Origin of the sequence: Chitinophaga sp. GbtcB8, assembly GCF_019091455.1 — a bacterium.
Lineage (GTDB): Bacteria > Bacteroidota > Bacteroidia > Chitinophagales > Chitinophagaceae > Chitinophaga.
The window spans coordinates 57,672-103,503 of the sequence record NZ_JAGXJN010000019.1; the positions used below are offsets into that span (position 1 = coordinate 57,672).

Below are 45,832 nucleotides of genomic sequence, written 5' to 3' on the forward strand. Positions count from 1 at the left end.
ACGAATAATAAGCGAAATATTTTTAATTACTCAGTACTCAATTCGTAATTCTACACCGCTATCGCAGCCAGCACTTCCGGTGTTAGCTCGCCAAACAGTGATACGCCTGCGGCGCCGTTCTTCACGGCCAATGCTACGCCGCGTTTCAGATCGTCCATATTACCATTAAAGTCCGGGAGGAAAAGGCCGGCGTATAAAGGGAAGCGGCCATTGAGGGCGCGCACGCCTTCGGCTACTGCATCACCGATCCAGCTTACATCTTCCTGGTAAAAGCCATGATAGATCATGGGGTTCACCGCATCCAGGTGCCAGTTGGTCCAGTCCTGGCGCACAATGCGCTTGGCTATTTCCGGCGTGGGAAATACAGCAGCAGTAATAGGTTTCTTATGCTGCTGCGCTACTTTGGCCAGGTTGTTTACGATGTTGGTGATACGGTCATAACGGAACTTACGCCAGGAAGGGCTCTGGTCCGGGTGTTCCATTTCCAGCGGGTCTTTGCCTTTTTCTGCTTTGTAGGCATTACGGCAGGTTTCGCAATAACAAAAATCGTATTCCGGTAATTCTTTGGATTGGTCAATGCCGTATTTGCTCCACAGGTTCACGGGCAGTATCACATCACAATAACGTACATAATCCAGGTGAATGCCATCTATATAATCTTTGGAAAGCGCGTTTTCCACCTGCTGTTTCAGGTAGGTTAGCGTTTCCGGTTTGCTGGGGCATAACCAGCGGTAGTAACCCACATAGGGCGGGTTGGTTGCGCAGGATTCGCCTTTACGGTTCAGTGAGTACCATTCCGGGTGAGCAGCCAGCAGCTCTTTTTCTCCGCGGTTCATTGTCCAGATCCAGCGGTGGGCTTTAATGCCATTCTTTTTAGCGATGCGGAAATGTTTTTCGCTATCGTCTTCAAAGTAAATATCGCTGATGCCTGCTTTTTTATAATCGGCATAACGTTTTTGTATGTCTGCTTCTGCATCTTCCTTGTTAGGATTGATCCATACGCGATGCGCTATTTTTGGGGGCGCTGCCTCCTTTGCCGCTGCAGTGGCTTCTTTGGCCAGAGCAGGTACACCGGGTAGTAAAACTACGCTTCCCAGACCCAGTGATTTTATAAAATTACGCTTATCCATTGTTGTAATTTACGGCTTTTGAACGGCTTGGGTAGAGAATTGTAAGTAGCCCCATTTCTGCGGCACATGCATGTTGATAACACCCTGCGGCGACCATACCCAGTTATGTTCCGGTAAGGGTTTGCCGGTGGCGGGGTTGGTTTTCTTTACGTACTGGCCGCCTTTAATTTCCGTATCCCATTCCACGCGGGAAAAGTTAATACGCCAAACGCTACGGTCTTTCGGTACATCCGGTACACCCAACAGGCGCAGGGCTTTGAAAGGAATAGCCATTTCCACTGTCCAGGATTTATCTTTATCCGCAGGTTTGTTTAAGGTGCCATTTATGCCGATGGCTGTTTTCATGCCTTTAGTATCCCAGGTAATAAGGGCATGGCCACCCTCGTTGTAGGGACGCGGCATAAACAGGTCAAAAACAGTATTGCGGGCATTCACCTCTATTTCAAAATATTCTTTCCCATCCCCATCCGGATCAATAAATAGTTCAAAATCGTTGTCGTGGAAGATGATGGTATCATGCAGCAGCAGCTTGCCCCAGATATGCGGTTCTTCCAGTTCGGCGGCTACATACAGGTACTGATCATCCCACAGCATTTTAAGGCGGGTGCGTAAAGGCGGCTGCGGGCGTTTGTCGCCTTCAATATCAGTAAAATCCTGGCTCCAGGCGGCCTGCTGCCATACGGCTTCATTCAGTTTACCATCAATAGTGGGTTTGGTGCTGGTATGAAAGCTGGTATAATGCAAGGGCTCTACATTCTGCGCTTGGGCGGAAGCAGCTGAAAAAAGTAATATTCCCCCGGCTAAAATATTACGGATGCTGCGCTGAGAAAAAGTAAAATAATGCATGTCGTAAATATAGGGAATATACAGTAGTTTTTTTTATTATTTGTTCGGCAGGAAGAAGGGATGAAAGGCTGACAGCTATACCGTTACACGGTTTGCGCCGGCAGTGCTGCGGGGTTAGCTGTTACAGGCGCCATCAACCAGTAACAGCCGGATAATGTACGGATACCGGGAGGAAACCGGCGCTGTTCAGAGGCAGCGCCGGGCTTCCGGTATTAAAACAATCAATATTAAAAACTGTCCTGTCCTGATGTTCACTGCCCTTTAAAGGCTGTTTGGTGTGCTGCTGACCCCGCGCCTGCTGCGGGTTCCCTGCAAAAAATTGCGCGGAAACCGCAGCGGCAATAATTGCCGGGCAACCATTGAAAACGCGTATGCCAGTTAAAATGTCTTATAGTGTGCTCTGCAGCCGGGGGCCGTCCGTTTATGTAATTCCCGTTTGATATCTGGATCCATTCTCCTACATTGCTCAGGCATTACATACGGAAGGCAAACCGGATCTGAGAGAGCATGTTTAAAGCAGGGTTTCCGTTCTACAATTCACTGTTACAAAGCAAGCATATCCAGCTTACCTATGCAATAACTCATTATTTAAATAGTAACTACTTAAATAAATATTTTTATGGCTGAAAGGAAGGTCAATTCAACTAACTACCAGAATCAAGCTTTCCTGGAAAGTAAGTGTACGCTAAATGAGCTGCTGGTATTATTAAGCCGGCGCTGGTTTACGGAGATCCTTTTCTGTATAGAGGAAGGCAACAGCCGTTTTTCCGGTATCAAGGAAGAGCTGTCGCCTATTACGGATCATATACTGGCAGACCGTTTAAAGCTGCTGGAAAAAAACACGCTCATCAACCGGCAGCACTTCCCGGAAGTACCGCCTAAAGTGGTGTACACGCTTACCAAGAAGGGAGAGGAACTATGCGCATTGCTGGAAAAGCTGTGTGATTTTTCGGGAACTATTCCGAATATTTGTTGATGCTGCGCGCAGCGCGCAGCACTCACCATCCAATCCCATAATCTTCCCCGTGGTTGCTGGGGCCGCCCCAGAAGCTGCCATGCTGCCAGTCGAAATAAATGGCATTAATGGGGCCGGAGGTGCGCTCCTGGTAATCTATCTTATATCCTAATTGTTTCAGCTCTTTCCGTGTCCAGAAGGGTGTGTTTTGCTGCAGGGTTAAGCCGCCGGGTTTGCGCTCATGTGCGCCAAAGGAGGAGTACATCTGGTAGCTGTTAAAGTTGGCTGCTTCCACGGCTTCCTGCACATTCATGCCAAACTCCACTACGTTCAGGAAGAACTGCAGCAGATTCTGGTCCTGGCTATCGCCACCCTGCACGGCAAACGACAGGTACGGTTTCCCATCTTTCAATGCCAGTGTAGGCGTAAGCGTTACCTTCGGATGTTTACCGGGTTCCATTACATTAAACGGGCTTTCCTTTTCATCCAGCACAAAACTTTGCATACGCTGGCTCATACCTACCCCGGTGTGGCCTGCAATAGTGGCCGGTAACCAGCCGCCGCTGGGCGTTACGGATACTACCCAGCCTTCTGCATCGGCAGCTTCTACGGAGGTAGTGCCGCTCAGGAATGTTTGCAGGAAAGGGTCATCCAGGCCATGAATGGGCTCATCCGGTTTATACACCGCAGTATGGCCCCAGGTTTTTAACAGGTTAAAATAAGGGTTCTGCTTACCGCCGCCTTCAAAGGGGTAAGGATCGCCGGGGCCTATCATGGTATCATTCTGCTCCTGGTTAATAGTGCGGGCGCGCTCCTTTGCATATGCTTTGGAAAGCAGGCCTTTCATGGGCTCTTCCGGCGGAAAGTACGGATCGCCATAATAAAAATCCCGGTCGGCAAAGGCCATGCTCATAGCCTGGTACACAGTATGTATATAACGGGTGGAGTTGTAGCCCATCCCTTTCAGGTCAAAATTTTCCAGGATGTTCAGCGCCTGCAGTAAGGCCGGGCCTTGTGTCCATTGGGAAAGCTTGTACACTTCAATGCCTTTGTAGGTAACCATCATGGGTTCTTCTATATGCACTTTCCAGTTGGCCAGGTCAGGCAGGGTAATAAGGCCACCCTGCTCCTGGCAGCCACGTACAAATTCCTGTGCAATATCGCCTTTATAAAACCGGTCGTAGGCCGCATACAGCGCCTCTTTGCGGGACTTGCCCTTTTTCAGCGCAGCCTGTTCCGCATCTACCAGCTTTTGTAACGTAGCTAAGAGGTCCTGCTGGCGAAAGATTTCACCGGCATCCGGCGCCACACGCGCACGGCCCGGATGTGTAAAGAACACCTGTTTGGAGTACGGCCATTGTGTGATCCACTTTTTGTATTCCTGGATGCTGTTGGCGGTCTGGCCTTCTATGGGGTAACCTTTGGCCAGCTCCATGGCAGGGGCCAGCACTTCTTTCAAGCTTTTGGTACCATACTCCGCCAGCATGGTAATAATGCCGCCTGGTGTGCCGGGCGTTACGGCCGATAGCGGTCCGTATTCCGGCGGGTATTTCATGTTCTTTTGCTTATAAAAAGCAGGAGTAGCACCGGTGGGTGCTACTCCTAATGCATTAATGCCAATTACTTTTTTTGTTTTCGGATTGTAGATGAGGGCCTGTGTTTCGCCACCCCAGCTCAATACATCCCACATGGTAGAGGTAGCGGCTATCATGGCGCAGGCAGCATCTACCGCGTTACCACCCTGCTGAAATATCATGGAGCCGGCCGTTGCTGCCAGCGGCTTGCCGGTAATGGCCATCCAGTGCTGGCCATGTAAAACAGGTTTTTGTGTGGCCTGACAAAATACCAGCAGGGGCAGGCATAACAATAACAGGGTGAGTGGATATTTCCTCATAGCAATAGATATTGGTTGCGATACCAATAAAATTACTGCTTTGTTAATTGTTAAACCTGCAAAATAGATGAACGGTCCTACCGGTTCTCGAAATAATCAAAAGCATCAATAATATCCAGGTAGGCGCCATCAAAATGGCTGTTCAATACCTTTTTCAGGTAGGAGCTGTCGTTACCGAATATTACGTTTTTCCAGTCAGCGTTCCAGTACTCCACATAATAGTTGCCTTCCCAGTTGGGATCTTCTGCGCTGATGAAGGGCGGGTTACCCACGCCCCAGCCTGTTTTCCAGTAATAACGGTAATCCTCTGCTTCGCCAATAGACAGGTAACAGATCACCAGGCGCTTACCACCGTTGGCTTTGGTTTTCAGCCGGTCTATTTCTGCAGCGGTAAAAGGATTGTTGGTGTCAATGAACAGGTCCATCAGCACCAAATCATAATTAGTAGCTGCAACGGCATTAATGAACTGGGTCTTGTTGGAATAGTTCTCCGGATTAATAAGGTAAAGGAAGTTTTTTGCCTGTGATAAGCTGGTAATGTTATTACTGTTCACACCATATGGTTGTACGGGGTAGTTGGGAATATTATCCAGCTCCCGGTGGTTGGCGGCAAAAGAAGTATAACCGTTAGTGTTATTGCTGCTGTAAGACTTGTCCATATTAGTCTTGCTGCTGCAATAATCAGTAACCAGCACTTTCTTGCTTGCCTTAATGCGGTTCAGGAATTCGCGCAGGTACAGGTTGTCATCAGAAGGGGTGGGCACATTATCATCGGTGTAACCATAGAAAAGATCCTCCTGGCCTACACCATCAATGGCCTGAATATAAGACTGGGCCAGTGTTCCATCACTTTCACCGTTAGTGGTAATAAGCTCAATGCCGTTTTGCGGAATAATGGCAAACTGCGGGTTCTGTGCTTTTGCATACTGGCTGATGCCGATCACAAAGTTGCGCATCTCCTCCCGGTAATCAATTACAGCAGGCGTAGCTTTTATTTTGGATGAAGGTGTGGATGGTAATGCAGGCTCCGGTACATCGGAATGAGTACAGGCGGTTAAGCCTAAAATGATAACTAGCGCTACAGATAGCGGGTAAATGGTTTTCATAAAGATAGGGTTGATGGTTTTTTCTAAAACGTTACATTGCTCAAAATGTTATACAGCAATAATAAATTAAAACTGTCTTGAGTTATAAGTAATAGTTATTCAGCAACTACCAAATCTAAAAATGAAAAATAATTGTTGAAAAAAATTATGAAAAATCGTTTTAGCTATTTAAATTGTGAGCACAACCGATTGAAGAACTTATTGTATGTAGTAGGATTTCGTTTAAAGGCCCACGTCAGCAGTGTAATCCCGATTCCGCGTTATCAGTTTAACTAACAATGCCTTGAAAACTAGTCCAGAGCCTATTTCCATAAGAATGTTTATCACCGTAAAGCACATTTTAAAATTCCACAATTCTAGCACATGCAGGTTCAAATTTTACTAGCAAATGGCCATACTATCCGTATGCCCGTACCTCACCCGTACACGTCTCCACCATCGCTTTTACAACATCCGCTATTGATCTATTACAAGGTCGGTAGCTAAATCTGTTTCCGTAAAGCAACATTATTAAGCCCGGTGTAAGTGCAAGCTTACGCACAGGGTTTGTATTGCCAAATCTTCACTTATGACAACACAATGTTACGCCATCCCGTGCAAACGGGTGGCAGGGGCCATTGTCTGCTTACTGCTGTCTGCCGGCAGTTATGCGCAAAGCGTGTACAAGAGCAAAGACACCAGCAGTATCTCGTCTTCCACAGACAGTATCAGCTGGCTAAAAAAAATACCGCTGCAGGCCAGGGACACTATTGGACATTTACCAAATAATGAACTGTTCCTTTATAACAACAAAGCAGGCGCCATATCTGAAGCGGATATGGACGAGGTAAGAAAAATGCCTTACAACAGCATTGACCAGATGCTGAACGGCAGGGTAACGGGCGTGGATATACGTACACCCAGCGCAGAACCCGGCAAACGTACCAGCGTATTTATCAGGGGCACATCTACCTTACTGCTCAAAAACAGTGACCTGTTCTATGCACAGCCTACCTATATTGTAGATGGGGTGCCGCTGATGCCGGAACACGCCTTCCCGTACGACATACAGCGCTTTGATTTCAACCGGCTGGGAACAGAAAGCAACCTGCTCTCTTTCCTGGATGTAAATGATATTGCCAGCATAGAAGTGCTGAAAGATTTTGCAGCCAGCGCCAGATACGGCCCCCTGGCCGCTAACGGCATTATCAACATCACCACCAAAGGCCCGCGCTCCGGACGCATGAAAGTATCAGTAAATTCCTGGATAGGCCTTTCTATTAAACCTACGGTAAACACGGTTAACGGCGAGTATGAGCGCAATTTCCGCCTGCCTTTTTACCAGCAATACGCCAATGAATCACAATGGCGCAATTTTCCGCGGTACCTGGCAGATTCCACACAGGCCCGGTACTTTGGGGCAGCAGACTGGGACGACCTCTATTACCGCAATGCTTTAAGCAATGGTATACAAGCCGCAGTAAGCGGCGGCAACCGCCTTGCCAATTTCCGCTTTAGCCTGGGCCGCACCGCACAACAAGGCGTGGCAGACCATACAGGCATGAACCGGTACGACATTAATTTTGGCATTAACCTGATGCCCGTAAGGAACCTGATGCTCACCACCTTCATTAACGGCTCCACGCTTACCCGCGACCGTAATGAATTTATCCGGGACCGCGCCGGTGATGAGGATTACCTGGTGAATTTTGAAAATCCGCCATCGCCAAACAAACAATACTTACAGCAGTATTATACGTACCTGAAAGATGGGCTGAACCGGAACCGGAACAATAATGCGCGCATACTTGCCAACCTGCATTACACGCTGGGCCCTGACTGGGCGCTGAACACCCGCTTCAGCATTGACTATGGGCAAAACTTCCGGGATCTGTTCATACCCACCACCATCAATGACGGCAACAACTTCGTATCCAACTTTGACGGGTTAAGCCGGCGTATGGTGCTGGATAATTCCATACGGTACGATCACACTTTTGTAAGTAAACACCATATAGATGTAACGCTGGGTCAATACGCACAGTGGGACAAGTGGCGCTACGATTACGGCAAAGCTTATAAAGGCCGCAGTGATTATATTAAGATCTACAAACCAGGCGACGACTCCAATAAGGAAGGCGTATTCGGCAACCTGCGCCTGCAGGCTAACTATAAGGACTATACGCAAAGCAACGTAGCCTCTTTTTACACCAACATAGGGTATAATTACCTGGAAAAATATTTTGTGAACCTGTACCTGCGGCAAGATGGCAGCTCCAACGTGCCGGCGGATAGCCGCTGGCTGTTCTCTCCCACCTTATCCGCAGCCTGGAAGATCAGCAATGAAGAATTTCTGCACGGCTCACGCTGGCTAAGCACTTTGAACCTGCGAGCCAGCTACGGCCGTGTGGGACGCGTATTAATGGATGAGTATTACAAAGGCGGGCCCATTTACAATGTGGACATTGGCTGGGATGGTAACCCCAACACAGCTACCTACAACGCCTTTCCCGCCATTAACGCGGCCTTTGGCACCGGTTATGTAACCAGCAATTTAAAATGGCCTTATGTAGAGCAGCTGAATGTAGGCCTGGATGTAGGTTTACTGAACGACCGCATTCATGCTACGCTGGATGTGTACTCCAAAACAGACCGCGACCTGCTGCTGAAAATTCCCGTGATGGAAGAAACCGGTTATACCGGCCTTGTTAAGAACGGTATGGACATCCGCAACTACGGTTACGAAGTAGCCATTGATGCAGATGTGATCCGCGGCAAAAAGTTCCAGTGGAGCACCGGCATCTCAGCCTACACCAATCAAAACAAGCTGCTGGCTATGCCGGATGGTTTAACAGATATGCTGATAGGTAACCGCCGCTTACTGGTAGGCAAACCAACAGACCGTTACTGGCTGCTGATCAACGATGGTATTTACAACAGCGATGCAGAGGTTCCCACCAACCCTTCCAACGGCCACAAAATGACGTACCAGGGCGCTACCCTGCATGCAGGCGATCCCAAATGGAAAGACCTGAACGGCGATTACGTGATCAATGATGCAGACCGGGTAATGAAGGGGCGGCAAGTACCGGCAATACAGGGTTATTTCAGCAACACCTTCCGTTACAAACAGCTGGAGCTGCAGGTACAGTGCAACTACGCCTTTGGCCGTAAGATCATTAACCAGGCTATGGCCGACCATTTTGATTTTGCGCAGCGCGAAGGGCTGGATGATGTAAAAGGTATTAAGGAAGTGAACTTCTGGTCTAAGATAGACGGCGATTATAACAAGTACCCGCTGTATAATCCCTGGAGCCCTGTAAATGCTTACCAGCCGGACCAGACGCTGTTCCTGGAAGACGGTTCTTTCATAAAGCTGCGTTCTGTTACGCTCACCTATAACCTGAACGCTCCCTGGATGCAGCGCGCCGGTATTGAGCAGCTGCGCATTTATGGTACTGCCAATAACATATGGAGATGGACGCGCTACTCCGGCGGCGACCCGGAAGCGGTGGACTACTTTGGTTATGACCAGGGTTATTACAACTGGGCAGCACCGCGCAGCTTTACGTTAGGTTTCAACTTTCAATTCTAAAAACTATTGCCATGCGATATACAATAGTGATCTTATCAGGCTTGTTGCTGCTGGCCAGCTCCTGCAGCAAAATGCTGGATCAGCCCTCCAAGCGCGCGCTTACAGAAGAGAACATGTGGCAGAATAAAAATGATGCCCGTGCCGCTGTTTATGGCTGTTATGCCCTAATACGCGCCGCATTAATGAATGAAAATGCCCATTGGGTATATGGTGATCTGCGGGGTGGCGACTTTCGCGTTACCAAACGCGGCGACCTGCAGGCACTGGTGGATAATAACCTGAACGCCAGTTATGCCACTGTCGATCAATGGCGCGACTGGCGCCGGTTTTATGCCGCCATTGCCCAATGCAACCTGGCCATTGAAAAATTGCCGGAAGTGCCCAAGCGTGATTACCGCTACTCTAACAATGATATGGAGCTGGACCGCTCGCAGGTACGTTTCCTGCGCGCCTTTCTCTACTATTACATTGTAAGGGTGTGGGGCGATGTGCCTTTAATTACCAGCTCGCCCAACGGCACATTTACGCCTACCCCAAGAACCAACCAGCAGCAGGTGCTGGACTTTGCTATACAGGACGGGCTGGCCGCTGCTTATGGCCTGCCATGGAAGTACAACGGCCAGTCGCCGGAGCAGCAGGGTGATTACCAGGGACAGGGTGAAGGCCACCATACATCCATTGCCGCCACCCGCGGTATGGCCTATACCTTACTGGCGCACCTGTATGCCTGGAAAGGAGATTATGCCAATGCCCTGCAAAACACGCGTGCCGTAATAGATAACCAGGGGCAAACCGGTTATAACTTTGTAAGCACCGCCGATCTTACCCGCCTGGATGGCTCTTTCCGCGGCCGTGGCTTCAGCAATATTTTCCAGATAGACCTCAACTTTGACCACGCAGAATTTTCCACTACCGGGCAGCTGGAAGACTGGACGCTGCGCTCACCGGATATTCCCAAAAGCGAATCTGAGATCTATATACCCAAAGACAGCATACTGAGTATTTACAGTGAAAGCGGCGATCAGCGCGCTACCCTGTTCTTTGACCAGCTGAATGATGCCTACCCGGTATTCTATAAAATGAAGCAGGTGAACAGCGCGGTAAAAAATCCAACACTCCGCTTTTATACATCCGCCATCATCATTTTCCGGTATGAGGAGCTGTATCTGCTGCAGGCAGAGTGTAAAGCGCGTTTAGGCATGTCCGATGCAACAGGTGATCTCAACAGCATACGCACCCGCCGCGGTTTAAAATCCCTGCCCGGTAATCCCTCGCAGGAAGCCCTGCTGGACGCCATTTTCCTGGAACGCAGGCGTGAGCTGATAGGCGAAGGCTGGTACTGGTTTGACCTGATACATTTCAACAAAGTATCGCGGTACACCCAATTCACCCAGGCAGATGTAGATAATGGCGCTGCTTACTGGCCCGTGTCTAAACAGGCACTTTCCACCAACAGCGCACTGGTACAAAATAATTTCTGGAAATAATGTTTGCTGTTATGAAAATGAGCTTACAACAATTCACCGCCCATAGTACCCGCCCACAATGGTACGCCGGCGCCCTGCTGTTGCTGCTGGTAATAGCAGCTTGTAAAAAAGATAATACTTACCGGAATGCCAAACCCACTGCAGAAGTGCCGGTAAACACCTATGACTTCCTGAAAAGTCAGCAGGGTTTGTATGATACCTTATTATACCTGGTTGATAAAGCCGGCCTTACAGATACGCTGAAAAATGAGAACATCACTTTTTTTGCGCCGCAGGATTACAGCATTAAAACTGCGCTGTACAACCTGAACTTCAGCCGGGGTAAATATGGTTTTAAAGGCGACTGGACGCTGGACAGCGTACCGGCAGCTGTATGGGATACCCTGCTGCGCCGCTACATGATGCGGGGTAAGGTAGGCGCTGATTCCCTGCAATATGCAGATGGGGTGATGCTTAACACACTGGCCTACAATTACCAGATGAACGGCAAATCAGTACCTACCGCTGCTTCCGGCATCTCCAACGGCGGCCCGCTGGTATTACAGTATAGTGATATGAACCGCTCCCGTTTTATCAGGGACTGGTCTACCTCCATTACCCAAAGCATAGATCTGAAAACGGCCAATGGCTGGCTGCATGTGCTGGAAAGCAAACATGTATTCGGCTTTGTGTCTTTGGTGCCCATGGCTTTCCCTTATTCACTGAACCCTATACAATCGCCCTACCTGGGATTGCCATCCCCCATACCCGGCACTATTGAGTTTGAGGATTATGATGATGGCGGTGAGGGACTTGCTTACCACGATAATGATGGCGGCAACAACGGCAACCAGTACCGCACAGAAGCAGTAGATATTGAAAACTGCAGTGAAGGCACTTATAATGTGGGCTGGACCGGTGGTTCCGAATGGCTGGAATACACGGTAGAAGTGGCCGCAGACGGCGCCTATGCCGTGGCCCTGCGTATGGCATCCGGCGGTGGCGGCGGAAATTTCCGGCTGGAAATGGATGGCGTAAATGTCAGCGGTACCGTGCATTGCAACGATACCGGCGGCTGGCAGAACTGGGTAACGGTAAATACCACGGTGAACCTTACTGCAGGCAAACACATCCTGCGGTTCTATGAAGAATCCGGCGGTTACAATATCAACAGAATGATCTTCTACAAACTTTAATTCCCCGCACTATGCAACGTTATAAACCTTATCTCATTATGCTCCTGCTGCTGGCCACAGCCATGGCAGGATGTTACAAACACATGGTGCCGGATGAAAAGGACTTTTTCAGCACCAACATGAACTATAACCGGACCAACTTCCCGGTGAACTTAGGCCGTACTAACGTGTACTCCTATATTTTTAATGCAGACTATTCCACGCAGCCGCTAACCTTTACGCTGGAGAATGTACGCCATGCCGATAGCAGCGCTGCACCGGAGCTGCTGGAAAAAGTAGCCACCCGGCAATGGAAAACCTATTACAGCGGTTTAGAAAAGACCATTGCGGAAATTGAAGACAAACGCAGCACCGTACAGGCACAGGTGCTGGATATACGCCCGCACTCCGGTGAAATATTTTTCTGGAATACGGATTCCGCCCGCATTAAACCCGGCCTCTATTACTTTGATGTGCGCGTGAAAAATAATGGCGGTGAAAAAGTGTTCAAGAACATGGTGCTGGATGTGCGCCGCCCGCGCCCTTATGAGCCATATGAGTTTGATGATATTACCGGCATCCGCAAAGCATGGGACCAGGGCGGCATTACGCACCCTGACCTTAGCGGCGTGGTAGACCAGTTTAACCTGAACCTGCCCCGGGATAGCGTGAATGTATACTTCCGCAAAACAGATATAAAAGGCAATACGCTTACGTTCAAAATTTTTGATAAGGATTCTGTAGCTATTCCCTTTTCCAATTTCAACCTCACACAATGGGACAGCCTGCGTTACCGAACCGGTTCAATTGGTTTGGATGTACCCTTTGGCTTTAACCGGCGTATGAGCGCTGACAGCACCATTCTTACGTATGATGTTACCAGCCCCTTTCCCATACTGGCCGATGTTTCCGGCAACTCAGACAAAGCCTATATCGCATTCCAGTATAACCGCATATCCTTTGGGCACCGGTACAATGCAGGCATAGGGCTCAGCTTAGCCATTTATGAACCCGGCGACTGGGAAGTGGTGTTCAAGTTCAAGGTGAATCCAAAATTTCAGGACGATTAAAATTACTATGTATGTATAAATGTTATTACAACCTGCTGGCCTTACTGCTTATTCCCCTGCTGCTTTGCAGCAGCAAAGCCTTTGCCCAGCAAACCATTACTGTAAAAGGCAGGATACAGGATGCCATTAGCCGTGAAGGGCTGCCCGGCGTTACCATCATAGATGTGCAGGCCAAAAAGGGCCTGGGCTTAACGGACGTGCAGGGTAATTTTTCCTTTACCATACAGGAAGGCAGAATGGTGCAGTTCCGTTTTGTAGGATATAAGGATCAAACGCTGAAGGTTAACAAAACTACGCTGAACCTTCTACTTTCACCGGAGAACCGTTCCCTGAAAGAGGCCGTGATAGTGGGCTACCAGAAACGCACCAAGGAAACCGTATCCGGCTCAGTAGCCGTGATCTCCGGCAGGGACCTGCAGGATGTGCCGGTATCCAGCGTGCAGGAGCTGTTACAGGGTAAGGTAGCCGGCTTAAATATCCAGAACAATACCGGCGCACCGGGCTTCCGGGGCACCGTATCCATACGCGGTATTTCCCAGCTCAACATCACCGGTACCGGCGACCAGACTTACCTGGCCACCAATAACCCGCTGCTGGTAATAGATAACGTACCGGTGGATTATGACGGCGGCTTTTCTCAATCCATGTTACAACCAGGTGCTGCCACCGGGCCACTGGCGCTGATACCGCCGGATGATATACAATCCATAGAGATCATGAAAGATGCGCAGGCCACCTCCCTGTACGGTTCCCGCGGCGCTAACGGCGTAATTGTAATTACTACCAAGCGCGGTAACTCACCTACGCCGGTGATTGATGTGAACAGCAGTGTGTTCATTAACCTGGCCCCGCAGCTGCGGCCTACCTGGGGTGGCGCTTTGGAAAGGCAATACCGCATTAATTCCATTTTATATCACAGCCGCAATATGCAGGAAGCGCGCGACCGGCTGGAAGCCGCCCAGTTCCTGACAGACAGCCTGAACAGCTTTTACAATAACTCTACTAACTGGCAGGGATTGTTTTACCAAACCACCATCAATACCCAGAACAATGTGCAGATAAGCGGGGGCAGCTCCAAGCTGAATTACAAGGCTAACATGGCGTACCAGCGTAACGAGGGTGTAATTAAGAACACCGGTTTTGACAAGTACAGCCTGAACATGCAGCTGAACATACAGCCCAGTACAAAGCTGCGCATCAGCACCCAGCTGTTTGGCGCCCTGGGACAAAAGCAGCGCGGTAATGGCGGCGGCTTAACAGGCAATGGCGCCGGTAATGCCTTCACCTCCTCCCTGCTGCCCGGCCCTTCCCAGTTTGTAGGCAACCCGCAGTTTGACGGGTATGAGAACAACATGGATGATAACAACACCATTAACCTGCGCGGGTTTGTGGATATGGATTATGAGATCTTCCATAACATACGCGTGAACTCCATTACCTCTTACGATTATTATACAGATACCCGCGACCGTTTTAACCAGGCCTTTGCCAACAACAACCAAACCCTGTTGTATGGCTTTGTGGGCCGGCATGATGAGCTGAATACACGCAACGGCATTAACTACAATTTCAGCAGCGACCCGGCCAATGTGGAAAGAGGGCATAACCTGTATGCCAGTGTGTTCAGTGAAGTGAATATTAAAACGGATAATCAGCACATACGCGATGTACGCAACGGGCCCAGTGATTATTTCTGGGGGCCGCGTGGTTACTCGCCCCGTTTTTATCCCGGCAACCCCTGGAATGACGGAGGCAATACCAACGATAATGGTACCAGCGTATCTTACCTGTACCATGCCTTATCCTGGGCAGGTTTTGTTTCCTATAATTTCCGCACCAAGTATAGTATAGATCTTTCTTACCGGTTGGATGGCAACTCCTCTGCAGGTATCAATAACCCCTATACGAAAAACCCGGCCATTGGTTTGCGCTGGAACTTTGGTAAGGAAAACCTGATGCGCCGCTTTAACTGGCTTGACTATGGGTCCGTACGTGTAACCTATGGCTCCAACAGCCGCGCTGCTGCTACACTGCCCAACTTCCTGGGCATTTACCAGGTGTATAACAACTATAACAACAGCCCGGCCATTGCGCCCAATTTTGATGTAATGGCCAACCAGTCCCTGGAGCCGGAAAAATCGAACCAGTTCAACTTTGGTGTAGACCTGGGCCTGTTCAAAGGGCGGCTGGAATTTATTTATGACACCTATTTCAAAAAATCGTTTAACCTGATCCGTGATCTATACCTGCCGGATGTTACCGGTTTTAACCGCGTACAGGTAAATGGCGCCAGCGTGGTGAACTACGGGCATGAGCTTACGATCACTGCGCGGCCCATTTCCTCACCCATTCAGCAGAATTTTCAATGGATGATAAGTGTGAACGGCGCATATAACCGCGGCGTGCTAACACAGCTGCCCGGCGGCGTACAGTTTTACCGGCAGGCGCAGGGCGCCCCTTATTATGAGGAGCTGGCGCTGAAAGTAGGCCGTAACCCCATTAGCAATTACCTGTATGAAACCCAGGGCATTTACTCCCAGACGGGCGATGTACCGGTAGACCCTGTGCGGGGCGTACGCTACAAATCATTCCGCGGTAATGGCACCCAGTATTTCCAGGGCGGTGATCCCCGCTGGAGGGATGTAAATGGCGATTATGCACTGGACGATGCTGATGACAATGTGATCACCGGTAACCCGGACCCGCTGATAACAGGCGGTATCACCAACACCTTCAGCTACCGCAACTTTGCGCTGAACATTTTCTGCTCTTACCTTATTAAGCGCAGCATTATGAATAATGCCATGGCAGCGCGTTTATACCGTGCGCAGTACCCGGATGCAACTTATATCACCGGTACGGCAGAAGGGCCTGTGAACTACTATGATCTTAGCAAGATCAATTACTGGAAGAACCCCGGTGATAATGCGCAATACCCCGCGGTAGGCGACATTTTCCACGGGCAGGATGTAATACCCAACCGCCTGGACCAAACGCTGTTCCAGGAAGATGGTTCTTACTTTAAGCTGAACCAGGTAACGCTGAGCTACACTTTCCGCAACCAGGATTTTATGCGGCGGTTGAAAATACGGATGCTCAGAACCTACTTCACGGCTTATAACGTAGCCATCTTTTCACCTTACTCCGGTCCTAACCCGGAAACGGTGACCTCCCTGGGCCGTGATGATATTAACGGGTACCCCTCTGCCACCAGCTTTGCGCTGGGCTTTGCGGTACAATTCTAACAATGTAAAAGATGAAGATCATGCAAACACGCTTTAAAATAGGATTGCTCGTTGGCTTGTTGGCATTTACTGTTTCCTGCAAAAAGTTCCTGGAGGTAAAGCCGGTGGATACCCTCTCCGGCAGTGAGTTCTGGAAGAACCAGGATGATGCGGTGAAAGGTATTAACGGCGCGTACCGCCTGCTGCTGGATAAATTCCTGGAATCTACCCTGTACAATACAGGCGATTTCCGCGCCGGATGGTGGAACTGGTTTAACAAGCGCAACCTGGCCGCTTTAGGCCGTAATGATATGCTGGGCGGTGACCTCGGCAGCTCCGATAACTCCGCCGGTCCTAAGAACTGGACACAGTTTTACAAGGCCATAGCTGCCGCCAATTTATGTATAGACCGTATACCCGGTATAGAAGATCCCGCCTTTAGTGTGCAGGACCGCAAGGCGTTGGTGGCTGAAGCCCGCTTTATACGCGCCTTCACCTACTTTTATATGGTACGGCTATACGGAGATGTGCCACTGCAGCTGGACCCGTATGAAACGGCCATTAAGCCCCGTGCAGATATGATCGCTGTGCTGGATACCTGCATAGCAGACCTGCGCAGCTGCGAGCAGGATCTGCCCATAACCTACGACGATCCCACCAACCGCGCAGTACGCGCTACCCGTGGCGGAGCGCTTACTTTAATGGCGCACATGTATATGTGGAAAGCCGGTTTTGATGCAGCGCACAAACAGGAATGCTGGCAGCAAACCGCCGCACTGGGCAAACAGGTAATGGACCTGGGTGTATACGAGCTGCTGCCTTACACCAAGGAAACCTTTCAAACCATTTTCAAAGGCCGTTCCCTGGAAGGTATTTTTGAGCTGTCGCTGGACATAAACTATGGTGTACAATTCCACTCCCTAATAGCGCAGTGGGTATTGCATGAGCCCATTATTCACAGCAGTGGCGACCTGTATGGCGGTTTCGGTTCTGAGATCACGCCTAAACGTTTATTCCTGGATAAGATCTATCCAGCCGGTGAGCCGGACAAACGTTTTGACCTGTGGTTTGATGATCCGTACAGTAATGCCAACCCACAGTCGGCCATGTACCTGAAGTTCTCTTCTGTATCCAATCCCAGCACGCGCGACTATGACGCCAACTTCCTGATATTCCGTTATGCGGACCTGCTGCTGCTGCGTGCAGAAGCATTGGCCAACCTGGGAAACCAGGATGCGGAAGCTATTACGCTGCTGAACATGGTACGCACCCGTGCCGGCGCCCGCAACTACAGCGGAGGTGGCGGCCCTGCCTTGCAGGATGCCATTTTCCTGGAACGCGCTAAAGAGCTGTGGGGCGAGGGGCATTTTTATTATGACCTGGTACGCACCGGCCGTGTAATGGACCGCAACCAGTGTGAGAACTACCTTACACCGGAGCAGTTCCAGCGCCGCGCATGGACCTGGCCTATAGACCTGGGTGCGGTAAAGAACAATCCCCTGATCATACAAAATGAATTTTGGTCCAGATAAAACCTGTGTTATGAAAAAATTATGGTCCATTGCAGGCTTGCTGCTGCTCACGGTGCTGTTGTTCAACGCCTGTAAAAAAGATTATTACGTGGATGGCGGTTTAGCCAATCCCAAGTACGACGGCAGCATTTATGATTACCTGAAAAATACGCCTTACTGGTTTGATACCATTACGTATATCATTGACCGTGCGGGCATGAAAGACATGCTGAACAACGATTCCGTTACTTTTTTTGCACCCACGGACGATGCGGTGAAGGTAGTAATGAACGCCCTGAATGATTACCGTTACTACAACGTGGAAGATTCCGTACACCTGCAGGATATAGACCCGGAAGTATGGCGGTACTTCCTTTCCATGTATGTGCTGAAAGGGAAATACCTGGCCAAACAATTTGCGCGGGTAGACCCTGTTAACGTGTACGCCTATCCCGGCATTAACTACGTAATGGATGGGGGCTACGTGCTGAACATAGGCCTCATTTACCAGAACTACAATAATGTGGAAGCAGTGGGGGCCCGCATTATACGGCTAACAGACATAACCTACGACCCGCAGAATTTCCAGAACAATCCATCCATACTGATCGCCACTTCAGACATACAGCCCCGGAACGGCGTGCTGCATGTGCTGAACAACAACCATGTATTTGGTTTCCGGGGCGGCACTTTTGTACGGATGGCAGAACAATACCTGTTGAGATAAAAACATTACCAGATGAAAATACTTCGATTTTTTACAGGGATCATAATAGCCGGTATTTGCCTGCAGGCCTGCAGTAAGGATGATGTGGCCAGCAGCGGCAAAGACCCTTATAAGGATACGGTATCGCCGGCAATCCTCATCAGCAAAGGCGGCGTATTGCCGGACAGGGGACATATTAATGACGAGATCATTATCCGTGGCAAAGGGTTTAAGGCGCACCAGCAGGAGCTCTCCATCCTGTTCAACGGGCAACCCGGCACGCTGGTAGATGTAACTGATTCCAGCGTAAAAGTAAAAGTGCCCGTTTTTGCCAGCACCGGCAACATTACGGCGCAGGTAGGACAGCAGTATTTCTTTGGTCCCTTTTTCCGTGTAATGGGGACCATGGAAACGGATACCGTGTACCCCAGCTCCCGTGGTGCAGATAATTATATACAGGATATTATACCCGTTGAAGGCGGCAAATTCCTGATAGTGGGCGATTTCACCAACTTTGACAATGCCAACATTGACGGAGGTGTAAACCGCGTAGCACGCATAAACGGCGATGGTACCATTGACCGCTCTTTCCGTTACGGTAAAAATACCGGTGCACCGGCAACCGTGGTAAAAGCCGCTGCCATGCCGGATGGCAGGTACCTGGTAGCCGGCAGCTTTGCCAGCTATGAAGGGCTGCCCTATGTAAGCAGCATTGCACGCCTGTATAACGCCGGTGGTTTGGAAACGGAAAATATAACGCGGCCTTCCGGCAAAGTGCAGCCGGTATCTGCCCTGAAAGGCGGTGTATCCGGTGTGGTAACCGGTTTGCATTTGCAGCAGGATGGGAAGATGATAGTAGTAGGTTACTTCCGTTATTATGTAAAGCCTAATTACAACCTGGTATCTGTAACGGGAGGCGATTCACTGCACCTTGATTCTACCATGGTGAACTTTATGGCACGCCTGCATCCGGATGGTACGCTGGACACCTCTTACAACTACGACCTGGTGAACCATCGTGGTAAAGAAGGCGCGAACGGCGCCATCAATAAATCTCTTTACCTACCGGATGGCAAAGTGCTGATCGTAGGTAATTTTACCAAATATAACGGGCAGCCCGCACAGCGCATTGCACGCATTAATACAGACGGCAGCCTTGACCCCACGTTCAAAAGCAACGAGGGTGCGAACTTTCAGATATTTGATGTAGCGCAGCAGCCGGATGGTAAGTTTATTCTAAGCGGTTTATTCAGCACCTATGGTGGCCTGGCGGTGCCCAATATAGTGCGCCTGACGCCGGACGGCAGCCTGGACCCATCATTACAGGTAGGTACTGGGGCTGAGGGTTGGATATTTAACATCAGTATAATGCCGCAGGGACAGATCCTTTTATCGGGGGGCTTCACTGCGTTTAATGGTGTAAGGCGTAATAACTTCGTGGTATTAAACCCGGACGGCAGCCTGCATACTACCTATAATACCAATGGCGGTATTAACATGGGCACCAATGATGTGAACGCGGCTTTTACTAAAGTGCTGCAGCTACCGGATGACCATTCCATGCTGGCAGTGGGCGGCTTTACAAGGTTTGACTTCCGGCCATGTAACCGGATCGTGCGGATAAAGTACCAGTAACAATAATATTTATCAGCACCATTAATGCGCCGCCAATGCAGAACAACGGCCACTGGCCAATATTCCAGAGACCAATACCAATGGCCGACCCACAGGCGCCGCCAATGAAAGTGCTGGTCATAAATACGGTGTTAAAGCGATTGCGCGCTTCCGGCATTATGGAGTAGATGATGGTTTGATTAGAGATCTGAATGGTCTGGTGCCCCACATCTACCAGTATAATGCCCAGTATAAGCAGGTACAGGCTGCCGCCTGTAAAATAGAATGCTACGAAGCTAAGCAGCTCCATGAGCAGTCCTATCCATATATTCAGCTGTGTGCCCTTGCCATCACTGCGTTTACCCACCAGTGGCGATGCAAGGGCACTTGCAGCTCCGGCCAGCCCAAACAGCCCAATAACGGAGCTTTTATAATTAAACGGCGGTGCAGACAGGAACAATACCATGGTTACCCAAAAGCCGCTGAGCGCTGCAAAGCTCATAAAGTTGCGGAAAGCAGCCATGCGTAATGCCGGCTGTGTACGGATATAATATAACAGCGATGCCATTAGCTGGCTGTAGGTACCATTAAAAGCAGGATGGCTTTGCGGAAAACGCAGGCGCATTAATATAAACAGCACAGCGCAGATACCGGCTGCCATAAAATAAATTTCCTGCCATCCGAAAATAGCGCCCAAAGTACCGCTCACAGAGCGGGATGCCAGTATACCCACAATTACCCCACCCATAATAGCGCCTATAACGCTGCCCCGCTTTTCATCTGAAGCAAGATGCGCACCCAGCGGTATTATCAGCTGCACAGCAATAGAGCTTAGCCCTACCAGGAAACTGGCTATCTGCAATACAAAAAAAGTAGGCGACATAGCGGCCAGGGACAAGGATAACATGGCAGCCACCATACAAATAAGGATCTGCTTGCGGCGCTCCATAATATCGCCCAAAGGCACCAGCAACAACAGGCCGCAGGCATAACCTATTTGCGTAAGCCAGGCAATGCGGCCGGCACGGCTTTCCGTGATGTGAAAGTCTTTGGCAATCAACGGTATCAGCGGCTGGCAATAATAGATGTTAGCTACCACCAGCCCGCAGCAGGCTGACATAAATAATGTATCCGATTTACGTAATGGTTGGCTGTGCATGGGCTCCCTGATTTTCTGGCCCTGCAAAGCTAGAAAAAAGTAGTAGCTAATTTTGTAATTTAAAGCTATGATACGGATACCATTTGCACAGCTGGAACAGGCGTTCAGAAAAGTATTACTGCAGCTTAATTTCCCTGAAAAAAGGGCGGCTCTGTGCGCCCACATCTTTGCCAGCAACAGCCGGGACGGCGTACACTCACACGGGTTAAACCGCTTTCCTGTATTTGTACAATATGTGAAAGAAGGGCTGGTGCACCCGGATGCAGAACCCACGCTGCTGGAAAAGAACGGCCTTCTTGAAACCTGGACGGGCAACCTGGGCGCGGGCATGTATAACGCCACGGCCTGTATGCAGCGCGCTATTGAGCTGGCGCAGGCCAACGGTATTGGCTGCGTGGCCATTCAAAACACCAACCACTGGATGCGGGGCGGCACCTATGGCTGGCAGGCAGCCAATGCGGGTTGTATTGGCATTTGCTTTACCAATGCTATTGCCGGTATGCCTGCCTGGGGCGGAGTGGATCCGGTGCTGGGCAATAATCCTTTAGTGATAGCGGTACCGCGGGCAGAAGGGCATATTGTGCTGGACATGGCTATGTCGCAATTCTCATATGGCAAAATGCAGGAGCATGAATTAAAACAGGAGCAGCTGCCGGTAGTAGGCGGTTATGATGATAACGGGGAGCTAACCACGGACCCCGTAGTGATCCGCAACAACAAACGCGCTTTGCCCATTGGTTTCTGGAAAGGCTCAGGCCTGGCTATGGTGCTGGATGTGCTGCTGGTGGCCCTTAGCGGCGGCCGCTCCACCGGGCAGATCACGGCAGATAAAAAAGAGTTTGGCGTATCCCAGTGTTTCATTGCTTTGCATAAACCCGATCTGCATGCTGCTTTAATAGAAGAAATTTTAACGTATACCAAAGGCAGCACACCGGCTACACGGGGTGGGCGTATAGCCTACCCCGGTGAAAATACTTTGCGCAAACGCCTGCAAAGTGAAAAAGAAGGCGTGCTGGTGAATGAGGAGATATGGGCGCAGGTACAGGCCATGTAAGGGCACAATGTTTGATCTTTAAAGGCCTGTTCTCACAGCACAAAATAATTTTATTATGAAACCATACATCATTTGCCACATGTTATGCTCCATTGATGGCAGGATACAGGCGGAAAACTGGCCCCAGGCTGCAAAAGGCTTTCCACAATATGAAAAAACCGGCGAGGTAGAAAAAGCAGATGCCTGGTTTTGCGGACGCATTACCATGCAGCAGCATTTTACCATAGCAGCGCCTGTTCTTGCACCTGGAGGTAAAACAGTACAGCGGATAGATTATGTGGCCACTACAGCAGCGGATCCCTTTGCCATAGCTGTAGATGCGCATGGCAAGCTGGGATGGGACAGCCCTGAAATTGATGGCGACCATGTAATTGCAGTACTTACTGAACAGGTGCCGGATGCTTACCTGGCCTACCTGCAGAAGCAAGGCGTGTCTTACATTTTTGGTGGTAAGCAGGACATTAATTTCAGCACCGTGCTGGAAAAGCTGAACAAGCTGTTTAACATTCAGAAAATAAAGCTGGAAGGTGGCGGAAAAATAAACGGGGCCTTACATGCTGAAGGGTTAATTGATGCATACAGTGTGCTTTACTACCCCATAGCAGATGGAACAGATAGCCCTACGCTGCTGGATACGGATCTGGATGCAGCCCGGTTACCGGCGGTAGCTTTGAAACTAACACACCTGGAGCAATTGGAGGATAGTATTATCTGGGCGAAGTATGATGTAGTGAAATAAAGTGGGGCTGGCTAAAAAGAATGTAAAATGTAAAATTTTAAATCATAAATGTAAAAGTAAAATGCCGCGAACATGGGCCTACCTTGTTTCGCGGCATTTTACTTTTACATTTTAAATTTTACATTTATGATTTTGCATTTTGCAGTTAATCTTCCCGGCTTCCGTCATCGGCCATCCGCACCATTTTAGGCGTGAACTTTGCCACTACAGCCACCAGCTCCTGCTGCGCAGCCATTACTACATTGATATCTTTATAAGCCATCGGCGCTTCATCTAAGCCGGCACCTATCAACGTTACTTCGTTTGCCTTTAATATTGCTTTAAAGTCATCTTTTGAAATGTTCTGCACTGCTTTGGTACGGCTCATTTGCCGTCCGGCGCCATGGGAGGCGGAGTTTACAGACAGCTCTTCACCCTTACCACGTACCAGGAAACCAGGGGCTGTCATGCTGCCCGGTATAATACCCATTACGCCTTTACCTGCCGGTGTAGCGCCTTTCCGGTGCACGATCACTTCTTCACCATTCCAGATCTCTTTCCAGGCAAAGTTGTGGTGGTTCTCTATTTTAGCTAATACCTGTCCACCAACGGCCTGCGTTAATTTCTGGTGTATCACCGCATGGCAGGCAGCAGCATAATCACCGGCCAGGTTCATAGCCAGCCAGTCCTCCTGTCCCGCTTCAGTATCCATATCCAGGTAGGCCAGGTTAGCGGCTTCCTGCGGGAGTTTACACAGCTGTTTTGCCAGCCGGGTATAATAACCCGCAATGGTAGCGCCCAGGCCACGTGAACCGGAGTGTGTTAACAATGCCAGGTAAGTGCCCTTATCAATGTTCAGGGCTTCATCCCGCTCTGTAAATTCAATTTTACCAAATTCTACAAAGTGGTTACCACCGCCGGAGCTTCCCAGCTGGGTCCAGGCTTTATCATGCAGCTGTTTAATGAAAGGTGTTAAGTTAAACTCATCCCGTTCCAGTACCGCATGGTCTGCCTTATGGTGGCCGTGGAAACCCGCGCCTGCACCAAACTTGGTATGGGCGATCAATTCACGTTTATACTTGGCCGTATTTTCCAGGAAATGCGTTTCCGGTATATCAAAAATGGTTAAGGCCATACGGCAACCAATATCCACCCCTACACCGTACGGGATGATGGCATTTTTGGTAGCCAGCACACCGCCTATTGGCAGGCCGTAACCCTGGTGTGCATCCGGCATTAAAGCACCGGCAACTGTTACCGGCAGCTTCATGGCAGTAGCCATTTGTTTACGGGCGCCTTCTTCTATATGTGCAGCGCCGTATATAGCATATTGTTTTGCATCAGTATTCAGCGCTATGGTACCATCTGCAGCAGCATTGGCATCTTCAATAATAATAGTGGCCAAAACTTCCAGCGTTTCATGGTCCAGGTAATTTTCCGGCTGCTCTTTCACTGCTTTTAACAGCTCCAGTGCAGCGGCAGTTTCCATAGCGGCCATGGCAGGCTGCTGCAGCAATTCCAGTGCAGCGCCTAACGCACGTCCCTGTGGGTAACCAATGGCTAAAAGATCTTTACCGCTTATAGTTCTTTTCATGATTGTTAGTCATTTAAAGTTGTTGATAAAAATGGTGGTTACTAATCCACCAGCAGCTTAGTAACTGCAGCGGTGTTACGCGCCCATTCCAGGGTGTAGCTTTCATCGGCATCTGCTGTTTCCAGCTCCTGCAAATGTTGTGCTTCGGCTTTTATACGCAGCAGCTGGCCAATGGTTAATTTGCTGTTCAGGCGTTTTAACATGTTGGTTACGTTCTTAGTATCCAGGTTTTGTACCACCTGGCCATCAAACGGCAATTCCATCCACACTATTTCTTTGGCAGCTACTGCCAGCACTCCAAATACCAGGCCTTTATCCAGCCCGCCGGTAACACGCACCTGGTGCTGCACACAAGACGGATCATAGGCTACGCCTGTTCTTTCGGAGATCTTCATTGGGTGGCGGCTGTTCATCCAGCCTACTACCAGGTAGGCGTAAGGTTACCGTTGCTATAGGCATTGCAGGTAAAAGTAACATACTGCGCACCTGCCTTTTGCAGGGCATCCAGGTCAATTTCTATATACTCAGCTGTTCCTATTTTATTCGGAATGCTGCGGATATCACCGCTATGTTTACAACCAGTTACTACCAGCGAGCTATAGGAGCAACGTTCTGCTTTATCAGCATAAGCCACCATACAGCTCAGGTCCATATCCATATGCTGTGCCGGCAGGCCGGTACCCCATTGCATGAACAGGCGTACAGTGTTACCTTCTACATTAAAACGGGTTCCCATTAAAGCAGACGGTAAGTCCTGCACAGTAGCGCCGCGGTCACCGATCGGCAACGGTATGTTAAACAGCTTTTCATCTATGTAGATGGTTTTAGCGGTTGTTTCAATAGCGGCAAAACGTTTTTTCACGGCCAGCACACACAGATCCACTACGGCTTCTTTCATAACATTCAGCTCCTCCGGTGCATACAGTTCCAGCAGCTTGTTGGCCGGCACTCTTTTGCTTACGCCTCCCAGCGGTTTTACTGTACGCTCATTAGCTGCATCAAAATAGATCTCTGCATACATGCTCAGGGTAAATACCAGGCGGGCCGGTACTTTATCAATAATCTCTGCAAAAGCGGCAACCGTTACCTCACTTCCAAACCACAACATGTTGGCAAACAGGGAGCGTGCAAACAAACCCGGGCGTTCTTTCAACAGCTCAAAGGTGCTTTCCGCATCAAAACGCAGACGGTAGTGTTCCACGTAGGCCTGCCATACATCATACTCCTGTTTATAGAATTTATCCATCAGAATACGCAGCTTTTCAAAGCAGGCACGTTTGCTATATTCGGCCAGGCGCAGCGCACGGATAAAACGTACCCACATTCCACGTTTAGCGTGCATCATTTCACACATCTGTACCGGTTCCAGGTTCATATTGTTTAACCAGTTAGCTACCATCAATCCATCTTTACGGGTGTATTTCAGCTTCAGGTCTTCTTTACTTTTTATACGTGTCTGCGCACTGTTATCCTGCTGCCAGGCAATGTGCCGGCTATTGCGCGCGGTACGCTTGACTATAGTTTTAGGTGCTACCAGCTGTAAATAACCGGTATGTTTATACCACAGGTAGCGCAGGATATCTGTTGGAGAGGTCCACAAGGCCTGTGCTTTTTCCGGGCATTCCAGTTTTATAAAGATATCTGCAACGGCCATCAGCGTTTCCTTTATACCTATCTTTACCTGCGGCAAAGGCAATATTTCCAATAATAGCTGCAGGCTGTTCATCTGCGTGGCATCCAATGCTGTTTTGGATGTTAGCAGGTCCTGCAAATAAGCAGCAGCATCCTGCAGGTTCCACAATTCCAGCACTTTTAATTCCTTATTCTGTTTATAATTTTCAATGGCGCCAAATTCAAAGGGTGTACCGCAGAAAGGACAGCCGTTATAACGGTGCAGGGGGAACGCCTGTTCCGGTATAATATGATTACAAGGTAAGCGTACACCCTTTGCCTGTAAAACGGTAGCAAAGAAGGTAGCAATATGATCTGCTTCAGATTCGCCGGTAGGGATATCCCAGTTCTTTACCAGCGGGGTCCAGTTCTTATGTAAACCCAGCACCTCTTTTAAAGATTCCAGTATGATGAACTGGTAAGCAGGTACGGTCGCGATCAATGCTTTTAACAGATCTTCAGAAACACCGAAACCTAATTTAGACAGGTTAGCCAGCAGCATACCGGTGTCTGTTCTTAACCGTTTACCTTCCTGTAACAGGGCGTTATCAGGAATAAAGATGGCTTGCTGGCGGATACTAACGGTTAATAATTGATTCATCATTGTTTTTAATTTTTATAACCAGATAATTTTGCTGCTGCTTTTACCAAAAAAATTGAAGTAAGCAACAATTGACCTAAGTTTCGTGAAGCAGGCCGGGTTCGAACCGGCGACCCACATATTAACCGTGGGAGTAAGTTTTAATTGACCTGAAGATAATTTTAAAACTTCATGATGTTGCTCTACCAACTGAGCTACTGCTTCTTTTACAGGCGATAATTGAAAGAGTTTTTTCGTTAAAGGAATTTGAAGTAACTCATTCTTGACCGTTCCTGATGACACAAAGATGGCCACTCGTGTGCGCAGTCCACCTGCGCAGGTGAAAATATTTTTAAAGATTTTTTTATTTAGCTGGTTTATAGTGATTTAAGTCTTGAATTAGGTTTCAGAAACAACGGTTACGGCTAAACTGCGCAGGTGTATTGCGTAATTAAAAGGGTTCTATTACTTTTACGGGGTAATCTGAACTAATAAACCGGTATTTTAACAGGTACCGGTAATAGTAACCCAACCCACATGTCCATAAATAAGCTGGCGCTGATGCGCTATAAAACCATTGATGAATGTTTGCGTAACCGTTACCGTAAATGGACGCTGGAAGATCTTATTGAGAAAATAGCGAACACTTTATATGAGCAGGAAGGCATTACCTCCGGTGTAAGCCGGCGCACCGTACAGGCGGATATCCAGATCATGCGCAGCGACAAGCTGGGATATAATGCCCCTATTATTGTGCAGGAGAAGAAATATTATACTTACAGCGATGCCGCCTACAGCATTACCAGCGCGCCTATTAATAATGCGGATGTGGAGAAGATGAAAGAGATCGTAGGCATCCTGAAGCAGTTTAATGGGTTCAGCTATTTTGAAGAAATGAGCGAGATGATCACGCGGCTGGAAAATAACCTGTACCGGCGTACGAACGAAGGACGTAACTGCATACAGTTTGAGAATAACCGGCTGCTGAAAGGCCTGGAACATATTAACCCACTGTATCAGGCCATTTTGCATGAACGGCCCTTGCTGATCACGTATAAATCTTTTAAGGCAGCTGCTGCGCAGGAAAATATTTACTTCCCTTATTTACTGAAAGAATATCGTAACCGCTGGTTCCTGATTGCGCGGTCTAAAAAAGGAAAGCTGCTGCTTACCATGGCGCTGGACCGTATTGTGGGCTTCCAGGAGCTGCCTAAAGAACCGTTCATCGCCTATGACGGCATTGACTTTGACCGGTATTTTGACGACCTGTTAGGCGTGACCAAAACGGAGAAAGACCGCCCTCATAAAGTGATCCTGCATATAGATAAATACCATGCGCCCTATGTGCTGACAAAACCGATCCATCATTCCCAGGAAGTGCTGAAAGAAGATACGGATGGGAGTATTATTATAAGGATTGATGTGGTGCTGAATTTTGAATTAGAGCGGGAGCTGTTAGGGTTTGGGGAGTATATAAAAGTATTGGCGCCGAAGATGCTGGCAGGGAAGATCCGGAAACGGCTGGATATGGCGAGAGGAAAATACAGGCCGGACGGGAAGGATGAGGGTGACCTGGAGGGATGATTGCTTTTGTACAATTTTTCATAGTTTTGCACTTCCGAAAAATTTCGGCTGCTGACATCTCTGCAAGGGGCAGATGTTCCTACCAAGCCCCAGGATCTAATCTTTTTTATACAAATTAAAGAACATGACTTCTATTGCATTTTATTGCGATGCCAATAGCATTGAGCAAAATGCTATGACGCAATTACAGCAGTATGCACAGCGGCCGTTTGTAAATGCCATTTCCGCTTTTACAGATATCCATTACTGTGCAGAAAAAGCGCTGCCCGTAGGGGTGGCGTTTCAAACCACCGGTCACGTATACCCGCTGATCACCGGCAAGGACATTGGCTGCGGCGTAATGTACCTGAAGATCAATAAAGCGCACTGGTTAAAACCGTTTGATAAAAAGGCGCATTTCCAGGCCCTCTACTTTGCACATCAGCAAATGACAGACGACGGCCTGGGTGGTGGTAATCATTTTTTGTCTATTGAGGAAGACAGCGAGGCGGTGTACATCATTTGCCATACCGGTACCCGCGACAGGGGTATTGCACTGTACCAGGAGTGTTTGCAGCTAACACGGGATTATTCCCGCGCCTGCGGTCAGGAGGTGGATTATGTGCACCGGGATTTTCTGCAGGCCGGTTTCCTGCGTTATTATGATCAAACCTTAGGGTTTGGATATGAACGCCGCAAGAACTTCTGCATTAAAACGCTGATCTTTTTACAGCAGGCCAATTACCTGGTGTGTGAGAAAAGCGGTATTGACAAAAACTACCTGCGTACAAATTTTAAGGACGCAGCGCACCAGGGGATGTTGAATGGTACGCCTTATGTATTGGAAGATTCCATTCATAACCACCTGCGATTTACTGAAAAAGACGTGCTGCACCGCAAAGGCAGTACAGAGCTGGAAGCTGGTAAAACAGTGGTGATACCATTGTCTATGTCCAGAGGCAGCCTGCTGGTGCAAACCGCTTCACAGCCCGCGGCTGAAGCGGCGCTTTATTCCTGCTCCCATGGCGCCGGCCGGCGATTGTCCAGGTTTGACGCCATGAAATACTGGAAAACCGTATTAAAGGAAAAGGAGCGCAAAGCTTACAAAGCACAATTTGCGGAGCTGCTGAACCGGAGCGGGGATTTTCCGCATGGGTATATCCAGGAGTTTGATTTTGCGTACAAGGATGATGCGGATATTTTTAAGCATCAGCCTCATTTGAAGAAAGTGACGCAGACTAAGCCGGTTGTAACAGTGAAGTATACGGAGATTTAAGTGGCGCCTTTATGTTTGAAGTGCCTTCAAAAGTGTTTAGCTTTTGGAGGCACTTTCTGTTTAGGAGAGCTTTGCTTTTTAGAGCGTTTTACAACCTGGTTTGAAATGAATGGAGAGCCATTTTAAAGTATCTTTTTATCCATGTACCTGGTGGAATCGTATAGCCGTTTAAAAGATCTGTTTATTTCAAGTGCCTGTAACTGTTCCTTCCAGAATAAAATTACAGGCTAATATAAAAATCCTAACTATTTGCCTTTCTATTAGCGCCCAAAGCATATATTTAAATTATAATATTTATGGTTATATTTGTCATGTTAAAACCGGGACAATTCATTTTTTCGTAGCCTCCTTTATCCCTGTATACACTAATCAGTCAACCTATAGTCATGAAAAGAATTATTTTTTCCCTGATAGCTGCCATAGTACTTACCTATTTCGGCTGGCAATTAACAGACAAAGGACTTTCATCGCCATCTGATGAAAGCCTGAAAAAGTACGAACAGCTTTGCAAAGGTTCTGTGAAAACGACCGGGTTCTTAGACTCCACTTATACGGAAACGACTATCAAAGTTATTAAGGGTTCCAGCGGTACCAAGATGAACAAATTCACTTTTACATTTATGGTGGATGGCCAAACACAAACTGGCAGCTATACTACCAGTGGTATGCCTAAGAACCCGACGGTGGATGTTTGGTATGATCCCACGAATCCGGATTCTTATTTAACTAATGATCCCTGCAAACAGTATGAGTATTCAAAGGGAAAGAAGCATCCGGGGTGGTATGCTTTTATAGGTGTGCCGATGTTGCTGGTAGGTGCGGGGAGTTTGTATAGTATGTTGAAGAGAGGGTTGAAGGAGTTGATGAGTGGGGGAAAGAAGTAATAATCCGGGAAAGGTTGCTTAGGCGGACCTTTCCCGGATTAATATTTTAATTAACGGCCCCCAGTTCAAGCCCGCCACTCGCAGGACCATCTACCAGCTTCTTCACATCTGTGCCATCAATCTTACAGGAGTAAATATAATCCTGCGATGTACTACTGTTCCTCACAAGAAATATTACCCGCTGATTGTCCGGAGTGAGCTTCATTGCGCCGCCATCTGAAAGATTTAACACCAAACCGGCAGGTAGTGTTATGTTTATCTTCTGTTGTCCGCTGCCATCCAGGTTAGCTTTCCATAACTCATCAGGAGCGGTGTCTGTAGCGCGCCTGTTATATAAAATAATACTGCCGGTATTTGCAGGGCTGCTAATAGCAGAAATTTTACCTGCTGCATCTACCTGGATGGAGGTGCCGTCTACTATAACTCCACCTAATTTAGAAGTTGTTGCAGGTGTTAAAACATAAGTGCCTGTTTGCGCAGTAACATCTTTCTTACAACTTATTTGGAAAATTAAAATTGAGACTGCGAAGCTTGTCATGGCAATAGCGCCAAAGATTAGTTTTTTCATAGGTATCTGTGGTTATTTTTTAAGCTAAATGAGCAGGCATTGTATGTTAAATGCTGCATAAACCCAATTGTACTCAGTTGATAAATATAAGGAAGTTTTTCAAAACGGGGATGCGACGGTGTTATTTTTTAGGGCAAACGTGAACCGGCAACAGGTCCAATTAGCGCGGATAGGCATTTAAAACGTTTATAGTTATTATAAATAACGTATGATCCTTACGCCGACAACTAATAACAATGTAATTACAACGGTCGTCAACGCTAGTTTTCTTTTTATTTGCCGTGTTACTCCAAAATGCATTGCAATATTATCTCCCCATAAAAAGAAGACAAGAGCTCCCCGTATTAAAAGCTGGAATAAATAAGACGTAGGGTTAACGTGGTAAATGTGCTGGTATTTAAAGAACAGAAAGACCAGCCCTAATGTATTAACGAATACAAACACGCTGTCTATAAAAAAAATGATCCAACCCCAACGATGCTTTTTATACAGTAAGTACAAAGTTACCGGCATGTATATCAGCGAAAACAGCTCAAAAAACAGCATCACATTAAACCTGCTGGAAAAGCAGCTCCAATAGGTAACTGTTTCATGCAGTAAGCTGTCTCCATACTTTTCACAGTCCATCACGGCAGCAATAAAATTAATTATATCCCTGCCATTTATAAAAAAGGTCCATACATATTGAATCGCAACAACCAGCAACAAAATATTCAACCATTTTTGCGGTTGTACTTCAGTAGATGGTTGTAAAACAGGTTCTAAAAAATCTTTCGCTTTTTCTTTATAGGCAATTATGCTTTCTTTATTAAGTTGATCTACAAGGGTAATATTATTTGCTTCCTGTATGTCCGCTTCTGATACATGTCTTTCCTGCAGGATCCTGGTAGCAGCGTCAATCGCTGCAGGTTGATAGTCGTCCGGGCGGTTGACTATTTTGAGTAGATCGGCGGTTGAATAATCTTTGTATAGGTCGTAAAAATTGAAATCCATTGGGCTTTGTATAATTTCATGAATAAGGATAATGCACATCCCCTGCAAACATTGAATAAATTTATTAATAAAAATTAATTCTTTACGGTAACTAAGCCAGTAAATACAAACAGCCTGACGATCTTGTCAGGCTGTTTGTATTTACGCCCTGTGGTTTACAGGCTTTAAAACCCAGGTTATTTTATAAAGGCTTTATTAATAGTCGTTCCATCCAGTTTGATCTCATACGGCCATTGTTCATCATTGCTGTCGTTATTATCATTTAAATGTTCCCAGTGCTCAGTGGGGGCACCACTAACTACCAGCCACAGGAAAGCAGTATTTGCCGGCAAAGCAAAACTAACATCTCCGCTGGCATTGCTATAGGTATCCCCATACACACGGGAGCCGTCTGTTTTTACAGCTAAAAAGCCATATCTCCAGCCGGCCTTGTCAACTTTGATACTCTGGAATCCAGGCTGGCCGGCAAGACCCTTGAATTGTAACCGGATATTGGTGCCGGCAGCCGGCACATCCAGCCTGATAGCATTGTAGCCATAATTTTGAGGACATACATCAGGGCTGATCCTATACCACCCACTATTAGGAGACACATTCAATTTAGATATATGTTGGTTAGCATACTGTTTGGCAACAGTCTCTATCCTGGGCATGTCCCAGGTTACAAATCTCCTGGAAGCATCGAACATCTCGTCATTGAACGTCTTTTGATCTATGCCCGTGATCCGCTTATAGGTTGCAACTGCATCTTCGCCACGTTGAGCGCCTTTCCAAAGCTTTGCAACAAAATCCTTTCCCCGTTTATTGGACCAATATTCCAATACAAAAGGGGAACGGTATTGGTTGATCTCATGCAAAAAGGCATAATTGGTATACTGCATAAATGCCTGTAAATGGTAATTCTCAAAAGTTAACCAGGTGGGATATACCTGCCAAAGCATGTATTGGGATGTCATTTCAAATATGGTTTGGCCATTACTTCCCTGCGGAGAGGAAGTATATCCCCAGCGGCCATCTGCATGAACATAATATTGGAAGACATGCCCCAGCTCGTGCGCTACTGCACCAAAAGGCTGCATATTAATACGGGGAGGAGTAACCCAAAGTATCCCTACCTTATTTTCAGCGCCGCCACCATAAGCCGTACCATCTGTGGAGTTGGTTACATATATCAGCGCTTTTAGTGTGTCGGAAACGGATCTTCCTTTTTCAACAAATTTTAATGTATCTGCATAGTATTGAAAAAATCTTTCACACTCCTGGAGGATCCGGACTATATCAAATCTTTTATTGGGATCTGTATTGGTAGCCGGCGTGGCGCCAAAGTCCTTTGCCCAGAATGCTACAAAATCGTCTGATTCGGCTCTTCGTTTATTGCTGTAAAGGCTTGCATCATTGTTGTAGTCATTATTATTCGGAACGTTCCAAATGACTTTCGGGATATACACTTTTTTAGCAGCAGCAAGCGCTTTAGCGGATAGTACTTTACCCGATGGTTCGGGGATGGTTTTTTTAGAACAGGAAAAAAGGGTTGTACTGATAGCTACAATCAGGTAGAGGATAGGTTTTGTCATTTTTAGTTGGGTTTAATACTAAGATAGGTTTCGTTGTGGGTTAGTATTTCATTGTATTTAACTAAGCATGTTCGGATATTGACTGGTTGTGGATAAGCGGAGATTGGCTTGTAGCATTCGGAAGTATTTTCGGAACGTTGGATCGTTAACTTGACCGCTGAATATTACTGCTAATGACGGGCTACGTTTGTCCGCATACAGCTGCTTTTTTTACGATTTGTTTCAAGCTTTAAATTAACTTTAGCTATTGACGACTACGAGCTTTTCATGAAGCAGGTATTGATATAATAAAAGCAAAAGCCATGAAGCTTCTTCTCACTTCTGCCGGCATCAGCAACACAAGCATTCACAACGCGCTGGTTGACCTCCTGGGCAAACCCGTTGCCGAGGCAAGCGCCCTTTTCGTACCCACCGCGATCTATGCAATATCCGGCGGTACTGACATAGCACGGCGGGTGATCCGTGGATTACTAGGCGACCCTTTCTGCGAACTAGGTTGGAAGTCGTTGGGACTACTTGAACTCACCGCACTGCCTAGTATCAAACAAGAGCTTTGGATTCCCATGCTGCAGCAGACTGACGCCTTGCTTGTTGGAGGCGGCGACTGCCAGTATTTGTGTTACTGGATGAAACAGTCAGGGCTGGCAGACCTATTGCCATCGCTGCTGCACAAGACGGTCTATGTGGGCTTGAGCGCCGGGAGTATGGTGATGACCCGCTTTGGAACAACATACAATAACCATACGCTGCCAGCGGAAAGCGATAGATCATTGGGGCTGGTTGATTTTGCACTGCATCCGCATCTGGATCATGAGTGGTTCCCGGAAAATTCACTGGACAACATTGAAAAACTGGCTGCAACATTACCCATGCTGTCATATGCGATTGATGATCAGACAGCCATTAAAGTTATTGATGGTTCTATTGAGGTTATCTCAGAGGGACATTGGAAGCTATTGGGGCCGTAAGCTATGAGAGAAGTAAGTGTCTTAAAAAGCCGAACAATATTCGATATGGGAGCAAGCACCCCAACATTGCTTCGACATAACAAAAGTCGTAATTCCCCCCTTAACTTGTCGTTTTTGCACATCTGCATGTACCTGGCATTACTATACCTTTGAATAAACTAAATCAGAAAACACTTATGGCAACTCAAATCTTTGTGAACCTGCCGGTTAAAGACCTCAACAGATCTAAAGAGTTTTTCACCAAACTTGGTTACACTTTTAACCCGCAATTTACCGATGAGAAAGCAGCCTGTATGATCATCAGCGATACCATATATGTAATGCTGCTTATAGAAACTTTTTTTCAGACTTTTACTAAAAAGGAAATTATAGATGCCCACAAATCGGTGGAGTGCTCTATTGCCTTATCTGCCGATAGTAAAGATGCCGTTAACGAAATGGTACACAAAGCAGAAGCAGCAGGCGCCACGATACCTAATCCAGCCAGCGACTACGGCTTTATGTACCAACACAGTTTTGAGGACCTCGATGGCCACCATTGGGAATTTATTTGGATGGACCCTAAAGGCATGCCTGAGCATCAGAGCTAACAACTGATAGCTTCAAAAGACAGGGCAAATCTTTTTAGCTCTACATAGGAGAAATATTTGCAACTGCTATAACCGAACCTTAATAAAAAACGTAAAGGCCGGACTAAAGGATCCGGTTTTTATGTTTACGTCTATCGTGATCTACGTAGTGGCTTTTGCTAATTTACCTGAAAGCACATCTCTTCTGGTGCCAATAGCTAACTTCAACACAAGGGGAATTCTACCTAATACTTATCTTTAAGCTGTAATTTTATTACATAAAGATGCAGGTCCTGGATTCAAAACAATATATAGATCAGCTTAAGCAGCATTATCAGCACTATTTTGACCAGGCTGGAAGGAAAAACGTGCTTGATAAAGGCTCCAGGGAGAAGTTACATCCTGATTTCTCTGTACTCGAAATTCCTCCAAACAAGCGCCATGGTGTATTTACTTATTGCACGGTAGGTATGTCTGCCGATAGAATAGATGATAACCTGATTGAGCTGTTTGCCTTTTCCCCGAAAATAGACGTTAAGCTGGTTGAGCTAATGACTTATTGTGCCTCCTATCATAGAACCGGTCTGCCTCTAAATATCCATCATACCGTCAATATTGGCCAATCCTGGTTGGATAATTCCATCTGCGATCACGGTTTTATATCATTACCTTATCTGGACGGACAGAATCTGGAGCTGTTTAATTTTGAAGGCAATGAAATTCATTGTTATTGGCTTATTCCGATAACAAAAGAAGAAAGAGATTATAAGATTGAGAATGGTTGTGAAGCGCTGGAACAATTATTTGAAGAGAAAAGCCTTGATTATATTAATCCCAATCGGAAGTGCCTGGTAACGGGGAGATGATTCAATATTGATAGCCTCGGGGCACAATCTTTGATCGGTACACAAGCATGAGTAGGCAGATATTTAACCGATCCATTAAAGTTGATGGTATTGATATTTTCTACCGTGAGGCCGGAGATAGGAAAAACCCATCCATATTACTCTTACCTGGTTTCCCAACCTCGTCCGTAATGTTTAAAAATCTGATGACAGCTTTATCAGACAGGCTTCATCTGGTTGCTCCGGATTTCCCCGGATTTGGATTCAGCGCTTTTCCATCTAAAGATCAATTTGAATATTCCTTCAGGAATATTGGGACTTGTATGAACAAGTTTACGGATGAGATAAACCTAAAGACATTTACGATCTATCTTCACGACTATGGAGCTCCTGTCGGTCTTCAACTATGCTTAAACCATCCTGAAAAGATCGAAGGATTAATTGTGCAAAACGGCAATGCATACGAAGAAGGCGTTTATGGGATATGGGATGAAATGAGGGATTATTGGGAAAATCCTACTCCTGAAAAAAAGAAAAAACTTTACGCATTCCTAAGCGAAGAAGGCGTGAAGTGGCAATATACTGCAGGATTACCTGAAGAATTGCTATCAACACTAAGTCCTGAATTATGGATGCTTGATTGGGATTCGATGAAAAGGCCTGGTAATATCGATATGCAATATGAACTGAAATGTGATTATAAGAATCATATGAAAATGTTCCCTGCCTTTCAGGAGTATTTCCGTGTTCATCAACCTCCTGCCCTTGTCATATGGGGAAAATATGATCCGTTTTTTAATGTGGAGGAGGCTGCCTGTTACAAGAGGGACTTACCTGATGCCCAGGTCCATATTATTGATGGTAGTCATTGGGTGCTTGAAACAAATTTTGATGAGGTGTTGAATCTTATTAGTGATTTTTTTAAGGAGCATTGATGAGTAGCTCGTTTTTTTTTGATGAGGGCAAGAATGAGGCGCATCTTTAAAAAGAAAAAGGCCTGCATCACTGCAAGCCTTTCGTTTCTTCGCTCCCCCTGCTGGACTTGAACCAGCGACCCTCTGATTAACAGTCAGATGCTCTAACCAACTGAGCTAAGGAGGAATATTTCCCTTTTCACTAATTGAACCTCAATCGCAAATTGGGATTGCAAAAATAGGTAATTTTTGAATTTTGCAAAATCTATTCTCAACTTTTTTCAATAAACCTCTGTAATGCCCCACCCTGGCCGCTTCCCCAGACACGACTGTACCCGCAATACACCAATAACCGTAGCATAGGTGGCAAGTTTTACAAAATATCCCTTCAGAATACGGTTTTTCGAGTCACATTACCGATCATCCCCTGCGCCATTTCTTCACACCCCATCCCAAAACAATCACCTCCCATCCCTCCCCGGCATTACCAGCACCAGCCACCTTCTCCCTACCGCTCTTCCCCGCGTCTTATTATTCACAAACTCCAGATCCAGCTTGGTCACATAAAACTGCACAAATTCCCTTACCAGCTGGCAATTATACCCCTGCCGCTGCAAAGTATCCGCTTCTGAAGGGTTCATTACCAGCAATACCGGCCCGCCTGCCACTGCCTGGCGCAAACCGGCGCTATCGTATCGCTGCAGGGGTGTATGCAGGTAAAACTCCAGAGAATACGACTGTCCTTTCCAGAAATCTACCGGCACACCGGGGAAATACCGGTTCACATGCCGGGCAATGGTGCTCCCGCTCTGGTAGCGGATCATATCCGGGTACAGCACCAGGTTCAGGAAAATATTCAGCACCAGGCTAGCCGCGCAGGTACGGAAGAACACCAGCACCAGCGTACCATTGCCTAGCCAGCGGGGCAGTAGTAAGAACAGCAAAAGTCCCAGCAGCATGCAAAACAGGGCATAATAATTCAGTATTGGCTGGTAAAGCACGCCCAAACCCAATATAGCCACCGCAATAATGATCATAATGGTATACTGCGTAATGCGGAAGAATTTAACGGCCTTCATCCCCAGCACATACTGCGCCGTTAAAATGGCGAAGAACGGGAAAACGATATTCAGATAATGCGGCAGCTGGAACCGCGACAAAGAAAACAGTGCAAACGTCAGCAGCGCCCCGCTAATGCAGTAATACTCCAGGGCCTGCCGCCGATTTTTAAAGAACACCACCACCGCGGCATATAACATCACAGACCAGGGCAAAAAGGCCCACAGCGCCGTATGAAAGAAAAAAGTAGGATCCCCCGCGCCTTTAATGGGCCCCGTATTGGCGAAGCGCCCAAACTGGCTGTCCCAGAAAAAGAAACGGATACCGGAAACCCCTGTTTTGCCAAACACCACTTTTTCCGGGTGCAGGTCAAACTGCTGGTAAAGGGCATATAACTCCGGTGTAATGAATGCTGCGATCAATATAGCGGCAATCAGCCAGCGGAAATGAAGCAGCTGTTTCCATTGCTTCGTAAACACCAAATGGCCCGCAATAGCGCCGCTAATAGGTACCAGCGCAAAAATGCCTTTGGTCATAATGGCGCAGGCGGTGAGCAGCGCCCCCAGTAATACATCGTAATTGAATGTGGAGCGCTGGCTGCGGTATAAATGATACACACCTCCGATGATCAGTCCTGTTAAGTAAGGCTCCGCCCGTACATCGTTATTGGAGATCACGATATGCTCTGCAGTTAGCAAAATGCAAACTGCCCAGCGGGCCACCTGCTCATCATACAAGCGCCGGGCAAAGAGGTAGGTATAAGCAGCTCCTGCCAGCAAAAATAAAATAGCAGGGAGCTTATATGCTGCAGTGGTAAAACCAAATACCTGGTAGCTGAGGCACATCATCCAGAATGGAAAATGCGGTTTATCCAGCCAGTCGTGCCCGTCAGCAAACAGGTTCCAGTAATCATGATGCTGCACCATATACTTCGCAATACCTGCATACAGCGCACCATCCGGCTCCATAATGGTGATATTAAGGCCGGTGAAATTCATGAAAATAAGTAAACCTATTATAAGCAGGCTGACCTGCCTTTCGTTTGTATCGGAGATCATGAGGAAAAAATACAGCTATGGAATATTGATAGCACCACGTAAGGTACTATTAACAGAAAATTAATGGCTAATAGCTAACTACTAACAGCTAATTGCTAACATCACAGCCACCCAAACAGGCCGCTCTTCTCCATACCTATATATACCCCGTCCTCCCGCTTTTCAATAGGATAGGTTTTCAGGTAATATCCCTCCCCGCTGCTGTTATACCCGTTCTTAACACTAAACCGGTAACGGTGTATGGGGCACACCGCATTACCATCATTGTCAATAAAACCATCGGCCATAATACCACTGGCATGCGGGCATTTGTATGCAAAAGCGTATAGCTGTGACTGATACTGGGTACAACAGATGGTTTTACCGTTTACGTCCACAGTTATGATCTCCTGTTCTCCTACTATCAAATTCTCCGCATCTATCTTATACCAGGTGTATTGCTTGGCCATGGGTTTTATTGTTAAATGGTTACAGGATGTGTGGCGGATTCACCATCACCCTGTAACCATTCAGCTATTCTAATAAAAATATTCCGATTTGTAAGGATAGCGCTCCCGGTACAGGGTCATCACTTTATCCATAATGGTTTTACGCAGCTCCTCAATGTTGCGGCGTTCCAGGGCAGATATGAACACGCAGTTGCCATTGGTTTTCTGTTCCCAGGTTTCCTTCAGCTGACGTAAAATATCCTGTTTTACTTCAGGGGCCAGCCATTTGTCAAAGGTCTGCTCCTCGTACAAGTCCATCTTGTTAAAGATCATGATGGTGGGCTTGTCAAGGGCCTTCAGCTCCTGCAAAGTGCGGTTCACCACTTCTACCTGGTCCTCATACTGGGGATGTGAGATATCCACTACATGCAGCAGGATATCACTTTCGCGCACCTCATCCAGCGTGGATTTAAAGCTTTCCACTAAATGGTGGGGCAGCTTGCGGATGAACCCTACGGTATCACTGAGCAAAAAAGGCGTTTGCTCAAACACCACTTTACGGGTAGTAGTGTCCAGTGTGGCAAACAGCTTGTTCTCTGCAAACACCTCGCTTTTGCTGATGAGGTTCATAATGGTGCTTTTGCCCACGTTGGTATAACCTACCAGGGCTACACGAATGTATTCTCCCCGTTCCTTGCGCTGGGTGAGGGCCTGTTTGTCTATTTCGCCCAGGCGTTTACGCAGCAGGGATATTTTATCCTTTACAATACGGCGGTCCGTTTCAATTTCCGTTTCACCAGGGCCCCTGGTACCAATACCGCCACCCAAACGTTCCAGGTGCGTCCACATACCACGCAGGCGGGGCAGTATGTACTGGTACTGCGCCAGCTCTACCTGCACTTTGGCCTGTGCTGTACGGGCGCGGCGGGCAAAGATGTCCAGTATCAGGTCACTGCGGTCTATTACCTTCGCTTTCAGCACCTTTTCAATATTGGAGATCTGCGAGCCGGTTAACTCATCATCAAATATTACTAATGAAATATCTTTCCCGAAGATGAACTGCCTGATCTCTTCCAGCTTGCCCTTACCTATAAAGGTAGCCCGGTCCGGATGCGCCAGCTTTTGCGTGTACCGTTTAACGGTAATTGCGCCGGCGGTTTCTGCCAGGAAGGCCAGCTCGTCCAGGTACTCCTGCACCTGGCGTTCCGTCTGTTCCTGGTGGATCAATCCCACAATAACTGCCTTTTCCTCTTGTTGAACTACTTTCTGCTTATCTAACAATGCTTATAAAAATTTAGGCAAAATTAGTAATTCTGGACCACAGTCCACGGACAACGGTCCATAGCCCCGCCAGGCGGTTGTCTGTGCTCTGCTGGCCGTTAAGTATTTCCCGTCTTCCAAAACGATGACCATACCGGCCATTATTTACCCCGGTAATCCCAAAATCGCAGCAGGCTGTCGTCTGTAGTCCGCGGACCGTGGTCTAAATTTTCCTACATTTAGCCATCCAAAAAACCGGTTACAACCATGTATAAACCTTTTTTACTGACAGGATTATTGATCTCTACTATGACCATGGCGCAGGATAAAATGACGCCCGAGCTGCTCTGGCAGCTGGGGCGGGTGAGCGGCGAAGCTCTGACAGCAGACGGCAAAACCGTTATTTACGGTGTAACACAGTATAACATTGCCGAAAACAAAAGTGAAAAGAACCTGTACGCCATTCCCCTTACCGGCGGCGAAGCCAAACAGATCACACAACAGCCCGGGGGCGAAAACGGTATTGCCGCCCTGCAGGGCCAGCAGATCGGCTATTCCCTGAAAGACCAATGGTGGGAAATGAATGCCGACGGCACCAACGCCGTACAAAAAACAAATGTAGAAGGCGGTATGCAGAACATCCGCATCTCGCCGGACGGAAAACACATCCTGTTTTCCAAAGACGTGAAGATCAAAAAAGTAAGCGGCAGCGACTTTTACCCCGACCTGCCTAAATCCAACGTGCAGATCTACGACAACCTGAACTACCGCCACTGGGATACCTGGGAAGACGGCAACTTTCAGCACGTATTTTATGCTACCTATGATAACGGCCAGGTAGGCACTCCTGTAGATATCATGGAAGGAGAGCCCTATGACGCCCCGCAAATGCCCTTTGGCGGCGCAGAAGATATGATATGGGCGCCGGATGGTAAAAGCATCCTGTACGTATGCAAAAAGAAATTCGGGAAAGATTATGCCACCAGCACCAACACCGATATTTACGAGTACAACCTTGAAACCCGCAGTACCCGCAACCTGAGCCAGGGCATGATGGGCTATGATGTAAGCCCCGTTTTTAGCCCCGATGGCAAACACCTGGCCTGGACCAGCATGGCGCAGGATGGTTTTGAAGCTGATAAAAATGATGTGGTGGTAATGGAACGCAGCAGCGGTAAGATCACCAACCTCACCAAAGAATGGGATGGTACGGCATCGGCTATACGCTGGAGCCTGGATGGTAAACAGCTGTTTTTCCTGGCCGTGATAAAAGGTACGGAACAGCTGCTGGAGATCAGCCTGCAAAAAGATATTGCCGCTACCACGGCTAAGCATATACGCCAGGTTACTACCGGTGATTTTGATATTACCGGTTTTGTAGGACAGGCAGGCAACACGCTGGTAGTATCCCGCCAGGATATGAACCATGCCACAGAGCTATTCACTGTAAGCCTTCCCAAAGGCAGCCTGCAGCCGCTAACCACTGTAAACAAAGCCGTGTACGACAAAACCGGCATGTGTAAAATAGAAAAGCGCTGGGTTAAAACCACGGATAACAAAGAGATGCTGACCTGGGTCATCTATCCGCCGGACTTTGACCCTGCTAAAAAATACCCCACCTTATTGTATTGCCAGGGTGGCCCGCAGGCAGCCGTATCACAGTTCTACTCTTACCGCTGGAACTTTCAGCTCATTGCCTCACAGGGTTATATTGTGGTAGCGCCCAACCGCCGCGGCATGCCGGGGCATGGGGTGGAGTGGAATGCATCTATCAGTAAAGACTGGGGCGGACAACCCATCCGCGATTACCTGAGCGCCATTGATGCTGTAAGCCAGGAACCCTATGTAGATAAAAGCCGCCTGGGCGCAGTAGGCGCCAGCTACGGCGGTTACTCCGTGTACATGCTGGCCGGTGTGCACAACAACCGTTTTAAAACTTTTATTGCGCACGATGGTTTATTTGACCTCAAAAGCTGGTACGGCACCACAGAAGAAATGTGGTTTGCCAACTGGGATATTGGCGCTCCCTGGGAGGCTGCTAATGCAAAAAGCCACCAGGAGTTTAACCCCAGCAATTACGCTAACAAATGGAATACACCCATCCTTATTGTGCAGGGTGGTATTGATTTCCGGGTAGGTATAGAGCAGGGCTTACAGGCTTTTCAGCTGGCGCAGCTAAAAGGCATTAAAAGCAAATTGCTGTACTTCCCTGAAGAAAATCACTGGGTATTGCGTGCGCAGAACGCGCTGGTATGGCAGCGGGAATTTTTCAGCTGGCTGAAAGAAACGCTGTAGTTGATTTACGCTTAACGCGTAATGCTGAAGGCTTAACGCTTGTTCTAACAAAACATAATCAGCTTTCAGCATTACGGGTTCCGCGTTAAGCATCATTCGTAATTGATAATCCGTAATTACAATCATATGTCCACGTCCCTCTTACTCAACACCCAAAACGGCATCGCCACCATTACCCTTAACCGGCCGGAGGTATACAATGCCTTCAATGATCCGCTGAGCTATGAATTACAGGATGCCCTGAAACAGGTAGAAAAAGATACCGCTGTGCGGGCCATTGTATTAACCGGCACCGGCAAAGCCTTTTGCAGCGGGCAGGATCTGAAAGCCTCTCAGGAAGCAGGTAACCGCAGCTTCAGCGAATCCCTGCATAAACGTTATAATCCCATTATCCGCGCTATCCGCAACCTGCCTAAACCTGTTATCTGTAAGCTGAACGGTGTGGCTGCAGGCGCAGGCTGCTCACTGGCCCTGGCCTGTGACCTGATCATTGCCAGCGAAACCGCTACCCTTATAGAGATCTTTGTGAATATTGCGCTGGTGCTGGATTCCGGCAGCTCTTACTTTTTACCACGTACTATTGGCTACCACCGTGCATTTGAGATGGCTACCAAAGCTACCAAGCTCACGGCGCCGGAAGCACTGCAATTAGGGCTGGTGAACAAAGTAGTACCTGCAGAAGAGCTGGATGCCGCTGTACAGGCAGAAGCCGCCTTTTACGCCAATGCACCTACCAAAGCCATTGCTCTCATGAAAAAAATGCTCACCAAAGGCATGACGGAGAACCTGGATGCCATACTGGATTACGAAGCCTATTGCCAGGAAATTGCAGGCCGCTCTGCAGATTATAAGGAAGGAGTAAGCGCTTTTATGGAAAAACGTAAACCGGCATTCAAAGGAGAGTAGAGAATGTGCAGATGTGCGGATAAGCAGATGTGCAAATGATGGTGTTTGCCAATGAAAAATGCGGATGCGCAAATGATCCATCATCTGCACATCCGCACATTTGCATATTTGCACATTAATTTACTACAGTCCGCTGATCGCTATCCCTATAGAATACGGCCTGATATCTAAATTGCTGCCATTATCCTTGAACAGGGGGTTCAGGTTATAAGAACCGAACAAGGCTAAGTTACCCAGGCCAATACGCGCAGTAGCAGCATAACGCCAGGAGTTAAAGAACCGTTTGTTAGCTATTTTTTCAGTATTGCGCGTGCCGCCTATGCTATTCCGTTCTTTGGTATGCGCATTCATCAGGTTACCGATCTTTACACCCAAAGCTACTTTAAAGCCTTTGTTGGCATTGTCCGGCACACTACGGTAGCGCAGCTCCAGCGGTATTTCCAGGTAAGTGGTCGCTACTTTATACTTCTTAAAAGTATTGTCGGTAGAGAATTTAGCAACATCCGTAGTAGCGTCATCCATATTCAGCACGTGGTTTTTCAGGAACACGCCGCTGGTACCAATACCTAAACCTGCTGCCAGGCTTAAATTGGTTTTATTAATAGGGAAATCGTACATGAAGGCTATATTAAAACCCCGGTTTAACCCGGTGCCTACGCTATCCGGCTTGTTGGCCCAGCCATCATACGTAAGGGATATCACCAGAAAATCCCTGGAACGGGTCACTGAGTTCATGGCTTTGTTCATAGCTTCCTGGGAAAAAACGCTCAGCGAAAACACCATCAACCCAAGGGTAAAGAATATTTTTTTCATACAGTTATAACGACTTAAAAGAAAGAAAATTAGGCAAATCTAATGGAAATAGAATAAAACAAAGAGCCCAAGCATTAAAAAAATAACCCACTACCTCGATTTCACACCCTATTTTTGACCCCTGACAGTCATCAATTCCCTTTTCCATTAACCATTAGGTTTGAAGAGCTTTAATATGCCACTGAAAAAACCTATCCTGATCTTCTTACTCATTAATGCCGCCGGCTTTACCTGGCTGCTGGTTACCGCGCGTTTACCCCTGGTAACGGACCTCTCCATTCTCCTGGTTTCCATAATAGCCCTGCTGTGGCTGAACCGTGACATGGGCCTGCTGGAAAAGGCCAAAAAAGAGCTGCAGGAAGGTGAGCACAAATATTTACAGCTTATACAAACTGCTCATGTATTACTCTATGTTACCAACAGGGGCGGCTACTTTACATTTGTTAGCAAACATGCCGCTGCCTTAACCGGGTATACGGATGCAGAGCTGCTGGGACAGCACTATTCCATGCATATTGACCCTGAAATGTATGATGAGCTGATGCAATATTACCTGCGGCAGGTCAGGGAAAAAATACCGGTTACACACCGGGAATTCCAGATCATTACCAAGAACGGGGAACGGAAATGGGTTGAGCAGGAAGTAGTAGTACTTTATAAAGATGGTGAAATGAAAGGGTACCAATGCTGGCTGAAAGATATTTCTGAACGCATTAAATATGAGCAGGAGCTGATCCATGCACGTAAAGTAGCGGAAGATGCCAAACGCCAGCAGGAAATGTTCCTGGCCAACATGAGCCACGAAATTCGTA

Annotated in this window: 36 protein-coding genes and 2 tRNA genes; 21 read left to right on the forward strand and 17 right to left on the reverse strand. The window is 47.6% G+C overall.

Annotated features, from left to right (window positions below; genetic code table 11):
• Nucleotides 1-50: 50 nt before the first annotated feature.
• Entirely contained in the window at nt 51-1,130 is a 1,080-nt protein-coding gene (locus KVT36_RS17395) for a family 10 glycosylhydrolase (protein WP_217604736.1), read from the reverse strand.
• A 9-nt stretch (nt 1,131-1,139) separates the two neighbouring features.
• Nucleotides 1,140-1,976: a carbohydrate-binding family 9-like protein gene (locus KVT36_RS17400; protein WP_217604737.1), complete on the reverse strand. Its 837-nt coding sequence runs from the start codon at nt 1,974-1,976 to the stop codon at nt 1,140-1,142.
• A 619-nt stretch (nt 1,977-2,595) separates the two neighbouring features.
• Between KVT36_RS17400 and KVT36_RS17405 the strand changes: the two genes are divergently transcribed.
• Nucleotides 2,596-2,952: a helix-turn-helix domain-containing protein gene (locus KVT36_RS17405; protein WP_089906776.1), complete on the forward strand. Its 357-nt coding sequence runs from the start codon at nt 2,596-2,598 to the stop codon at nt 2,950-2,952.
• A 22-nt stretch (nt 2,953-2,974) separates the two neighbouring features.
• On the opposite strand, the gene KVT36_RS17410 is transcribed toward KVT36_RS17405, so the two are convergent.
• Nucleotides 2,975-4,825, reverse strand: coding sequence for a gamma-glutamyltransferase family protein (locus tag KVT36_RS17410; protein ID WP_217604738.1), 1,851 nt, complete (start codon nt 4,823-4,825; stop codon nt 2,975-2,977).
• 77 nt (nt 4,826-4,902) lie between these two features.
• Entirely contained in the window at nt 4,903-5,931 is a 1,029-nt protein-coding gene (locus KVT36_RS17415) for an endo alpha-1,4 polygalactosaminidase (RefSeq protein ID WP_217604739.1), read from the reverse strand.
• A gap of 568 nt (nt 5,932-6,499) precedes the next feature.
• On the opposite strand from KVT36_RS17415, the gene KVT36_RS17420 reads away from it, so the two are divergent.
• The 8 genes from KVT36_RS17420 to KVT36_RS17455 are packed head-to-tail and all read left to right on the forward strand — an operon-like array spanning nt 6,500 to nt 20,292.
• A complete protein-coding gene (locus KVT36_RS17420; RefSeq protein ID WP_217604740.1) occupies nt 6,500-9,505 on the forward strand; it encodes a SusC/RagA family TonB-linked outer membrane protein in 3,006 nt (1,001 codons plus the stop codon).
• Between the two features lie 11 nt (nt 9,506-9,516).
• Nucleotides 9,517-10,992, forward strand: coding sequence for a RagB/SusD family nutrient uptake outer membrane protein (locus tag KVT36_RS17425; protein ID WP_217604741.1), 1,476 nt, complete (start codon nt 9,517-9,519; stop codon nt 10,990-10,992).
• An 11-nt stretch (nt 10,993-11,003) separates the two neighbouring features.
• Nucleotides 11,004-12,167 carry a carbohydrate-binding protein gene (locus KVT36_RS17430; RefSeq protein WP_217604742.1) on the forward strand — a complete coding sequence of 388 codons (1,164 nt, stop codon included), beginning with the start codon at nt 11,004-11,006 and terminating at the stop codon, nt 12,165-12,167.
• 11 nt (nt 12,168-12,178) lie between these two features.
• Nucleotides 12,179-13,216 (forward strand): DUF5007 domain-containing protein, encoded by a 1,038-nt coding sequence (locus KVT36_RS17435; RefSeq protein WP_217604743.1) that lies wholly within the window; start codon nt 12,179-12,181, stop codon nt 13,214-13,216.
• Between the two features lie 11 nt (nt 13,217-13,227).
• The gene (locus KVT36_RS17440; protein WP_217604744.1) at nt 13,228-16,461 is read left to right on the forward strand and encodes a SusC/RagA family TonB-linked outer membrane protein; all 3,234 of its coding nucleotides are present in this window, start codon (nt 13,228-13,230) and stop codon (nt 16,459-16,461) included.
• Nucleotides 16,462-16,481: 20 nt separating this feature from the next.
• On the forward strand, nt 16,482-17,972 hold the full coding sequence (locus KVT36_RS17445; protein WP_217604745.1) for a RagB/SusD family nutrient uptake outer membrane protein: 1,491 nt from the start codon (nt 16,482-16,484) through the stop codon (nt 17,970-17,972).
• A 10-nt stretch (nt 17,973-17,982) separates the two neighbouring features.
• Nucleotides 17,983-18,678 carry a fasciclin domain-containing protein gene (locus KVT36_RS17450; protein ID WP_217604746.1) on the forward strand — a complete coding sequence of 232 codons (696 nt, stop codon included), beginning with the start codon at nt 17,983-17,985 and terminating at the stop codon, nt 18,676-18,678.
• A 12-nt stretch (nt 18,679-18,690) separates the two neighbouring features.
• Complete coding sequence (locus KVT36_RS17455) at nt 18,691-20,292, forward strand: IPT/TIG domain-containing protein (protein WP_217604747.1); 1,602 nt, start codon at nt 18,691-18,693, stop codon at nt 20,290-20,292.
• On the opposite strand, the gene KVT36_RS17460 is transcribed toward KVT36_RS17455, so the two are convergent.
• Nucleotides 20,237-21,391, reverse strand: coding sequence for an MFS transporter (locus tag KVT36_RS17460; protein WP_254640063.1), 1,155 nt, complete (start codon nt 21,389-21,391; stop codon nt 20,237-20,239). The genes KVT36_RS17455 and KVT36_RS17460 overlap by 56 nt on opposite strands.
• A 106-nt stretch (nt 21,392-21,497) precedes the next feature.
• Here KVT36_RS17460 and yiaK point away from each other — a divergent pair, with 106 nt between their 5' ends.
• A complete protein-coding gene (gene yiaK / locus KVT36_RS17465) occupies nt 21,498-22,484 on the forward strand; it encodes a 3-dehydro-L-gulonate 2-dehydrogenase (protein ID WP_217604749.1) in 987 nt (328 codons plus the stop codon).
• A gap of 55 nt (nt 22,485-22,539) precedes the next feature.
• Nucleotides 22,540-23,223, forward strand: coding sequence for a dihydrofolate reductase family protein (locus KVT36_RS17470; protein WP_217604750.1), 684 nt, complete (start codon nt 22,540-22,542; stop codon nt 23,221-23,223).
• A gap of 145 nt (nt 23,224-23,368) precedes the next feature.
• Here KVT36_RS17470 and KVT36_RS17475 read toward each other — a convergent pair whose 3' ends face one another.
• From KVT36_RS17475 to KVT36_RS17490, 4 genes are all read right to left on the reverse strand, one after another.
• Nucleotides 23,369-24,796 carry an RtcB family protein gene (locus KVT36_RS17475; protein WP_254640064.1) on the reverse strand — a complete coding sequence of 476 codons (1,428 nt, stop codon included), beginning with the start codon at nt 24,794-24,796 and terminating at the stop codon, nt 23,369-23,371.
• Between the two features lie 41 nt (nt 24,797-24,837).
• Entirely contained in the window at nt 24,838-25,191 is a 354-nt protein-coding gene (locus KVT36_RS17480) for a hypothetical protein (protein ID WP_217604751.1), read from the reverse strand.
• A 26-nt stretch (nt 25,192-25,217) separates the two neighbouring features.
• Nucleotides 25,218-27,071, reverse strand: a complete 1,854-nt coding sequence (locus KVT36_RS17485; RefSeq protein WP_217604752.1) for a hypothetical protein — start codon at nt 27,069-27,071, stop codon at nt 25,218-25,220.
• 83 nt (nt 27,072-27,154) lie between these two features.
• Nucleotides 27,155-27,272, reverse strand: a tRNA-OTHER gene (locus tag KVT36_RS17490).
• 312 nt (nt 27,273-27,584) lie between these two features.
• On the opposite strand from KVT36_RS17490, the gene KVT36_RS17495 reads away from it, so the two are divergent.
• The 3 genes from KVT36_RS17495 (at nt 27,585) to KVT36_RS17505 (ending at nt 30,770) form a co-directional block, all read left to right on the forward strand.
• On the forward strand, nt 27,585-28,631 hold the full coding sequence (locus KVT36_RS17495; protein WP_217604753.1) for a YafY family protein: 1,047 nt from the start codon (nt 27,585-27,587) through the stop codon (nt 28,629-28,631).
• Between the two features lie 124 nt (nt 28,632-28,755).
• Entirely contained in the window at nt 28,756-29,886 is a 1,131-nt protein-coding gene (locus KVT36_RS17500) for an RtcB family protein (protein WP_217604754.1), read from the forward strand.
• A 386-nt stretch (nt 29,887-30,272) separates the two neighbouring features.
• On the forward strand, nt 30,273-30,770 hold the full coding sequence (locus tag KVT36_RS17505) for a hypothetical protein (RefSeq protein ID WP_217604755.1): 498 nt from the start codon (nt 30,273-30,275) through the stop codon (nt 30,768-30,770).
• 46 nt (nt 30,771-30,816) lie between these two features.
• On the opposite strand, the gene KVT36_RS17510 is transcribed toward KVT36_RS17505, so the two are convergent.
• From KVT36_RS17510 to KVT36_RS17520, 3 genes are all read right to left on the reverse strand, one after another.
• Nucleotides 30,817-31,338, reverse strand: coding sequence for a hypothetical protein (locus KVT36_RS17510; protein ID WP_217604756.1), 522 nt, complete (start codon nt 31,336-31,338; stop codon nt 30,817-30,819).
• A gap of 195 nt (nt 31,339-31,533) precedes the next feature.
• Nucleotides 31,534-32,331, reverse strand: a complete 798-nt coding sequence (locus KVT36_RS17515; protein ID WP_217604757.1) for a hypothetical protein — start codon at nt 32,329-32,331, stop codon at nt 31,534-31,536.
• Between the two features lie 176 nt (nt 32,332-32,507).
• Nucleotides 32,508-33,905, reverse strand: coding sequence for a DUF6055 domain-containing protein (locus KVT36_RS17520; protein ID WP_217604758.1), 1,398 nt, complete (start codon nt 33,903-33,905; stop codon nt 32,508-32,510).
• Nucleotides 33,906-34,207: 302 nt separating this feature from the next.
• On the opposite strand from KVT36_RS17520, the gene KVT36_RS17525 reads away from it, so the two are divergent.
• The 4 genes from KVT36_RS17525 to KVT36_RS17540 all read left to right on the forward strand — a co-directional run bounded on the left by KVT36_RS17525 (nt 34,208) and on the right by KVT36_RS17540 (nt 37,222).
• On the forward strand, nt 34,208-34,873 hold the full coding sequence (locus KVT36_RS17525) for a Type 1 glutamine amidotransferase-like domain-containing protein (protein ID WP_217604759.1): 666 nt from the start codon (nt 34,208-34,210) through the stop codon (nt 34,871-34,873).
• Between the two features lie 176 nt (nt 34,874-35,049).
• Nucleotides 35,050-35,463 carry a VOC family protein gene (locus tag KVT36_RS17530; RefSeq protein WP_217604760.1) on the forward strand — a complete coding sequence of 138 codons (414 nt, stop codon included), beginning with the start codon at nt 35,050-35,052 and terminating at the stop codon, nt 35,461-35,463.
• Nucleotides 35,464-35,726: 263 nt separating this feature from the next.
• Nucleotides 35,727-36,308 (forward strand): suppressor of fused domain protein, encoded by a 582-nt coding sequence (locus tag KVT36_RS17535; RefSeq protein WP_217604761.1) that lies wholly within the window; start codon nt 35,727-35,729, stop codon nt 36,306-36,308.
• Between the two features lie 47 nt (nt 36,309-36,355).
• A complete protein-coding gene (locus KVT36_RS17540; protein WP_217604762.1) occupies nt 36,356-37,222 on the forward strand; it encodes an alpha/beta fold hydrolase in 867 nt (288 codons plus the stop codon).
• Between the two features lie 92 nt (nt 37,223-37,314).
• Here the strand turns inward: KVT36_RS17540 and KVT36_RS17545 are convergent.
• The 4 genes from KVT36_RS17545 to hflX all read right to left on the reverse strand — a co-directional run bounded on the left by KVT36_RS17545 (nt 37,315) and on the right by hflX (nt 41,027).
• Nucleotides 37,315-37,388 (reverse strand) — tRNA-Asn (locus KVT36_RS17545).
• A gap of 274 nt (nt 37,389-37,662) precedes the next feature.
• A complete protein-coding gene (locus KVT36_RS17550; RefSeq protein ID WP_254640065.1) occupies nt 37,663-39,318 on the reverse strand; it encodes a glycosyltransferase family 39 protein in 1,656 nt (551 codons plus the stop codon).
• A gap of 101 nt (nt 39,319-39,419) precedes the next feature.
• Entirely contained in the window at nt 39,420-39,767 is a 348-nt protein-coding gene (locus KVT36_RS17555; RefSeq protein WP_217604763.1) for a Rieske 2Fe-2S domain-containing protein, read from the reverse strand.
• Between the two features lie 69 nt (nt 39,768-39,836).
• The gene (hflX, locus tag KVT36_RS17560; protein ID WP_217604764.1) at nt 39,837-41,027 is read right to left on the reverse strand and encodes a GTPase HflX; all 1,191 of its coding nucleotides are present in this window, start codon (nt 41,025-41,027) and stop codon (nt 39,837-39,839) included.
• Between the two features lie 246 nt (nt 41,028-41,273).
• Here hflX and KVT36_RS17565 point away from each other — a divergent pair, with 246 nt between their 5' ends.
• Together KVT36_RS17565 and KVT36_RS17570 are read left to right on the forward strand one after the other, a co-directional pair.
• Entirely contained in the window at nt 41,274-43,301 is a 2,028-nt protein-coding gene (locus KVT36_RS17565) for a S9 family peptidase (protein ID WP_217604765.1), read from the forward strand.
• Nucleotides 43,302-43,427: 126 nt separating this feature from the next.
• A complete protein-coding gene (locus tag KVT36_RS17570; RefSeq protein ID WP_217604766.1) occupies nt 43,428-44,207 on the forward strand; it encodes an enoyl-CoA hydratase-related protein in 780 nt (259 codons plus the stop codon).
• Between the two features lie 123 nt (nt 44,208-44,330).
• Here KVT36_RS17570 and KVT36_RS17575 read toward each other — a convergent pair whose 3' ends face one another.
• Complete coding sequence (locus KVT36_RS17575; RefSeq protein WP_217604767.1) at nt 44,331-45,020, reverse strand: porin family protein; 690 nt, start codon at nt 45,018-45,020, stop codon at nt 44,331-44,333.
• A gap of 160 nt (nt 45,021-45,180) precedes the next feature.
• On the opposite strand from KVT36_RS17575, the gene KVT36_RS17580 reads away from it, so the two are divergent.
• On the forward strand, nt 45,181-45,832 hold a 652-nt coding region (locus KVT36_RS17580), incomplete at its 3' end, for a PAS domain S-box protein (protein WP_217604768.1).

Bases quoted from the DNA above. Each gene is read 5' to 3' on its own strand.
- KVT36_RS17395 (WP_217604736.1), bottom strand. From the start codon at position 1,130: ATGGATAAGCGTAATTTTATAAAATCACTGGGTCTGGGAAGCGTAGTT.
- KVT36_RS17400 (WP_217604737.1), bottom strand. From the start codon at position 1,976: ATGCATTATTTTACTTTTTCTCAGCGCAGCATCCGTAATATTTTAGCC.
- KVT36_RS17405 (WP_089906776.1), top strand. From the start codon at position 2,596: ATGGCTGAAAGGAAGGTCAATTCAACTAACTACCAGAATCAAGCTTTC.
- KVT36_RS17410 (WP_217604738.1), bottom strand. From the start codon at position 4,825: ATGAGGAAATATCCACTCACCCTGTTATTGTTATGCCTGCCCCTGCTG.
- KVT36_RS17415 (WP_217604739.1), bottom strand. From the start codon at position 5,931: ATGAAAACCATTTACCCGCTATCTGTAGCGCTAGTTATCATTTTAGGC.
- KVT36_RS17420 (WP_217604740.1), top strand. From the start codon at position 6,500: ATGACAACACAATGTTACGCCATCCCGTGCAAACGGGTGGCAGGGGCC.
- KVT36_RS17425 (WP_217604741.1), top strand. From the start codon at position 9,517: ATGCGATATACAATAGTGATCTTATCAGGCTTGTTGCTGCTGGCCAGC.
- KVT36_RS17430 (WP_217604742.1), top strand. From the start codon at position 11,004: ATGAAAATGAGCTTACAACAATTCACCGCCCATAGTACCCGCCCACAA.
- KVT36_RS17435 (WP_217604743.1), top strand. From the start codon at position 12,179: ATGCAACGTTATAAACCTTATCTCATTATGCTCCTGCTGCTGGCCACA.
- KVT36_RS17440 (WP_217604744.1), top strand. From the start codon at position 13,228: ATGTATAAATGTTATTACAACCTGCTGGCCTTACTGCTTATTCCCCTG.
- KVT36_RS17445 (WP_217604745.1), top strand. From the start codon at position 16,482: ATGCAAACACGCTTTAAAATAGGATTGCTCGTTGGCTTGTTGGCATTT.
- KVT36_RS17450 (WP_217604746.1), top strand. From the start codon at position 17,983: ATGAAAAAATTATGGTCCATTGCAGGCTTGCTGCTGCTCACGGTGCTG.
- KVT36_RS17455 (WP_217604747.1), top strand. From the start codon at position 18,691: ATGAAAATACTTCGATTTTTTACAGGGATCATAATAGCCGGTATTTGC.
- KVT36_RS17460 (WP_254640063.1), bottom strand. From the start codon at position 21,391: ATGTCAGCCTGCTGCGGGCTGGTGGTAGCTAACATCTATTATTGCCAG.
- yiaK (WP_217604749.1), top strand. From the start codon at position 21,498: ATGATACGGATACCATTTGCACAGCTGGAACAGGCGTTCAGAAAAGTA.
- KVT36_RS17470 (WP_217604750.1), top strand. From the start codon at position 22,540: ATGAAACCATACATCATTTGCCACATGTTATGCTCCATTGATGGCAGG.
- KVT36_RS17475 (WP_254640064.1), bottom strand. From the start codon at position 24,796: ATGAAAAGAACTATAAGCGGTAAAGATCTTTTAGCCATTGGTTACCCA.
- KVT36_RS17480 (WP_217604751.1), bottom strand. From the start codon at position 25,191: ATGAAGATCTCCGAAAGAACAGGCGTAGCCTATGATCCGTCTTGTGTG.
- KVT36_RS17485 (WP_217604752.1), bottom strand. From the start codon at position 27,071: ATGATGAATCAATTATTAACCGTTAGTATCCGCCAGCAAGCCATCTTT.
- KVT36_RS17495 (WP_217604753.1), top strand. From the start codon at position 27,585: ATGTCCATAAATAAGCTGGCGCTGATGCGCTATAAAACCATTGATGAA.
- KVT36_RS17500 (WP_217604754.1), top strand. From the start codon at position 28,756: ATGACTTCTATTGCATTTTATTGCGATGCCAATAGCATTGAGCAAAAT.
- KVT36_RS17505 (WP_217604755.1), top strand. From the start codon at position 30,273: ATGAAAAGAATTATTTTTTCCCTGATAGCTGCCATAGTACTTACCTAT.
- KVT36_RS17510 (WP_217604756.1), bottom strand. From the start codon at position 31,338: ATGAAAAAACTAATCTTTGGCGCTATTGCCATGACAAGCTTCGCAGTC.
- KVT36_RS17515 (WP_217604757.1), bottom strand. From the start codon at position 32,331: ATGGATTTCAATTTTTACGACCTATACAAAGATTATTCAACCGCCGAT.
- KVT36_RS17520 (WP_217604758.1), bottom strand. From the start codon at position 33,905: ATGACAAAACCTATCCTCTACCTGATTGTAGCTATCAGTACAACCCTT.
- KVT36_RS17525 (WP_217604759.1), top strand. From the start codon at position 34,208: ATGAAGCTTCTTCTCACTTCTGCCGGCATCAGCAACACAAGCATTCAC.
- KVT36_RS17530 (WP_217604760.1), top strand. From the start codon at position 35,050: ATGGCAACTCAAATCTTTGTGAACCTGCCGGTTAAAGACCTCAACAGA.
- KVT36_RS17535 (WP_217604761.1), top strand. From the start codon at position 35,727: ATGCAGGTCCTGGATTCAAAACAATATATAGATCAGCTTAAGCAGCAT.
- KVT36_RS17540 (WP_217604762.1), top strand. From the start codon at position 36,356: ATGAGTAGGCAGATATTTAACCGATCCATTAAAGTTGATGGTATTGAT.
- KVT36_RS17550 (WP_254640065.1), bottom strand. From the start codon at position 39,318: ATGATCTCCGATACAAACGAAAGGCAGGTCAGCCTGCTTATAATAGGT.
- KVT36_RS17555 (WP_217604763.1), bottom strand. From the start codon at position 39,767: ATGGCCAAGCAATACACCTGGTATAAGATAGATGCGGAGAATTTGATA.
- KVT36_RS17565 (WP_217604765.1), top strand. From the start codon at position 41,274: ATGTATAAACCTTTTTTACTGACAGGATTATTGATCTCTACTATGACC.
- KVT36_RS17570 (WP_217604766.1), top strand. From the start codon at position 43,428: ATGTCCACGTCCCTCTTACTCAACACCCAAAACGGCATCGCCACCATT.
- KVT36_RS17575 (WP_217604767.1), bottom strand. From the start codon at position 45,020: ATGAAAAAAATATTCTTTACCCTTGGGTTGATGGTGTTTTCGCTGAGC.